Source organism: Paenibacillus glycanilyticus (assembly GCF_051200795.1).
In the GTDB taxonomy this organism is placed as follows: Bacteria; Bacillota; Bacilli; order Paenibacillales; family Paenibacillaceae; genus Pristimantibacillus; species Pristimantibacillus glycanilyticus.
Genome location: NZ_CP195155.1, coordinates 841,887 through 899,557 on the forward strand (window position 1 = coordinate 841,887; position 57,671 = coordinate 899,557).

Here is a 57,671-nt window from a genome sequence, read left to right on the forward strand (position 1 = left end):
TAGTCGAGGACGGGGCGCATGACAGTGTCGTCCACGAATTCGTAGCTCTGCAGCAGCCCGCGGCTGTCGTGGCGGAGCAGCGTCAGCAGCAAATGCTTGATATGCATGCTTGCGGCGATTTCGTATCCCTTCCGCTTGCCGATCATTTCCTCGTGTATGCCCGTCAGGATGCCGGCCATCTCCAGCCTGGCTGCCGCGTTTTCCCGAAAGATATAGTTCAGCTCCTCGAGCGGGCGAACGAGCTCAGAGAAGTGCCGGTAATACATCATCATCGCCGGGTCGAAATAACGCTGCAGATCGACATGCAGCACGATATAGATCAGAGGCCCGTCCGACGTCTTTTGGCTGAGATGGAGCTGGGAGGAGCCGACGATGGCGACATCCCCCGCGTCAAGCGCATAGCAATGGCCGGGCGTATGGAGATTCATGGACCCATTCTGCACCAGAATGAGCTCGACCTCCTTGTGATAATGCCAGCGCCTGTTCGACGGGCCGGGCTTCGACTCGTCCGTGAACTGCCACGCTTTGATGCAGAGATGCTGGTTCTGGTAATGGATCGGCTCTTGAAATTGTTCCTGAACGTTTTCCGGAGCATGTACCTGAACGTCTTTCACCGGTTGATCGCCTTCTTTGCGCCATAGTCAATTTGGATACAAAAGGCCCAAATATCGTAATTGTGGCCCGCAAACCCTCGTACTAAGATCATTCATGTGAAGTATACCATAAAAGAAGGAGAGTGTCCGAGATGAGAGTAGCGGTGTTAGGCTGCGGTGGCATGGGGCATGTGCATGCGCAAAGCTTCGCCGGAATGGCGGATGCGGAGTTAGTCGGCGTATGCGACATCGATGCGGAACTGGCCGGCGAGCTAGCCAGCAAGACGGGAATGCGGGCCTTCTGCTCTTTCGCCGATATGCTGGAAGAGACGGATCCGCAGGTCATCAGCATCGCGCTGCCGAGCTATTTGCACAAGCAAGCTGTACTGGAGGCGGCGGAAGCCGGCAAGCATGTGATTTGCGAGAAGCCGGTCGCGCTGTCGCTGGAGGATACAGACGAGATCATCGAGGCATGCCGCCGTAACGGCGTTCGGCTGTTTGTTGGACATGTCGTCCGGTTTTTTCCTGAATACGAGCAGGTACGCAGGCAGATTAAAGAAGGGAAAATCGGCGAACCCGGCGTAGCCCATACGAAGCGGGTCGGCGGCCATCCCGGAATCGCGAGAGACTGGTTCAAGGACCATGCGAAAAGCGGCGGCGTTATCGTCGACATGATGATCCATGACATCGATTTTATGAGGTGGATCTGGGGAGAGGTCAAATCGGTCTACGCCATGAACGCCTGCAAGGACGACTCGGATTACGCACTGGTGACGCTGGAATTCGCAAACGGGGCTGCAGCCAACCTGGAAGCGCATTGGGGCGACCCCGGTCCGTTCCGGTATGCGGCCGAAATTTCCGGCTCCGCGGGACTGATCCGTCTGGACAGCGCGGCTTCCGGCTCGCTGCATGTCCGCACCCGCGCCCAAGCCGAACGGGATGGGCGGTTCGCCGAAATTCCGCAAAGCCCGGGCGTTCTGAGTCCGTACGACCGGGAGCTGGCGCATTTTCTGGCGTGCGTGCGGGACGGCGCGGAGCCGCTTGTTACGGCGGAGGATGCGCGGGAGGCGCTCCGCATTGCGCTGGCCGCGCTGGAATCGATACAGACGGGAAAAGTCGTTTTATTATAATCGCAAGGAGGAGTAAACGGTGAAAAAACTGAAAGTAGGTCTGATCAGCTTCGCGCACGGCCATGCATACAGCTATTTGGCGAGTCTGGCTGCTATGCCGGAGGTCGAGATCGTCGGCATCGCCGACGAATCGCAGAGCCGCGTAGCCTCGATCGTCGAACGCACCGGCCTGCCTTACTATGCCGACTATCGGGAGCTGCTCGCTACCGACGCCGATGCCATCGTCATCTGCTCGGAGAATGTCCATCATGCCAGGCATGCGATCGCGGCGGCAGAGGCGCGGAAGCATGTGCTGTGCGAGAAGCCGCTTGGCATCTCCGTCAGCGAAATGGAACGGATGATCGCCGCCGCACGGGATAACGGCGTCCAACTGATGACCGCTTTTCCGTGCCGCTATCTGCCGGCCGTGACCGGCGCCAAAGCCGCGATCGAGCGCGGCGATATCGGCGACATCGTCGCCGTCAAAGGAACCAACCACGGGACGAATCCCGGCGGCTGGTTTACCGACAGAGCACTGTCGGGCGGCGGAGCGCTGCTTGACCATACGGTTCATGTGATGGATCTGCTCAACTGGATGATTGGCTCCGAGGTTAAGGAGGTTTACGGATACGCGGCATCGCGGTTCGGCGAAACGAAAATCGACGACGCGGGCCTCGTTCACGTGAAGTTCGCCGGAGGCGCCTTCGCCGTCATCGATACGAGCTGGTCCCGGCCGAAATCGTTCCCGACCTGGGGCGACGTAACGATGGAAATCATCGGCACGAAAGGCAGCATCTCTGTCGACGGCTTCGCCCAGAAGAATGAGGTGTACAGCGATCTGGCCGGCAAAGGCAGCTGGAGCTATTGGGGCGACGACATGGATCGGCTGATGATCGAATCGTTCGTAGGGTCGCTGCTGGAGGGCCGGCCGGTGCCGATAACCGGCGAAGACGGCTTGCGGTCCGCCGCCGTGGCGCTGGCCGCCTACGAGTCCGCGAAGCTGGGACAGCTGGTCGCGCTGTAAATGCAATAGACAGGCCGATGGAACCGAAAGGCGTCCGTCGGCTTTTTGCCATCTCCAGGGTCGATAATTGACGCGCATAAGCAGATGTGGTTATAGCCCGGACAGGCAAGTTTGGATCCAGGCAATCAGGTGGTTCGTTGTCCGCTCCCGCAATCGATATTGAACGGGCTAGTTAATCATTGTAAAGTATATTAAGCGCTTAACTTATTATTTGAGGATGGTGTTGATCATTTCAGAGAATCCGGTTGTTATCCGCTTGACTGATTATGGAGCGGTTCCCGATTCGGGGGCGGACGCTCAGCCGGCCATGCGCCGGGCCATTGAAGCCGCATCGCGCGTTCAGGGACCCGTCCTGCTGGATATTCCGCGGGGACGCTACGATTTCCATCCGGACGAGGCCGTCCGGGCGCCTTATTATATTTCGAATACGGCCAGCGAGTCGGAGAATCCCGACGTGACGAAGACGATCGGCATTTTGCTCAAAGGGTTGAAGGATCTGACGCTCGAGGGCAACGGCGCGCTGCTTGTCTTCCACGGCAAGATGACGATGCTGGCGATTGACGGCTGCGAAGGCATACGGATCCGCAATCTGCATGCCGATTACGAATGGCCTACAGTGACGGAAATGACCATCACCGCCGTGGGAAGCGATTATTTCGACGCGGAGGTTCATTCTGACAGCCGTTATGCGATTGAGGGGGGCCGGCTGGTCTGGATTGGAGAGGGCTGGCGGTTCACGAAAGGGCCGATGCAGGAATACGACCCCATCCGTGATACGACCTGGAGGATCTACAATATAGTTGAACGGGCATCCAAGGTGGAGGAGCTGGCGCCGAACCGGCTGAGGGTTTTTGTTGAGGATGGAAGCGAAATATCCGGCCTGACCGCAGGCCGGGTATTACAGATGCGCGACGGCATCCGCGACCAGGTCGGAGCATTTATCCATCGGAGCCGCGATGTATCGTGGAGCGGAGTTGGCATGCATTTCATGCATGGCCTTGGGATCGTCGGCCAATTCAGCGAGAATCTAAGCTTCAAGCAGATGGATTTCTCGCCCCGCGCGGAAACGGGCAGGACGGTGACCGCGTTCGCCGATTTTATCCATCTGTCGGGATGCCGGGGGAAGGTGGAAATTGCGGACAGCCGGTTCGTTGGCGGCCATGACGACCCGATCAACGCGCATGGCACCCATCTTCGGATTGTTGGCACGCCGGCGCCGGATCAACTGGTGCTGCGCTTCATGCACCATCAAACCTACGGCTTCGACGCCTTCATCCCTGGCGACGAGATCGAATTCGTTCGTCACGCCTCGCTGCTCGCCTACGGCTCGGGCACCGTCAAGACGATGGAGCGGCTCAGCCCGCGCGAGGTGCTGCTAACGCTAGAGGCGCCTGTCCCGTCGGACATCCGTCCGGATGACGTCGTCGAAAACGTGACATGGACGCCAGAGGTGCGGATCACGGGCAATTATTTCGCCCGCATTCCAACGCGTGGCGTACTCATTACGACGCGCCGCAAGGTCGTCATCGAGGACAACCTTTTCGAGCGAATGACGATGAGCGGCATTTCCGTAGCCGACGACGCCGAGAGCTGGTATGAGTCGGGGAAGGTAGGGGACCTGACGATCCGGAACAACCAGTTTATCGAATGCGGCGGGCCGGATCACCCTGTCATCGTGATCGCTCCGGAAAATACCGAGCTGGATGTCGCCCGGCCAGTGCATGCCGGTATCCGCATCGAGGGCAACAGGATCGAGACGCGGGACGCTGCGGCGCTTGGCGCGAAAAGCACGGGACTGATCGATTTTATAAGCAACGAGATCGTCATGACTGCGGATGCGGATAAGCCTGTGCGAAGTCTCATAATGCTAACGGCCTGCAGCGGCGTGCGAATCGCCGGCAACATCCTAACCGGCGAAGGTCTTGAGCGGGATGTCCGATTGCGGCAGATGCCGGCGGATGAAGTGGTTGTCGAAGCGGGCCAGGGGCTGCGGACAATAGCGGAATAGCAACATGAAGGCGAACAAGCTCGCCGAACGGCTCCAAACGGAGGCGGTGGGCTTGTTCGTCTGGATGCCGTGGATGTTTACCATGCAAGGGCTATTCGTTTAAAGCCGTTTCATCGAGATTATCCTTGTAATAGTTTATTCCGCGCTTGAAATATTGAAGCTTCTCGTCCGTGGTGCTCTCCATGAGGTTAGTGATCAGAAGCTCTACGCTTTCCTTGTAGTTTTGGCTGTTATACAGCGCCATGGCGAGAAATACTTGAATAGCTCGGTTCTCAGGAAATTCCTTCATCCCTCTGCTCAAAGTCGCGACCGCTTTGTCGTATTGTCCCCAGTAACGGTAAGTGCTGCCGAGTCCCATCAGGCATCGTTCCAGATCAGCACCGGACAGTCCTAACTCGATTGCCCGTTCGTAATAAGGGATCGCTTTATCTCCAAGACCGGAATTATCGCAGGCGATCCCCATCTGGTAATTAACCTCCGCATCATCGGGATATTCGGATAGCAGTTCTAACAGCTGTTCGCGTACCTCGCTTAAAATCTCTTGATCCTGCTTTGCTCGTCCTTCTTCGCGCCGTTCTATGATATTGCTTAGATCGTCCCTTGTCATCGTCTCATCATTCCTTTTAATACTCTTTTATCCAAAGTATATGAATGCCCTGACAATATCAAGAAATACTATGCAAATAAACAATTGCGGGGTAAGGATATGAATACAATACATAAATATATAATCTCAAGTGTACTAGCCTTGGCAGTTGTTATCTTGTTTGCCGAGTCAACTAGAAGCGGTGTGGTGCTTGCCACTCAACCTGTATCTAGAGACATCAGTTATCTAGGAGAAATTAGTCCTTTAATTACACAGAAAATTAAATCTGCCGCTATTACTAGCCCGCACAATAAGAGATTTCCACTTACTAAAGATGAGGTGAATAATTTCATTGATTTCTTTAATAAATTATCAAAGAAAGATATTACCCGGTACTATGGACCAGTTCCAAAGGGAGGACCGCTAAGGTTACAAATCACCTTAGAATCAGATCAGAAGGTTTCTCTGCTGCTTAACGGAGATTGCATATTGTTTTATGGTGATGGAAAAAAGGTTTCTCAGGTCTATAAACCTGGTTTAGGTATGTTTACTGTATATAAAACAAGGCATTACAAACAAAAAAGGAAGGCCCAATAAAGCGGCCTTCCTTTCTTTCGGTCCCCCAAAAAATAAGACAACGGCGAGGAATAGAGGGAATTGTTCTCCTAGAGGAGCGGAGCGCTTGCCTTTGTCAGTGTGAAATCTGGTTAAACGAGTATAATCAAAATTTCACACGGGCAACAGCAACCGGAAGGAGAACAATTCCCGCCATGACGAGCTCAGATGTCTCCGAATCCCGCCAGCTCAGATGTCCTTTTCCTCTTCTGAGTCTAGTTGTCTTTGTAAACAAAATAGTCAAAGTCTGCATACAAGCCTCTGCCCGAAGTATCCTGGCATTGCATGCCGACAAATGCGCCGGTGAAGAAGCCGCCGCCCTGAATGTAATCATCCGACAGCTTATGCGACTCGAAGGTAACCGGCAGCGTTGTCCAGCTGTCGCCGTCGAACGAGTACGAGTAGCGGTACGTCAGCTCCGTGACATTAACGCGGAGGAATACGTATTCCACGTTGTTCGGGATAACAACCTCGGAGCCTTGCAGCGGCTGCGAGAACGAGAAGTTATCGCAGGCAACCAGCTCAAGAATGCGGCCTTTCTCTTCGTGACGGGTAATCTGGCAGGAGGTCCAGTTCTGCGTATTATAGTAGTTCACCAGACCGGCGGATTGCTGGAACGACTCAGGGCTAAACGCTACCTTTGTCTCCGCGGTGAAGTTAAAATGCTGCCAGCGGCGGGCAACAAAAGCCTGCGTGAACTTCGAAGTCAGCGATTCTTTCCCGTAGATACGCAGATGGCCCGGGTTGTCTTTCAAGGATACAATGTTCTCGCCGAGCGGAATACGCAACGTCTGGAAATGGTGATTCAGCGTCTCCGAATCGAACTCGTCCTTCTCGGGGAAGTCGGGTCCCCACACCACTTCTTCGATGTTTGGTCCTTCAATAGTCAGCGAAGGTTTATTGCCGCCTACCACATAAGGCCAATCGTTATGCCATTCCAGACGTTGAATAGCTGTTTCCCGTCCAAGCGGGCAATAGCCGCGCGGGTCCAGCAATGGTTGTCCTTCGCGGGAGAGCGGACGCCCTACCAGGTGGACAAGGAACCATTCATTCGTATGCGTCTGAACGATGGAAGCATGTCCCGCTTTTTGCAGCGCAATCCGCGGATGGGCATGCGAAGAAATAAGCGGATTTTCCGGATGCACCTCATACGGTCCACGGAGATCCTTCGAGCGGGCAATCGTCGCCTGATGATCGTATTTTGTACCGCCCTCAGCAGTCAGGAGGTAGTAATAGCCGCCTATTTTGTACAAATGCGGCGCTTCCGTCAGCTTAATATCGGTGCCTTTGAAAATGATTTCCGCTTTGCCGACCAGACGCTGCTCGGCCGCATCATACTCCTGCAGCACGATCCCGTAGAACGGGTGATTGCCAACGCGTTGATCCCACATCATATTTACGAAATATTTTTTGCCGTCCTCATCATGGAAGAGGGAAGGATCAAAGCCGGAGCTGTTCATATGAATCGGCTCGGACCATTCACCGTCAATCGTATCGCAGGTAACCAGGTAGTTGTGGCAGTCCTTCCACTGGCCTTCAACAACCTTTACGTCCGTGTAGATCAGCCAGAACTGATTGTCGCTGTAGGACAATTGAGGCGCCCAGATCCCGCCGGAATCCGGGTTGCCCATCATGTTCAACTGGCTCAGACGATTCAGCGGACGGGAAGCAAGCCGCCAGTTTTTCAGATCCTTGGAATGGTAAATCCCCACGCCCGGGAACCACTCGAAGGTCGATACCGCAATATAATAATCTTCGCCTACGCGGCAAATGCAAGGATCCGGATTAAAGCCTGGTAAAATAGGGTTCGTAATAGTAGCCATTTCGACAAAAATCTCCTCTCATCAGATCAGCAAATTAGCCATTGGAAAGACTGGAGATGTATGGTATTTACCATTCTCCGCTACCGTCTTATTGTGGCTGGTATGTTATAATATCTTTATATTATCAAGGGATTAAGCGCTATCCCATATCCATAGCAGGATATAATTTACCCAAATCGATCATGCTGGGGCAGCCGCCGGAGAGGAAATTGAAATGGAGCAAAAAGAACGTCAAAAAAGGGAGTATATGCTGCCCGATATGGACTCGACCTTCCGGGTGTTCGGAGCCCACTCCCGAACCGTTGATCCTGGCTGGAGTTATCCGCTTCACAAGCATCCGTTGTTTGAGATCAATCTGGTTCTGACGGGTACCCAGCAGTTTAGCGTTGAACGGGAAAGCTACACGCAACAGGCGGGCGACCTGCTACTCTTCAGGCCTGGCGACCTGCATGAAAGCCGGGTGTCGGGGGAGGAAGACATGACGTATTACTGCCTTCATTTTGACGTGGACGAGCCTTCCTTCCGCGAGCTGCTCTGCCGCAGTCCAAGATGCTTTTATCCCTCGGACAGCGAGCTTGCTATGGCGATAAGGCCGGCGCTGGACAAGCTGATCGGATTAACGGTGTCGCAAGAAGCGGTGCTGCGAACGGAAGCCCGCATGCATGTCCTGTCCGCGTTATTCGAGCTGTTTGCCTCCCTTAGCGGTACATTGTCCAAGCTGAATCAGGACCCTGCCGGCCTTAGAAATTCGGAGCTGGCTTCGCGGGTCGCTATCATGCTGGAGGAAGCGGTGGAGGAGGCTGCGGCTGCCGGACTGATGAACGACAAAGATACGGTCACCTCGATTGCCGCTGCGGTCGGATACAGCACCTCGTCGGTGAACCGTCTGTTTAGTAGGGCTTTTGGCGTATCCCCGAGGCAATATTTATCCACGATTATGCTGAAAAAGGCGAAGCTGCTGCTGATGGATCCTGAGCTGACGATTGAAGAGATCTCCTCGAGACTTGGCTACAACAATATTGCTCATTTCAGCAGACAGTTCAAGCGGTGGACCGGGGAAGCGCCAAGTCGTTTCAGGGATAGATTCCACGATTAGACATATAGTGGTAAACTATAGGAAGAGGTATCTTTCGCGAAACGCATGCTTCCGGCAGTCGTTTACGCTTGGATTGTTGAAGAGGAGTGAAGCAGCCATGCATAACTTTAGTCGTATGCGCTCCCTGTTAGGACTGCTGATAGCTATGCTGTTTATCCTATCGGCATGCAGTAGAACGGAACTATCCATGAAGCCGATCTCCTCGGCAAAAACCGTTAATATCGGAGTAACGTACTCCCCAAATACTCTTAATCCATTGTCGCCTGTTGGACAGGTCTCTTCTTATATTTCCGGTTTAATGTATTTGCCGCTTTTTGAACTGGATCAGGATCTGGCCTTTAAGCCGATGCTGGCGGATTCCATTACAACATTGGATCATAGGTTATTTACGATCAATCTGAGTCCGGCCGCCAAATGGAGCGACGGGAGTCCCGTCACGGCGGATGATGTTGTTTTTACGCTGCAGCTGATGACAAGCAGGGAGATTGCTTCGACTTATGCGTATATGTTTTCCATTATAGAGGGGACAGATTCAGCGGGGTTCCGGCTGCAGGAGCAGTTGGGGTTAACCGGCGTGCAAGCCGTGGACGAGCATACGCTTACGATAAAAACCAAGGAACCGACAACCTTAACCATTATGCAGGACGCTATAGGCCGGAACTTGTTTACGCTTCCCAAAAAAGCGCTTGAGAATGCATCGGTTGATCAACTGAGGAACGGTGATTTTGTGCAAAAATCAGCTGTCGTCAGCGGTCCTTATCAGTTCGATAACTACGTGCGGGATCAACTTGTCCAGTTGAAGGCAAACGCCGGTTATTTCAAGGGAGTGCCAAAAATCGGCCGGTTAAACTTTAAAATATTGAAGGGCCAGGCGCTTGCCGATCAGCTCGAAAGCGGAGATGTGGATCTCAATATTCCGTCGTTTGGGGTTATCCCGATTGAAGATTACGGTAAAATCAAATCGCTCCCGAATGTGACAACGATCAATGGGCCATCCGTTGCGACCCAATTCATGTATATCAATGAACAAGAGCTGCCGGATGCAAGGCAAAGGAAAGCAATCTCTTACGCGATCAACCGGGAGAGGATTGTCAACGATCTGCTGCGGGGAGCGGGAGAGACGGTAGACGGATTATTCACCAGCTACAGCCCTTACCTTGACCCGTCGGTCAAGCAGGCGGAATATGATCCGGACAAAGCAAAAAGCCTGCTCGCGGAGTCAGGCTGGATACCCGGTACAAAGCTGACGTTATCCGTCTTGGCCGGGGACAGCACGCTGGAGCAGGCAGCCCGGATGGCAGCCGATGATTTGAAGGCTGTTGGAATAGACGCGGAGATTCAGACGGTAAGTCTGGACGCTCTAATCCATAAAATCGTTGAAAGAGACTACGATCTTGGTGTTATGACGGTCTCGATGTCACTCGTTAACCCTCTGCCGGACGTTAGCTATTTTCTGCAGGAGGGCAATCCCAACGGGTACCGTAATCCCGAAGTGGACATGCTGCTCGCTTTCCTGAAATCGGAGAAGACCGAAGCCGACATTAAGGAATCCTACAGCAGGCTGCAGCAAATTATGGCGGAAGATGTGCCGATGCTGTCCGTTTACGCGACCCGTTCATTGGGCGCAGTGAATAATGCTGTCACCGGCGTACATCCTTCCGATTACGGCATGTTTATTGATGTGCAGGATTGGGACATTAAGCGTTAAGCTTGATGTCCCTTTTCCATGTCCAGGGTGAGCACAACCGGGCAATGGTCGCTGCCGAGAATTTGGGAATCGATGCCGGCATCAGCAATGGACGGAGCAAGTCTTGCGGATGTTAGGAAATAGTCGATGCGCCAGCCGACATTCCGTTCTCTGATCTTCGGCATAAAAGACCACCAGGTGTACGCATCCGTCCGATCCGGGTACAGGTAACGGAAGGAATCGATAAATCCGGCGTCAAGCAGACGCGTCATTTTTTCCCGTTCCTCGTCGGTGAAGCCGGAGTTGCCCCGGTTCGACTTCGCGTTTTTCAGATCGATTTCCTGATGAGCCACGTTCAAGTCCCCGCATACGATCACCGGTTTATGTTCATCCAGCTTAGTGAGATAACCCCTGAACATTTCCTCCCAAGCCAGCCGGAAATCCAGCCTCGACAGGTCCCGTCTGGCATTTGGCGTGTACACCGTTACGAGATAGAAGTTCTCATACTCAAGCGTAATTACCCGTCCTTCGTTATCCTCGTCCTCTTCGCCTAAGCCGTAGCTTACGGATAGAGGCTTGTGCTTCGTAAAGATCGCCGTGCCGGAGTACCCTTTTTTCTCGGCATAATGCCAGAACAGATGATAAGCTTCGCCAAGCTCCAGGTTAATCTGTCCTTCCTGAAGCTTCGTCTCCTGCAGGCAGAAGAAATCCGCGTCCATCTCGTTAAAATAATCCAAAAATCCTTTATTTACACAGGCTCTAAGGCCGTTTACATTCCAGGAAACAAACTTCATCAGTCGCGAATCTCCTTCTCTATTAACTCTCGTATTCTAGTGTAACATACGCCCATCCGTTCGAAGGCTTTAAAATTTTGCCTATGCGGCATACGACATAGCGGACAGTTCTGTTACAATAAAAGGACTTAAAGACGAGAAAGAGGAGATCGCATGAAGTTCAGACCGTGTATCGACCTGCATAGCGGGAAAGTGAAGCAAATTGTCGGAGAGACGCTGGATGCCAATCCGGGGCGCGTGGTTGAAAATTTTGTGTCCGAGCATGACTCGGCTTATTACGCATCGATGTTCAAGCGGGATGCGCTGACAGGCGGTCACGTCATTATGCTGGGCGGAGGAAATGAAGAAGCGGCATTGAACGCTTTGCGCGAATACCCGGGAGGCCTGCAGATCGGTGGAGGGATTACGGCGGACAATGCGGCAAAATACCTCGAAGCGGGCGCTTCGCAGGTTATTGTGACGTCTTATATTTTCCGTGACGGCGAGCTGAATATGGACAACCTGAAGCGGATTGTCTCCGAGGTTGGCAAGGACAAGCTTGTGATTGATCTAAGCTGCAAGCAAAAGGACGGAAGCTGGTATGTCGTGACGAACCAATGGCGGACCTTCAGCAGCTTCCAGGTGAACGAAGCGAATCTTCGCGAGCTGGAATCGTATTGCAGCGAGTTTCTCGTGCATGCGGTAGATGTGGAAGGGAAGCGGACGGGCATTCTGGAAAGCTTGGTGAAGCAGCTGGCGGATTGGGTAACGATCCCGACGACCTATGCCGGCGGCGCCCGATCGCTGGAGGATCTCGAGCTGTTCCGCCGTTTGACAGGCGGCAAGCTGGACATCACGATCGGCAGCGCGCTGGACATCTTCGGCGGCAACCTGTCTTACGATGAGGTCGTGGCTTACTGCCGGTAGAGAGAGTTGTTTTTCGCTTAATAGCAGGAGCACGAGAAAATGTATCTTCTTCCGCTGCTGTTGCCTTCCCTTTGCCTGAACAATTTTTAAAGGTTGCAAAGGCAAGGCAAAGGCAGGCGCTAACGCTCTCCAGAAGATACATTTTCTCTGCCCTGAAAGCGAAAAACAAACTACTCTTTGCCGTGGCGCATAAACAGCCATACGCCGAAGAGGATCACGATGCCTGCGCCTAACTGCCAGCCGGTCAACGCTTCTTTGAGCAGCGCCCAGGCTAACAGCGAAGCGATAACGGGCTCGCCCAGCACGGACATGGAGACGGCCGTTGCGTTCATATACTTCAGCAGCCAGTTGAACAGATAATGGCCGAACAGCGTTGGCACAATCGCCAGCAGCAGGAAAATGCCCCACTCATGCGAGCTGTAGCCGGTAAACCGGTAGCCTTGAATAAGGTTATAGCCGGCAAGCGTTGTAGCGGCAATGGCAAACACAAGGAAGTTATAGGCAAAGGCGCTTGTGCTGCTCCGGAGCTGCTTGCCGATCAGCATATGGAGCGCTACCGCAATCGTGCCGAGAATCGACAGGACGTCGCCGTACAAGGCTTCCTTCGATAAGGCCAGGTCGCTCGAGCCGAAAATGACCGTGCCGATCATGGCAATTCCCATGCCGAGCAGCATCATTTTGTTGGCTTTTGTCTTGAAGATGAGATAAGAGCCCAGCATGACGAGCACCGGTTCAAGCGCCAGGAAGATCGTTGAGCTTGCAACCGTGGTATGCTTGAGCGACGACATCCAGAACAGGAAATGCAAAGCGAGCATTATACCCGAAGCAAGCAGCAGCAGAAGCTGGCGGGCCGTATGGTAGAGCAGTACCTGCTTATATTTCCATGCCAGCGGCAGCATAATCAGGACAGTCAGATAGAGTCGGTACATGCCGATAACCGAAGGCTCGGCGCTGGACCATTTGATGAAGATGGACGAGAACGAGATGGCGATGATGCCAACGACGTAGAGAAGCTCGTAGGCGGAGAAAGACTTGGATGCGCGATTCATGAATGATACTTCTCCCATGCGATAAAATTCGTATAAAAACCCCAACATGTAATACTACTACAGGTGGGTAAAGGGAGCAATTTGAAACTGTTGGTTTTAGACTTCAAAAAACGATTGACAGCTTTTTCCCAACCCGCTATGATCTTATCAACAGATACGGATTGACGAAAATGTCAGTCTGTAACAGGAGATCGAATCGACTGGACCAACCAGAGATTCAATGGAGCTGTCTGCTTAGACGTCCATTGGATCTTTTTTTATATCCTAATTCCAACTATTCCAATGCGGAATAAAAAAATTAGGGGAAGCAATCAAACAGAGGAGGTGCCGGCAATGTCGACGGCATTATTGGAGATTGTAGACGTAAGCAAAACGTTCCGTAATTCTAACGAAGCGGTTCCCGTGCTTGACCGGTTGAAGCTGACCATCAATCAAGGGGAGATTGTATCGATTATTGGACCTAGCGGCTGCGGGAAAAGCACGCTGCTCAAGATTGTAGCGGGGCTGGATGTCGATATCGAAGGCCGTGTTCTGCTTGAAGGGGAGCAAGTGAAGAAGCCTTCCCAGGAGAAAGGGTTTATTTTTCAGGAGCATCGTCTATTCCCTTGGTTAACGGTTGAACGCAACATCGCGGCCGATCTGTCTCTCCGCAATCCGGAGACCCGCAAGAAGGTAGATCAGCTGATCAAGCTGGTTAAATTGGAGGGCTTCGAAAAAGCATACCCGAAGCAGCTGTCCGGGGGCATGTCCCAGCGGGTGGCTATCGCGAGGGCGCTGCTCCGCAATCCGAAGGTGCTGCTTCTCGATGAACCTTTTGGCGCGCTGGATGCCTTCACCCGCAGCCATATGCAGGAGGCTCTGCTCGATATTTGGCGCGAAAACCGCACAACGATGCTGTTCGTCACCCACGATATCGACGAGGCAGTGTTCCTGTCGCATAGGGTTATCGTACTGGACCCTCGTCCCGGCCGAATCAAGACGATTGTTCCAATCGATCTTCCGTTCCCTCGCAAAAGAACGGGCTCGGCGTTCCAGGACCTCCGTACGTTAATCCTCCGGGCTCTCGACCACGAAGAGCCGGATAAAGAAACGTATACCATCTAACTCTGGCCGATGTTTAGGCCTCTTGTTTTAGCGTCCAGCGGAGATTGTTTCGGTGGAATGTAACTTTGCGTGTTTTGTATCGGCTAGCGAAGGTTTTTCGGTCGAGTGCGACTATTGCGTGTTTTAGCGGCTAGCGAAGGTTGTTTGGTCGAGTGCGAATGTCCGCGCTGTTAGCGGAGGTTGATCGGTCGAGTGTGACTATTGCGTGTTTGTTTCAACCTATGAAAATTCTAATTCAAGAAACAAACCGCAAGGAACAATCGATCGATCAACCGGAGCGCCGCAAGGAGCAGTCGACCGAAATAACCGTAGCGCCAAATCGCAAGGAGCAATCGATCGAATAACCGGAGCGTCACAAGGAGCAACGACCGAACATTCGGAGCCATGAAAGGAAGATAACCATGTCCAATCCTGCAACTGAAGCATTAAAAGGAGTATCCCCGGCGGCTTCCAAGCCTGCCGCTGCTGTTCGCGCCTCGAGGAAGAAAGGCGATTTCAAGGGAAGAAAGCTTCTGATGGGCAGCTTGCTGCCTCTTATTATTCTTGGAAGTTGGCAATATGTCAGCGGCACGGGAATCGTAGACGCGATGATGTTCCCGGCGCCATCCTCCATTATTAAAGAGTTTTATGAAATGATCGTCTCCGGCGAGCTGTTCCGCCATCTGGAGATCAGCGTACTCCGGGCGCTGCTCGGCTTTCTGCTTGGCGGCAGTCTTGGCCTGCTCTTTGGCCTTACGGTTGGCATGTTCAGCAAGGTTGAGGAGATCGTAGATCCTACTGTTCAAATGATCCGCACCGTACCGCTCCTTGCGATTACGCCGCTGTTTATTTTGTGGTTTGGGTTTGGGGAGACGTCGAAAATTCTGCTGATTGCGCTGGGAGCGTTTTTCCCGCTGTATGTAAATACGTTTCTTGGCGTACGGAACGTGGATTCCAAGCTGTTTGACGTGGCGAGGGTATTGGAATTCAAGAAGGTGAACCAGATGATCCGCCTTGTCCTTCCGGCGGCAATGCCCAACGTGCTGCTGGGACTCCGGCTTTCGATCAGTATTGCGTGGCTGGTGCTTGTCGTGGCGGAACTGATGGGTGCCGACCGGGGCATCGGCTACTTGATCCAAGATGCCCGGTCGTTTATGCGCACCGAGGTGGTGTTTATCGGCATTATCCTGTTTGCTGCCGTCGGCAAGCTGACGGACTCGCTGGTACGGGTGCTGGAGCGGCGCCTGCTCAAATGGCGCGACAGCTACAGGGGTTAGCTGCCGGCGGGGCTTTGCTGCGGCGGAGCCTGCCGCGGCGGGAGCTTGGCGGCCTCCGCTTCGAAATATTCCTTCAGCTCGGCTTCCTTGCGCGGATCCGTTAAAGCAATCTTGCCTTCCAAATGCTTGCTGACCAGCAGCTCCCAAGTGGGGGCTGCCTTTTGAGTACGCATCGCGCGCACGGCGTTTTTGACCATGCGGCGTTCCTTCGCGTTGGTGTACAGATCCTTGTACTTCTGCTTATAAGCATCGAGATCCAAGTGATCGAAGATGGCGCGGAATACGTCGGCCGTCATAATCGCATCGTCCAGCGCCCGGTGGGCATTCCCTTCGAAGACCAGGTTAAGATCGGCCAAAGCGGCTTCTACGCTGACGTCGTTTGTGATATTTTTATAGCGGAGATAACCCTTCAGCAGGTCGAAAGTATCCATGGACAGCCAGAAAGCGTCATCCAGCTTATGCATCCGCGTATCGTAGACGATCCGTTTCAGGTCTTCGCCGCCCCAAGTAAAGAGCATAAAGGGCTCTCCGCGGTCCAGCCACTTAATAAACTCGCCGATCACGCGAGGGAATTTTGGCGCTATATCAATCTCTTCCTGCGGAATACCCGTCTTTTTCTTGATAAAGGAATTCAGCTTGGAGAAGTAGACCGGCTTGATCAAGGAAGAAAAAATATCGGTCTGCTTCAAATCGGCATTCAGCCGTACGGCGCCAATCTCAATGACTTCCATGGGAAGATCGCTTGCGAATTTGCGTCCGTTAAATTCAATGTCCAGAATTATATAATCCATTTATTAACCCCCGATAAATTGCTCATGCCTATCCATTCTAACAGAAATGCGAAGGAAACAGGAATGAGCGTATGAGAACCTCTTGAGAGGATCATGGCGAAGGAGCAGATATTATGGCCAGGAACGTCATCAAAGACCAGCAGCAGAGGGAACTGCGCCGCAATCAGATATTGACGGCAGCGGCTTCCGTATTTACCGTGCGCGGCGTAGCCGTTGCGAAAATATCCGATATTGCGACCGAAGCGGGATTAAGCTACGGTCATGTTTATAATTTTTTCGAATCCAAGGAGAAGATTCTATTGGCACTTGTACAGTCCTCGCAGGAAAGGTATACCGAGCTGCTGTTCGAAGCGCGCGGCGGCAGTGGTACGGCATTGGATAAACTCAGGTGGCTCATCGAAATATACCTGCAAACGGGCAGGACGTCCACACATTTCTGGGTGGTGCTGCAGGCGCAGGCGACCGAGGTGCTGAATCCGGAGGAGAAAGCGGAAATTAATAAGAAAGCCCAGGCTAACCGCGATCTGCTCGCGGATATTATACGCGACGGGCAGGCGGAAGGTACAATCGTGGAAGGGGATGCGGTTGAACTGGCAACGCTGCTGCTGTCCCTGTTTCAAAGCACGTCGATATGGGGCTACCGCGGCTTCGGCGAGCCTTCCGGTCATGCCGTCGATATTATGCTGAGGCTTGTTGTGAAAAAGTAAACCAAGCAGGTTGGAATAATCGGAAAAAAGTGGTTGACAGCCAAAAAAGTCAGCTGGTATCATCAGAATCACCAAATGACAAATTGATCATTTTATCAGTTTGTCGAACGAAGAGAATGAAGAATCGACTGGACGACCGGAGATTCGATTTCCTAACCTTTTACCTGATCACAGGGGGAGGGTAGGGATCGAATCTTTTTTTATTCTCTAAATCCGATTAAACAAATAAATAAACTTGTATTAAGGGAGATGGAGCATGATGAAGAGAAACAAATTTCGGGCTTTAACGCTGACAGCCTTGTCGGTAATCGCGCTGGTGACGGTGCTGGCCGGCTGCGGCGGCAAGTCGTCAAAGGATTCAACCGCATCCGCGGCATCGGCTAACGGAGGTGCGGCTGAACGGCCGCATGTAACGGTCAACGTAGCGATCAACGGAGGATTATCGCCGCTGCTTCTGGCCAAGGAAAAGGGTTGGCTTGAGGAGGAGTTCAAGACGCTAAACGCCGATGTCAGCTGGAGCGAATTCCAGAGCGGGCCTCCGCTGCTTGAGTCGCTTGCTTCCAAACGCGTCGACCTCTCCTTCCTGGGGGATGGCGCTACGATTTCCGGTTTATCGGCAAACCTGCCTTTCGAGGTCATTGCTCTTCTAAGCGATGGCAAGCTGTCCAACTCGATTATTACGCCGAAGGATAAAGGGATCTCGAAGGTTGAGGACCTGAAGGGCAAGTCCATTGCGGTTGCCAAAGGTACAACGGCGCATGTGTTCCTGCTGAAAGTATTGGAGAAGTACGGGCTGAGCGACAAGGACGTCAATCTGATTGCTCTGCAGCCGGAGGATGCGCTGCCGGCTTTCGAGACCGGCAAGGTGGACGCTTGGGTAACGTGGGATCCTTACACGACGAAGGAGACGGCATCGGGCAAAGCGACGATTATCGCGGGCTCCAATGAAGGGATTGTCGCACCGGTATCGGCTATCGCAAGAACGGATTTTGCAAAGAGCAATCCGGAGCTTGTCACGGCGTTCCTGAAGGTTTACAAGCAGGCGATTGATTGGCAGAACGCCAACACCGACGAAGCGGTTAAGATTTATGCGGATCTGAAAAAGATTGATGCAGGCGTGGTTAAAGCCCTGCTCGCCAGCTCCGCGCCTAGTCTTCGCGCTTATTCTCAGGAAGAGCTGGATGCGCAGCAGAAGTCGGCGGAGCTCTTGCTCAGCAACGGCTTCATTAAGAATAAGATTAGCTTCCAGGATCATGTCGACGCGAGTTTTCTTGAGAAGCTGTCCCAATAAACCATTTATAAAAGGAGCGATTAACCATGACTCAATTAACCGTAGACACATCCCGTCAATTTGATCTTTTTTCGAAACGCACGATTCAAGGAGGACCGCGTTACCTGCAGCGTTTGGCTGATGGCTTGGAAGACCGTCCTTATACGTTGTTCACGCTGAAGCCGCTTGGCCCGGTGATTGGCGCCGAGATTGAAGGAGTAGACCTCAGAGAGCAAGTATCGCCGGAGGTAAAAGCAGAGCTTCACCGCGCGTTGCTGGAATGGAAGGTGTTGTTCTTCCGCAATCAGGACATTACGAGCGAGCAGCAGCTGAATTTTGCAAGACAATGGGGAGAACTTGAGAACCATCCGTTCCTGCCAAAGGGCGCGGCGGCGGAGATTACCCGTTTCGAGAAGGATGCGAACATGAAGGGGCAGGAGAACAACTGGCATGCGGATGTCACCTGGCGTCTTGAACCTTCCATGGGCGCCGTTCTTCGATTGTCCGAGGTGCCGCCGCAGGGCGGGGATACGCTGTGGGCGGATATGGGCGCTGCTTATGACAACCTTCCGGATGAGGTGAAGGAGCGCATTGACGGGCTGAAGGCCATTCACGATTTCACGCCAACCTTCGGACGGTTTATGCCGCCTGAGCTGCTGGCACAGAAGCAGGCGGAATTCCCTGCCGCCGAGCATCCGGTTGTCCGCACGCATCCGGAGACGGGGCGGAAAACCCTGTTTGTTAATCCGGTATTTACGACGCGAATTGTTGGCCTGGATGAGGAAGAAGGAGAGAAGCTGCTCCAGTACCTGTTCCGTCAAGCGGAGATTCCGGAGTACCAAGTGCGCTTCAACTGGGAGAAAAATTCGATTGCGCTGTGGGATAACCGCGCGACCCAGCATTACGCTTCTTCCGATTATTATCCGAACCGCCGCGTTGCGGAGCGGATTTCCATTCTTGGCGACCGTCCTTATTAATTATATACTTAGGGCAGGCTTGGCCTATCATAGCGTTCTAAAAGGAGAGGAAGCACTTGCCCGCATCAACGTGGATTCAGCATTCCGTTATTTTTACCTTGAAACATGCCGAAGGATCGGAGCAGGAACGTCAGTTTCTCGAGGACGGCAAAGCGATTCTGAGTTCTATTCCCGCGGTTCAGCAGTTTCGGGTTTTCCGTCAAGTAAGCCCGAAGAATGATTATAAATTCGGGTTCTCGATGGAGTTCGCCGATCAGGCGGCTTACGAGGCTTATAACGCGCATCCGTTGCATGTTGCCTTCGTATCGGAGCGTTGGGAGAAGGAAGTAGAAGCATTCCTCGAAATCGATTATTCGGAAGTTTAAGAAGTATAGACAATGGGAGGGTGTTCCTTTGGGGCCGGTTATGGCTGCGGGGAACACCCTCTTTTTACTTGCGCCAAGCGATTAATAGGCCGGTTCGAAGGTAAACGAGGCAATATTCATAACAAGCACGTATTTGGTCTGGTTCGTATCCGTGGTCAAGGTGAGGTAAGCAGGGTCAAAAGCCGTCAGAATGCCTTGTACATCGCCGGCTGCGGTCGATACGGTCATGAGTTGGCCCTTGTGGCGGGTCATCAGGGAGAAAAGGGTGGAGCCCGGCGTAATCAGATGGGAGGCGGATGGCGTTGTCATTGGATTCATTCCTTTCTGGTTAGGTCTGACTCGTATATTATAAGTATCCGCTTACAAGCAAAAACGGAACCAGTTTTTTTGCAGGGTTGTCCGAAGGTTAAACATAGGCCTATAATGGAGCGGGAATGTTCAATCTTTTTGCGTGTATTTCACCTATGACTATGGGAGGTCATTTTTCATGAAGAAGCTGAAAGTACTTGGGCAATTAACAGAGGCGGGTGTCGTAGCGGTTCTGCGCGCGGATTCGCCGGAGGAAGTAGCCGAGATGGCGCGCCGTGCCATTAAAGGCGGAATTAAAGCGATTGAAATTACGATGACAGTGCCGTTCGCGCTCCGTGCGATTGAACAGCTGTCCAAAGAGTATTCCAGCACGGCTTCGCCGGATGCGGACAACTTCGCTATTATCGGCGTAGGTACCGTGCTTGATCCGGAAACGGCACGCGCGGCGATTATGGCCGGAGCGGAATTTGTAGTGGCACCTGCTTTTAACCCGGATACGATTAAGCTTTGCAACCGTTACGCGATTCCGGTTATGCCGGGCACGATGACGGTTCATGAAATTCAAAGCGCGCTTGAGATGGGCGTTGACGTAGTTAAGCTGTTCCCTGGCAACCTGTTCTCGCCAAGCATTATTCCATCCATTAAAGGTCCGCTGCCGCAGGCAAACATTATGCCAACGGGAGGCGTATCGCTCTCCAACCTGAAGGATTGGGTCAAAGCGGGCGCCGTAGCCGTAGGGATCGGTTCCGACCTGACGAAGGATGCCGTAGCAACAGGCGACTTCTCGCTGATCGAGCAAAAAGCAAGCGCCTATATGGAAGCCTATCGCGCCGCGAAAGGGCTGTAAGATTTTGAAACGTCCCGGGGATGGAGAGCTTAGCCGCTCCCTCTTGGGGCGTTTTTGCATGCCGGGCCTGGAATTATGCCGACCCGGCATGGATATGAGGCGGTAATCGTATTGAAATGACCCGGTGATTTTGTATAAAGTAGTACTATGTGCATGTAAACATGAAGGAGGCCGTTAAAGAGCATGGAATACCGGATTGAGAAAGACACAATGGGCGAGATCAAAGTTGCTGCGGATAGAATGTGGGGAGCTCAAACCCAACGCAGCTTGGAAAACTTCAAAATCAGCGGCGAGAAAATGCCGCTTCAAGTCGTATATGCGATGGCGATCATCAAGAAGGCAGCTGCGAACGCAAACCTGAAGCTTGGCAAGCTTGATGCGGAGAAAGCCGGCGTCATCGGCGAAGCGGTTGACGAGATTCTGGCTGGCAAATGGGACGAGCATTTCCCGCTTGTTGTATGGCAGACAGGCAGTGGCACGCAAACGAACATGAACGTGAACGAAGTGGTTGCTCACCGTGCGAACCAATTGCTTGCCGAACGCGGCAGCGAAGCCCGCATCCACCCGAACGACGACGTTAACCGTTCCCAAAGCTCGAACGATACGTTCCCTGCAGCTCTGCATATCGCGGGCGTCATCGAAGTGGAAGACAAGCTGATCCCTTCGATCGATGTACTGGCTGGTACATTTGTCGAGAAGATGGAGAAGTTCGACAACATCGTCAAAATCGGCAGAACGCATCTGCAGGATGCTACTCCGATCACGCTTGGCCAAGAAATCAGCGGCTGGCATGCGATGCTCGAGAAAACACGCGCGATGCTGATCCAAAGCATCGATCAAATGCGCGAGCTGGCGCTTGGCGGTACGGCGGTTGGTACGGGCCTGAACGCTCATCCGGACTTCGCGGTGAAGGTAGCGGAAGAAGTAACGGCTCTGACTGGCAAAACGTTCATCACGGCTCCTAACAAGTTCCACTCGCTGACAAGCCATGATCAAATCGTATACGCGCATGGTGCGGTAAAAGCACTCGCGGCGGATCTGATGAAGATTGCGAACGACGTTCGCTGGCTGGCAAGCGGTCCTCGCTGCGGTATTGGCGAGATCTCCATTCCGGAGAACGAACCGGGCAGCTCCATCATGCCGGGTAAAGTAAACCCTACGCAAAGCGAAGCGCTGACAATGGCCGCTTGCCAAGTGTTCGGCAACGACGCAACGATTGGCTTCGCGGCAAGCCAAGGCAACTTCGAGCTTAACGTGTTCAAGCCGGTTATTATTTACAACTTCCTGCAATCCGTTGCTCTGATGGCGGACGGCATGATCTCGTTCAACGATAACTGTGCGATCGGCATCGAGCCTAACGAAGCGGTTATCAAGCGCAATCTCGAGCAGTCGCTTATGCTGGTAACGGCGCTGAACCCGTACATCGGCTACGAGAACGCGGCGGCAATCGCGAAAAACGCGCACAAAAAAGGACTGACGCTGAAAGAATCCGCGATCGCAAGCGGTCTTCTCACTTCGGAGCAGTTCGACGAATACGTGAAGCCGGAAGCAATGGTCGGCAAACGTTAATAGATGAGGCAGGCTCCGGGATTCCCGGAGCCTTTTTTTTGTTCGCGGACCGTCCGGGAGGCGGATCGCGTAGCTGGCTAATCTGCGCTGAATTGTGGAGGTTAAGGTCCCTGAGGGACTTTAACGATGTTCAAGCTAGTGTGAATGGGCTACTTAAGGTCCCTAAAGGGTCTTAAGGTAGGCTGAAGCAGCTGAGACCGGTTTGGTTGCAGGAGGCTGGCTACGCTAAGCTTAACGATGCGGGACATCGTTAAAGTGACTATATAGTGGGAAGTGCGGGGTCTTAACGATGTGCGACATCGTTAAGGGAAGAGAAAAGTTGGCGGAATGAGCAAAATGGACGGTTTTGGCTAAGCTTAACGATACGGGACATCGTTAAAGTGACTAATTAGTGGGAAGTGCGGGGATCTTGGCGACGTGCGACATCGTTAAGGGAAGAGAAAAGTTGGCGGAATGAGCAAAATGGGCGGTTTTGGCTAAGCTTAACGATGCGGGACATCGTTAAAGTGACTATATAGTGGGAAGTGCGGGGATCTTGGCGATGTGCGACATCGTTAAGGGAAGAGAAAAGTTGGCGGAATGAGCAAAATGGACGGTTTTGGCTAAGCTTAACGATACGGGACATCGTTAAAGTGACTAATTAGTGGGAAGTGCGGGGATCTTGGCGACGTGCGACATCGTTAAGGGAAGAGAAAAGTTGGCGGAATGAGCAAAATGGGCGGTTTTGGCTAAGCTTAACGATGCGGGACATCGTTAAAGTGACTATATAGTGGGAAGTGCGGGGATCTTGGCGATGTGCGACATCGTTAAGGGAAGAGAAAAGTTGGCGGAATGAGCAAGATGGGCGGTTTTGGCTAAGCTTAACGATGCGCGACATCGTTAAAGTGACTAATTAGTGGGAAGTGCGGGGTCTTGGCGATGTGCGACATCGTTAAGGGAAGAGAAAAGTTGGCGGAATGAGCAAAATGGGCGGTTTTGGCTAAGCTTAACGATGCAGGACATCGTTAAAGTGACTAATTAATGGGAAGTGCGGGGGCTTGGCGATGCGCGACATCGTTAAGGGAAGAGAAAAGTTGGCGGAATGAGCAAAATGGGCGGTTTTGGCTAAGCTTAACGATACGCCGTATCGTTAAGGTATCAGAAATGGGGCAGTTAGTGGTGCTTAACGATACGCGACATCGTTAAGCTGTCTGCGTAAGGGATGAGGCGCGAGGCGGGGTTGCTGAGCATGCATGTTTGCATGGCTTCGGGTGCCAGGGGGCGGCGGAATATGGTATGATACGGGTGGCAGTTGCCTCCGGCTGCTGCACATTTTGGATGTAAAGTAGGGTAACTTATTATGCATTTATTATCAGTTGAACATATAACGAAAAGCTACGGCGAGAAAATGCTCTTCGAGGACGTTACCTTTGGCGTCGAGGAGGGCGACAAAATCGGCATTATCGGCGTCAACGGAACGGGCAAGTCGACGTTCCTGAAGGTTATCGCCGGATTTGAGCCTGCCGACTCCGGCAGCATCTCGATCGGCAACCGCGTCGTTGTGCGGATGCTGGCGCAGGACCCGACATTTGCGCCGGGCGAGACGGCGCTCGAGCATGTGCTTGGCGGCGATTCGCCGCAGCTGCGCGCCGTTCGCGAATATGCGGCTTCGCTTGAAGCGCTTGAGCTGAAGCCAAGCGACGAGTCGCTGCAGGAGCGGCTGATCAAAGCTAATCAGAAGATGGACGAGCTGGACGCCTGGACGCTGGAAACCGAAGCAAAGACGGCGCTTGGCCGGCTTGGTATTCAGAACTTCAACGATAAAGTAGAGACGTTCTCCGGCGGGCAGAGAAAACGCGTGGCGATGGCGGCGGCTTTGCTGCAGCCTTCGGATATTCTTATTCTGGACGAGCCTACCAACCATATTGATAACGAATCCGTTGCGTGGCTGGAGAGCATGCTGCAAAAACGCAGAGGCGCGCTGCTCATGATTACCCATGATCGCTACTTCCTGGACCGGGTAAGCAACCGCGTCATCGAGCTGGATAAAGGGCGGGCTTTCTTTTATGAAGCGAACTACAGCCGATTCCTCGAGCTGAAAGTGGAACGCGAGGAGCGGGAAGCGGCTTCGGAGGACAAGCGGCAGAATCTGCTGCGCAACGAGCTGGCATGGATCCGGCGCGGAGCGAAAGCCCGGTCGACCAAGCAGAAGGCCCGGATCGACCGGTTCGAAGCGCTTAAGGCGCAAGCGCCGAAGCATTCAGGCGGCAAAATGGACGTATCGGTTGCTTCAACGCGCCTAGGCAAAAAAATCGTGGAGATTGAATCGGTCAGCAAGCGGTTTGGCGACCGCACGCTTATCCGCGATTTCAGCTATATCGCCGTACCGGAAGACCGCGTCGGCATCGTTGGCCGTAACGGAGAAGGCAAGTCTACTTTGCTGAAGCTCATCGCGGACAAGCTGAAGCCCGATGAAGGCAAGATCGAGCTTGGCATGACCGTTAAGCTGGGTTGGTTCTCGCAGGAGCATGAAGAGATGGATGAGTCGCTTCGCGTTATCGAGTATATCCGCGAAGGAGCGGAGCAGGTGAAGACGGCAGACGGCACGACCATTTCTGCTGGGCAGATGCTGGAGCGGTTTCTTTTCGAGCCTGCGATGCAATGGTCGATTATCGGCAAGTTATCCGGCGGCGAGAAACGTCGTCTGCAATTGCTGCGCGTCCTGATGAATGCGCCTAACGTGCTGCTGCTCGACGAGCCTACCAATGACCTGGACATTGCGACTTTGTCGGTACTCGAGGATTACCTCGACGATTTCCCTGGCGTTGTGTTTGTGGTATCCCATGACCGTTACTTCCTTGACAGGACTGTCGATAAAATCTTTGCTTTTGAAGGCGATGGCGTCATTACGCAGCATGTCGGCAACTACACCGAATACCAGGAATATGTCGAGAAGTATGGTGGCACTACCGACTCGGCAGGCAGCGTAAAACCGGCACAGGCGGCAGCTAAGCCAGCTGCAGAACCTTCTGCGGCAGCAGACGGCGGAAGCAAGCCATCCGGCGAACGTTTGCGCATGTCGTACAAGGACCAGAAGGATTACGAGCAGATTGACGGCTGGATCGAGAAAGCGGAAAGCCAGCTGGCGGCCGTGACGGAAAAGATGAATAACGCGGGCAGCGACTCCGCGCTCTTGCAGCAATTAGTGGAAGAGCAGCAGCAGTTGGAGTCCAAGCTGGAAGAGCTGATGGACCGCTGGGCGGAGCTTAACGAGCTGGCGGAGAAGATCGCGGCTCAGAAGAAATAGACTTATGCTTGCGGAGCAAAAATGACTTCGCAATTGTTATTCGCAATTCTTATTAGGAGGAACTCCAACCATGGCAAACGATATTCGCAATATCTATTGCATCGGCCGGAACTACCGGCTGCATGCGCTTGAGCTGGGCAATGAAGTACCGGAGGAGCCGCTTGTTTTTACGAAGCCCTCTCATGCGGTTGCGCCGATGAACGGCAACGTCGTCGAAATTCCGGGCGGACGCGGAGAAGTGCATTTCGAGCTGGAGCTGGTGCTTCGCATCGCGCGTCCGCTTGAACCGGGCATGTCGCCGGATGAGATTATTGACGGATTGGCGCTAGGACTCGACCTGACGCTGCGCGACGTGCAAAGCAAGCTGAAGGCAAAAGGCCAGCCTTGGCTGGATGCCAAAGGCTTCAAAGCCTCCGCTCCGCTTGGCGAATGGATGGCTTATCCGGGCGAGGAAGGGCTGAAAGCCTTTGATTTTGCCCTCATTCGCAACGGCGAGCAAGCGCAGCTTGGCAATTCCAAGGATATGCTGTTCAGCATCTCCGAGCTGGTGCGTCATATCGATTCGCGTTACGGTCTTGGCGAAGGCGACATTATCTTTACCGGCACGCCTGCCGGCGTAGCCGCTCTGCATGACGGCGACGTGCTTGAAGCGCTGTTTAACGGCGAAAAAGCAGCAAGCTGCACGGTGAAGCTGGTATAACACCCCTCATAAAACGAGTTAGACTGCCGACAAAATATCGACAGTCTTTTTTTTTGCTTCGGTTTAAATTCCGTTTAAATTCGGCGGTTAAGATGATTCCAGATCAAAGAAGTGGAGAGGTGCTTATCTGTGACTGTGAATAAAAACAATAAAACGTTCATTCTGATCGGCTTGCTTCTTGGCCTTATATTCGCCGAGATGGATGAGACCGTCGTCTCAACCGCAATGCCAACGATTATCCGCGAGCTGCACGGTTTATCGCTGTACGGCTGGGTAGCAGGTGTATACATGCTGGCTATGACGATTGCTATGCCGATATTGGGCAGGCTTGCGGATGTATTCGGCCGGAAAAAAATATACATGAGCTGTATGGCCTTGTTCTGCCTCGGTTCCATCGTGTGCGGCTCCGCCGACTCCATGGCCCAGCTGCTTATCGGCCGAGGCATCCAAGGGATCGGCGCAGGCGGATTAATGCCAATCGCTCTTGTTATTATCGGAGAATCCTTCCCGCTCGAGCAGCGCGCGAAGGTGCAGAGCCTTATTGGTCCGCTGATGATTCTGCCACAGCTAATCGGACCAACGATCGGCGGTTATTTTGTCGGAAATCTCAATTGGCATTGGTTGTTCCTCATTAATATTCCCGTAGCGGTTATCGCGGTTGCCTTCTTGTTCAAAGGACTGCATGAGTCCAAAGGGGAAGAAAAGCATACGATTGACTGGGCAGGGGCGGGAACGCTTGTCGCCGCATTACTATCCTTCCTGATTGCGCCTGTACTGATCGACAATCAAGGATTAAGCTGGTCGTCCCCGATTATTATAGGACTGCTTGTTTTGTCCGCTGTACTAATCGGCTTGTTTATTCGGATTGAATCGAAAGCGAAGCAGCCGATCATTCCGCTGCATCTGTTCCGCAACCGGAATGTCGTTGTATTGTCCCTTCTTGTCTTTACGTTAATGCTTGGCCTTATGGGCGGAATCGCAACGTTCCCGTTCTTCGCGCAAAATGTGATGGGACTTACGCCTACCGAAGCGGGTTATCTGATGTTCGCCTTTATGGCCGGAGCCATCCCGTCCAGTATCGTAAACGGCTTTTTGATTACCCGCGTCGCTTATCGCAACCTGTTTATTACCTGCTTCGTCCTGCCGCTTGTAGGAATATTCATGCTCACGCAGCTGGCCGTAAGCACAACTCCGTTGTTTGTTATTATTGCCTTCTTTGTTATGGGACTAGGCATTGGAGCGTTGTTTGGCGGAGATAACCTGATCGTACAGGAGTCCGTAGAGAAAAAGCATAGCGGAGTAGCGCTTGGCACGGTTCAGCTGTTCCAGTCGCTTGGCGCTACGGTTGGGCTCAGCGTATTCGGCAGTGTGCTCGCCAAGAGCATTAAAGACGGCATAAACAGCTTGTCCAGCGGAATGGATCCGGGGACGGTAGATTCGATCAAGACAGGCGGAATTCCGGCCGGATTGCCATCGGATCTCGTACTGAAGATTCAAACGGTATTTGCCAATTCCTTTGACCATATCTTCGTTATAGCGCTTGGATTTGCGGCAGTATCCTTTATAATCACCTGGTTCTTGAAGAAGGAAGTGCTCACGAAGCATGAGGATGCGGAAGAGCAGGCAGCCGGACAAACGGTTGCATAGATCTTTCTTGCAATATAACAAACACCCCCGCGGAGGCCGGAAGGCTGAGGCGGGGGTGTTTGTCATATGACGAAAATAATTAAGCGTTAAACGCGGTCAGCATCCAGACATGCTTCTCGAGGGTGGTATGGATGGCGAGCAGCATATCGGCGGTCGTTTCGTCGCCTGCGTCCTGCGCGATATCCATGCCTTCCTTCAGCTCGCTGATGACGATGGAGAAATCGGTAATCAGCGTCTCCACCATCTGGTGGGCCGATTCGCTGCCGCTCGCTTCCTTGATGCTGGCGATGCGCAGATATTCCGCCATCGTCGCAACCGGTGCGCCTTTTAACGCCAGCAGCCGTTCGGCAAGCTCATCGACATGAAGAGCCGCTTCCTCGTAGAACTCCTGGAACTTCACATGCAGGGTGAAAAACTGAGTGCCTTTGACATACCAATGGAAGTTGTGCAGTTTGATGTACAGGACGCTCCAATTGGCGATTTGTTTATTAAGAACGTCATTTGTTTGTGTCATACGGTTTCACAATCCTTTCCTAGGCAGTAGTGTGCGCACGGGAAAGGTTTTGCATACTTAAAAACCGCGGCTGGCGGCAAGGCGAACGGAGGATTCGCGTACGATCAGCCGGTGCGGGATAATGACATCCGACTGATGGATCGGCTCGTCCTGAATTTGGCGGATTAAGAGCTGCGAGGCCGTATAGCCGAGCTGGTACGTTCCGATATCTACGGAGCTGATTGGCGGCGTAGCAAGCTCGGACAACGCAATATTGTTAAAGCTGACAAGGCTGATGTCATCAGGCACCTTGTAGCCGATTTCGGTTAAGCCGCGAAGCACGCCAAACGCCACCACATCATCGATGACCACAAGCCCTGTCGGGCGCTCCGGCAGTCCCATAATAAAAGACATAGCCCGGAAGCCGCTTTCCTGCAGGAACTCGCCTTCCACAATCCACTCCGACTGCATGGGCAGTCCTGCCTCGCGCATCGCTTTTTTATAGCCTTCCATCCGGTCGTTCGAAACGGTCAGGTTGGTTGGTCCGCTCACAAAACCGATTCGGCTATGGCCTTGCTTGATCAGGTGTTGAGTGGCGTCGTAAGCAGCCTGTATGTTATCGTTGTTGACCGTCATCACGCGGCTGTATTCCTCGCCGGCGCGTCCGATCAGAATGCTGGGGAAATCTTGCTCGTTCAAATAACGGATAAGCGGATCATTCACCCGTGCAGACAGCAGGATCACGCCGTCTACGCGCCTGCCGAATACGAGGCGGGAGATCGTCTCGGTCTCGTCATGCGCGCTTGTTGCCGTCGTAAGCAGCATATCGTAGCCCGCTCTGGTGGAGTGGGTCAGTATTCCTCTTAATAGTTCTCCAAAAAAGAAGTCCTGGAACAGCTCTTCCGCAGGGCGGGGGAGCATGATGGCTAACGTTTTGGTTGTCTTGGAGACCAGGCTTTTGGCCATGACATTCGGGTGATAGCCCATTTCCTCCATGATCTTTTTCACCTTGGCGGACGTCTCCTTGCTGATTCGAGGATGATTGGATACCACCCTCGACACGGTCGAAGGGGAAACGCCTGCAGCTTTCGCAATATCTTTAATGGTTACCATCGTTATCGTGATCCCCTTACTCTTATGCAATCGTTTGAACTCTATGCATCCATGTTACTTGAATGGGTCTTTAAAGTAAACTGGCAGTTCGGAATTTTGCCAAGCCATAAGTGAAATATTGGGCAAATCCAAGAAAATCGAAGAAAACGGGAGATAACCATAAAATTACTTGCACAGATCATCTGTGCAAACGTTTTAACAAACCTAATAGGCTGTTGTATGATGAACTCGTGGATATAACGCTTTCATTGCGAGAATCGGCGTATAATAAGCCGAAAACGGATGAAAACGACGTATACCCTTACTTTTCTTCTGCCATTTGCACAAACGTTTGCGCAAAACGACAAATAGCGGCATACCCGCTGCAGGCACGGAAAACGGGTAAGATCGGGCGCATCTATCCCAAGTCATACATTACGGAAGGGGATCATTAAGAATGAAAAAATGGTTTGTAACGACGATGATCACGGCATTATTCATCGTGTCGGCTTGCGGAAGCGGCGGCAGCAATAACAACGGCAATTCCGCGGCAACAAACGCACCCGCGGCAACGGAAGAAGCTTCTGCTAACGCAGGCAATGCAGGCGCAAGCGAGGAGCCGGCAGACGAGGCGATCGTGCCGGAAGAAGGCGCAACGCTCACTGTATGGGATTCGAAGAACGAACGCGGCTTCGTAGAAGAAATGGCGAAGGAATTTACGGCGCAATACAACATTCCGGTCAAAATCGAAGAAGTAGAGTCGCCGGACCAAGTGAAAAAGCTGACAACCGACGGTCCTGCGGGCATCGGTGCCGACATCGTAACGTTCCCGCATGACAACCTTGGCCAAGCGGTAGCGGCCGGACTTATTCTTCCTAACGATTTCTTCGAAGAAGAGACAAAAACAGCAAACGCGGAAGCTGCGGTTAACGCGGTAACTTCGGACGGTATCCTGTACGGCTACCCTCGTTCAGTAGAAACTTACGCGCTGTTCTACAACAAAGACCTGGTACAGACGCCTCCGGCATCGTTTGACGACATCGTTACCTTCTCGAAAACATTTAATGATCCCGCAAAAAATAAATATGCCCTCATGTGGGAAATGGGCAACTTCTACTTTAACTACATCTTCTTCGCATCGACAGGCGGTTACGTGTTCGGCGAGAACGGCACAAACGCTGCCGACATCGGTCTGAACAACGACGGCGCGGTTGAAGGTCTGAAGTACTTCCAATCCTTGAAACAAATTCTGCCGATCAAATCCGGCGACGCTTCCGCGGACATTATCCAAGGCAAATTCGCCGACAAATCGCTGGCGATGACGATTACGGGCCCTTGGAAAGTCGGCGACTTCAAGAACCTGGGCATTAACTTTGGCGTAGCGCCAATTCCGACGATCAACGGCAAACCGGCTGTTTCGTTCTCCGGCGTAAAAGCTTGGTACGTGAACTCGTTTACGAAATACCCGAATGCTTCCCGTCTGTTTGCTAACTTTATTTCTTCCAAAGCAGGCCAACTGAAAGACTACTCGCTGACTGGCGCGATTCCGGCGAACAAAGAAGCGATGGAAGATCCAACGTTCAAAGCGGATGAAATCTCGAGCGGCTTTGCGGCGCAATTCGTAAATTCGCAAGCGATGCCTTCCATTCCGGAAATGGGCAGCGTATGGGATCCGATCGGCGCGGCTCTGGCCGACATCTGGAACGAGAACAAAGATCCGAAGGCCGCTCTCGACAATGCGGTTAAGCAAGTGCAAGAGGCGGCTAAAGGCACGACGAAATAATGGCATAGCGAAATAAGAGACAGATGGCTCGCCCGCCGAAAGCAGTTTCGGCGGGCGTAAGCCGTGGAAGGAGTACACGGGTATGAATGGTCGTCGCAGTGCTATTTTGTCCGCCATATCTATGGGGCTTGGCCAACTGTACAACCGGCAATATATGAAGGGAATACTGCTGCTCCTGACGGAGGCGGCAGCGCTTGTTTATTTTATCCCTCGCCTCGTGCAAGACCTATGGGGGATTTGGACGCTTGGCGATACGCCATCCAAGATGGTGAAGGTAGGCAAGGTTTATCAGACGGTCAAAGGGGATCATTCGATCTTCCTGATGATTAACGGACTCATTACGGTTCTGGTATTGGCGCTTTTTATCACCATTTACATTATGAATATCCGCGATGCGTACCGTACGGGGGCAAAAAGAGAGCAAGGCATTCAGGCCGCGACGTTCAGGGAGTCCATCAGCTATGTGTGGGACCGCAAGTTTCCTCATCTATTGCTGACCATTCCGGGCCTTGGCGTATTGTTCCTGACGATTATGCCGATTGTCTTCATGATTTTGCTTTCCTTCACGAACTACTCATTGCCTCAACATATTCCGCCGGCGAAGCTGGTCGATTGGGTTGGCTTCAACACCTTTAAAGACCTGCTGACGCTGAAATCCTGGAGCAGAACGTTTTTTGGCGTATTTACCTGGACGATTATTTGGGCCGTGATGGCGACCGCAACCTGCTATTTCGGCGGCCTGCTTGTCGCTCTGCTTATCGAACAGAAGGATGTGAAGTTTAAAAAGCTGTGGCGGACGCTCTTCATTCTGCCTTACGCGATTCCGCAGCTCATCTCGCTGCTCGTTATGCGCAATCTGTTCAACGGACAGTTTGGGCCGATTAACCAGTACCTGTCGTATTTCGGCTTTGGCAAGCTGCCTTGGCTGACGGATCCGACCTGGGCGAAGGCGACCGCTATTCTCGTGAATATGTGGGTGGGCATTCCGGTATCGATGGTTCTTATTCTTGGCGTGCTTACCGCCATTCCGAAGGATCTCTACGAAGCGGCGGACGTGGACGGAGCCTCCGGCTACCAGAAGTTCCGGATCGTTACGCTGCCGTTTGTCTTGTTTGCCACGGCGCCGATTCTGATTACGCAATTTGCGGGCAATATCAACAACTTTAACCTGATCTTCCTGCTGACAAACGGCGAACCGCTGAACGGCAATTATCAATATGCGGGCAGCACGGATCTGCTTGTCACGTGGCTGTACAAACTGACGCTGAACAACAGCCAATTCAATATGGCTTCGGCGATTGGCATTATTATTTTCATCATTATCGCAACATTCTCGATCATTAATTACCGCCGCACGAAGTCGTTCAAAGAGGAGGATATGATCCAATGAAGGCTGGTCAATCGAGGAGCCGTTATATTCGGCTGACGCTTAGCTATGCGGTGCTGACTGTCATCGCGATCTGTTGTCTTTATCCTGCCCTTTGGGTGCTGCTGTCTTCGTTCCGGCCGGGCACTTCGCTATACAGCGATTCGTTTATTCCAAAGACGTTTACGCTGTCGCACTACACGGAGCTGTTCCATTCGAAGGTATTCCTGTACGGCAGATGGTATCTGAATACGCTCAAAATTGCTTTCCTGTCCATGATTTTCTCGACGATACTCTCGACGATGAGCATGTACGCGTTGTCGCGCTTCCGGTTCAAGGGGCGGAAAACCCTGCTGACAACCCTGCTAGTCCTCGGCATGTTCCCTGGCTTTATGAGCCTTGTGCCGGTGTATATTTTCCTGCTTCAGCTTAACCTGCTGGATACCCATGCGGCGATCATCATCGTATATTCCGCGGGTTCGGTATTGATGAACGGGTTTGTGATAAAAGGCTTCTTCGATACGATTCCGCGCAGCCTTGATGAATCCGCTCGGATTGACGGCGCGAATCATTTGCAAATTTTCTACCGGATCATGCTGCCGCTTGCCCGTCCGATTCTGATCTATGTGGCATTGACGACGTTTGCTGGCGCATGGGTCGACTTTATTTTCGCCCGGCTGGTGCTCCGCTCGAAAGAGAATTGGACGCTTGCCGTCGGCATGTGGGATCTGGTCAGCTCGTATCAGAACTCGAACTTTACGATGTTTGCCGCCGGCGCCGTGCTTATCGCGGTTCCGATCACGCTGCTTTTCGTCTTCCTGCAGAAGTTCCTTGTTCAAGGGCTTACGGCAGGCGCTTCGAAAGGATAAGGCTTGGCTATGGCGTATGGAGGAAGGTTTGTGCGTGCCGCGATTGCTGCCGCCTTGGCAGCTTCGCTTGCGGGCTGCTCGATAAATAACGCTGGCGGCGGGAAAGTAGAAGGTGAGCCTGTTGCTTCCGCTGTGCCAACGGATGCCGCTGCTGTGAAGGATGGTGCCGCGGAGCCGGTGGATGAACAGCCGGGCACCGTTTATTACGAGATTTTTGTCCGGTCCTTCTATGACTCGAATGGGGATGGGATTGGCGATCTGAACGGCGTAACGGCAAAGCTGGACTATCTGCAGCAGCTCGGTGTCGGCGGGATCTGGCTGATGCCGATTAATCCTTCGCCAAGCTATCACGGGTATGATGTGACGGATTACCGGGCAGTCAATCCGGATTACGGCACTCTGGAAGATCTGAAGAAGCTGACGGATGAGGCGCATAAGCGCGGCATCAAGGTCATTATGGATCTGGTTGTGAATCATACCAGCACGGAGCATCCATGGTTTAAAGAGGCGATAGCGAATCCGGATAGCAAGTATCGGAGCTGGTACCATTTTGCCGGGGCTGATGAGGATGCGAAGGCGGACGGCGCGGTTGGCAGCAATCCGTGGCATGTGACGGCGGATGGGAAAAGCAAGTATCTAGGCGTGTTCTGGGAAGGTATGCCGGACTTGGATTTTGACAATGCGCAGGTACGCCATGAGCTTGTGTCCATCGGCCAATATTGGCTGGAGCAGGGGCTTGACGGCTTCCGGCTCGATGCGGCCAAGCATATTTACGGAGACTATGCATCAACGATTAATAGCCCGGAGATTCAGGGTGCGAATCAAAAATGGTGGCAGGAGTTCCGCAGCGGCTTGTCCGGCGTGAAGCCGGATGCGTACCTGGTCGGCGAGGTATGGGATTCGCCCGTTGTTATTGCTCCTTATCTGGATAAGGCGCTGGACTCGGCATTTGATTTCGATCTCGCCGGCAAGCTGATCAGCTCGGCTGACCGGGAGCGGGATTCGGATCTGGCCTTTACGCTTGGCAAGGCATACGGGTTGTACGAGAAGTCCTCGGGCGGAACGTATGTGGACGCGCCGTTTCTGAGCAATCATGATCAGACCCGGGTGATGACTGCATTGAACGGCAATCTGGCCCATGCCAGGATGGCTGGCGCCATGCTGCTCACCCTGCCGGGAAATCCGTTTATTTATTACGGCGAAGAGCTTGGCATGGCCGGGGCTAAGCCGGATGAGTATTTGCGCGAGCCGATGATCTGGTATGCCGACCCCGCAGGCGGGGAGGGCCAGACCAGCTGGGAGCAGAGCAAGTACAATGCTGCCGGCTCGGCCGTATCGGTGGAAAGCGAGCAGCAGAATGATCAGTCGCTGCTTGCTTGGTATCGGATGCTGCTCAAGTGGCGCAGCGAGGAGCCGGCATTGCGCGACGGGGGTATCGCCGCGTACAGCTTGAAGAACGCGGTACCGCAAGTATCCGCGTATGTGAGGGAAACAGCAGACGAGCGCGTGCTCGTGCTGCACAATTTGTCCGGCCAGCCGCAGAAGGCAGAGCTGGCCGAGGAGTACGGCTCATTCGCGAAGCTGAGCCGTAAGAGCGATAACGCCGCCGAGCTAAGCGGCGGCGTCGTCACGCTGCCGCCATACAGCAGCGTTATATTGAAATAGACGAATCCGGTGCCTTAGGCGCCGGATTTTTTGTTGTTTGGGCGGCGGGGGCCTCGCCACCCCGTCGTCCCGCTGGGACAAACCGTGTTACAGCGGATGAAGCGAGAGTGCTCGGTTCCGAAGCAGCTAAATAGCAGGGAAAAACCGTGTTACAGCAAGTGGAGTGTGAGTGCTCGGTTCCGAAGTAGCTGAATAGCAGGGAAAAACCGTGTTACAGCGGATGAAGCGAGAGCGCTCGGTTCGGAAGAGGAGCGAATGTTGGCAGATTGGTTTGAGGTTGGCGGATGGCGGGTGTGCAGGCTCCGATGAGGAACCGGAGCAACGGGGGTTTGAACCAACCGTTAGAGCGGTACAATAGTAGTCTGCGGTAATTGATAGCTGAGTAAGCTCGGATTGCGGGAGGGGCGGAACATTGAATACGAAAGTACTGCGGATCGTGACGCTTATTGTGTTCCTGATTAATGTTATTCTCATTTTTCTTGTTGATTGGTTTACGATAGAGATGATCCCGGGCAAAAGCATTTCCGGCAACTCGAACCCCGCGGTTATTCTGTGGTTTCTCGAGTTGCCAGCGTATTTGCTGCTGTTGACCGGCATTGCCTTTATCGTACATAAAGAGCGGTATCTGGTGCAGTACAATAGAGTCCGGGTATCGGTGATTTTACTTGCCCTGCTGGCGGTATCGCTCCTGCTTCAGGTGGATAAAGCCCAGCGGATACGCGATCGGATCGATGGCCGAACGAATGAATTCGGTTGGCTGAACCCCTATACCAATACGATTTACATCAACTTTTACTCGTTCTTAAGCGGCATCCTGCTGCTGCTCTTGATTCAATCGGTAATCACTCTAATCCGGTTTAAATTTAGATCCGGTAGGCCGACGGACTAACGCCGGTCACTTTCTTAAACACGCTGCAAAAATAGCCTTGATCCTCGTACCCGACTAGCTGCGAGATTCGAGCGATCTTGAGTGTTGTCGTCTTGAGCAGCTCCTTGGACCGTTCGATGCGCACTCGCGTTACATAGTCGTTATAGCTGATACCAACGATCTGCTTAAACCGCTTCGAGAAATAATTGGGGTGGATAAAATATTTTTCGCTGACCCATTGCAGCGACAGGTCCTCGTCGTAATGCTGCTGTACGTATTGCTGCACGCTATCGATTATGTCGTCGCAGGAACGCTCGGCTCCGTCACCCAGCACATTGCTCAGCCTTTCAAGCTGCTGTTCGATAACCGAAATAATCTGGCGCCAATCCGTAAAGCTCTCGAGACTAGCGATCGGCGTCCCGAGATTCCAGTTCGGCAGTTCGAAGGCCGTCTTGGCGGCGTGTTTGCGGAGAACGTGAATGATTTCGGTGTACAGATATTCGACATGCTCGTACCGTGCGTCAGGCGACTCCGCCAGGGTGTGGAACAGCTCGGAAGCAAAAGCGAGAAATTCTCGGTGCTGTCCATCCTCCAGCAAGGCGGTTAATCCGCGCTCCGCTTGATGAAGGAGCGGAAATACCGTCGCCGCATGCGACTGGTTAACCGTATCCGTGTAGACGTTGCCGCCGCCGAATAGCAGCCGATTCTGTAGTGCCTTCCTCGCTTCAAGACAGGAGAGCCTTAGCAAGGTCAGCTGTTCTTTTACGCCGCCAACACCGATGGATACGATAAGCCCAAGATGCTGGCGGATCCAGCCAACCGTCTGCGTTAACGTTTCCACGATGCTTTCCGGTTCGAGTACACGATTCGGAGAGGCGAGAAAGACAACAATCTCCTCCGAGTGGTAAGCATGCTTGAAGGCAAGGATTTCAACCGGGAGCGCGGCGAGCGCGTTCTCAATACTGTTCTGGACGGCGAAGCGGGCGAGCGGCTCCTCGTTCTCCTTGAAGCGGGAGGTCTCGTTGCGGTAGACGATACGCACGGAGATGCCAACGAACGAGCAGCATTGCAGCAGCTCGACAGGGAGACCATCCCAGTGGGCATCCTGCTCCGTGATCAGATGCGTAAGCTGAAAATCCAGAGGCTGCAAATGGCTCTGGCGGATCATTTCGTCCAGCGCGTTCAGCTTGGAAAGATCCGCTTCCTGCTGCCTTTCTGCCCGCAGCTCCTCCACCAGGCCGGCAAGAAGGGCGCGCAGCTTCTCCTTATCGATTGGCTTAAGCAAGTAATCCTTCACATGATTGAGCAGCGCCTCGCGCACATATTCGAATTCATTAAAGCCGCTAATAATGACGAATTTCGTATTCGGGGAGATCGCCCGCGCCTGGTTAATGAACTGAAGTCCGTCCATGCCCGGCATTCGCACATCGGTAAGAACGATATCGGGCTGGCAGCTAACGAGCAGGGACATCGCTTCGAATCCGTCCCCGGCTTCTCCCGCAAGCGTAAGGCCAAGCGTCTTCCAATCGATTTTGCGAATTAAACCTTCCCGCAGAAGCGGCTCGTCTTCCACGATAAGCACCTTCATCCGATCATCCCCTTATGCCGTCCGCTTCGGCAGCTCGAAATAAATTTTGGTGCCTGCGCCCGGCTGGCTGTAGATTTCTACCCTCGGATCGCTTTCGTAATACAATTGAATCCGTTTGAATACGTTCGCTAGTCCAATCATCGTCCTGGAAGAGGTCTGCCTGGACACGATCGCGTTCGGGTTATTCAATTTGCGGTGAAAAAGCTCGATCATGGCAGGGTCCATGCCAACCCCGTTATCCTCTATGATGATTTTCAAGAAGGAATCGTCTACGCTGCCAAGCGTGATGCGCACCTTCTTGTTCCCGACCTTTTGTTCCAAGCCGTGAATGATGGCATTCTCGACTAAAGGCTGTATGAGAAACTTCGGCAAAATGAGATCCTCCATACCCGGCTCCACTTCAATCTCGTAAGCAAACACATTGGCAAACCGAATTTGGTAGATGGATAAATATTGATTCAGATGCGTAATTTCCTCCTGAACGGTGGCGAGACTGCCGCCGTTCAAGTTATAGCGGAGCATGCTTCCGAGCGCGATGCATATAAAAGAGACTCGTTCGTCCCCGTCAACCGATGAAATGCTGTCGATCGTGCTTAACGTATTGTAGAGGAAATGTGGATTGATCTGCGTCTGAAGCGCTTTAATCTCCGCTTCCTTTTTCAACAGCTCAGTCTCGTATACTTTGGAGATTAACGAACTGATCTCGGCGGTCATTTTGTTGAAGCTATGCTGGATGGTAGACAGCTCGTCTTTGCCTTTTACCTCGATGGTAGCCCCGAAATCGCCCATTTCCACCTGCTTCATCTTTTTGTTGAGCTCTTTCAGCGGACGGGTAACGCCAGCGGCAATCAGCGAAGCGATGAGCATGGCGGCAAGAAAGCTGATCATGGCGATCACAATTAGCGTATGGCGGAAGGAGTTTACCTTACTTAGTACTTGATCCAGCGGAATGTTGCCGATCACAATCCAGTCGCCCGCATCCAGCCGTTCATAGAAGCCGATATAGGTTTTGTTCCGGTTTTCGTAGCGGAAGTTTACGTAGTCGCTTGATCTTGGCGCCTTCTTGTAAGCCGCGAACAAGGGGCTTCCAGCAATGGACTTGCCGATGTCTTCCTTGTTCTGCGCGAAAATAATATGGCCGGAGCGGTCCGCGATATAGTACTTGCTGGCGTCGCTTTTTTGCGGTTCCGGGAAAATTTTATCCAGCACGCCGGGGTCGATATCAATCTTGATGTACCCGATCGGGTGCTGTTCATTCATCGTAATGCGTTTGAGCAGCTGAATATAGCTGACCGTTTTGACGGGCGTGACGGTTGTGCTTATGGTTGTATGCGAGACGGTCCAGAAGGGGGTACCGTCCATTCGGAGCGCTTTATCGAACAGGTGCGCCTGCTCTTCATCCAGAAGGGATTTGACGTTTCGATTGTAATAGTAGTAGCTCGAAATTTGCTGGCCGTCCAGGCGGGTGATGGAAATGAACGAAATGAGAGGATTTTGCAGCTTATTAGAGATAATCCGGTTCCGGTAATATTGTTCATTGTCGGTATTGGGAGGACCATCGAGAAACTTCTGCAGCGAAGTATCGCTGAAATAGCTGTAGCCTATATTGGAGGCCGTCTTGAAATGAAGATCCAGCGTATCGACCGATTGCGTGGTCATCCTCTCCAGCCCTTGCAGCGTGGAGGCTTCGAGCTCGCGGCTCATCATGCGATAGTAGGAGTAGCCCATAATGATTGCTGTAAGGCCGATGACGATAAAGAAAGAGAGAATCATCTTATTGCGGAACTGCATGTTCAGGTTGAGGAAACGAGACCACATGTTCAAGCTACCTCCCAACGCATCTGTAACCGCTTACTCAGAAGGTATTCGATAGCTTTGACTATTTTCCTGTTTCTAGGAGAGTCCTGATTCCAAAGTTGCTTAAAATATTCCTAATAGGAGGTTAAGATATTGCATAGAAAGCGCTATCATTTAAGTCCTATACTGAATTTGTAAATCCGATAACCATTTGAGGGGGCGTTCGATTGAAGAAGAAGCAGCGGTTTAGAACGTGGTCCAGTCTGGCAATTGCTCTTGTCTTAATGCTAATGGTATCAGCTTGCAGTGGAGGAAATAGCAGCAACGTGACAAACGTTTCTGAAGCGACTAATGACTCTTCGAGCACGAACGCGGCGGCAAACAACGGGTCTGATAACGCGGAAGCGACGGCGGATAATACGGCTTCAAACGGCGGCACCGTCGAAATTACGGTATGGGATCAGCCGAATCCGGACGACACGATGAAATCCATCAAAGAAGAGGTTTACGCGGATTTCGAAGCGCAGCATCCCAACATTAAAGTAAAGCACGAATTGATGCCGCAGGGCACAAACGACCGTGAAGTATTCGTAACGGCGATGGCGGGCGGCAATGGCCCCGATGCTTACCATTCGGCTCACTTTCCGATTATCGCGGACTGGGTAGGCCAAGGTCTTGCGCTTGACTTGACTCCGTATTGGGACAGCTACGCGGACAAAGATAAATTCATCCCATCCTCGATGGAAGCGGGCACCATTGACGGCAAAGTGTACGGCGTTCCGCACGATATGTACGTAACGGGCTTGTTCTGGAATAAGAAGATGTTCGAAGCAGCGGGGCTTGACCGCGATACCCCTCCGGCGAACTGGGATCAGCTTGTTGAATTCGGCAAGAAGCTGACGGATCCGGCCAAGAAGCAGTACGGCATTACGCTGCTGGGCATGGAATGGGCAGACTGGTGGTTTGAGTACTACGTATGGCAGGCGGGCGGAGACCTGACGCATGTCAATCCGGACGGTACGGTGCAATTGGCCTTTACGGAAGAGCCTTCCGTAACCGCGCTGCAATTTTATAAAGATCTGAAGTGGAAGGATAAAATCGTACAAAACAACGTGCTCCAGAGCTATCAGGATAACATGAACGATATTTTCCAAGGCCGCGCGGCGATGTCGAACGCAGCGTCCGGCGGATTTGGCGACTATGTTGCGCAAGGAATGGACTTGAACGACGTTGGTTTTGCGCCTTATCCGGTAGGCCCAAGCGGCAAAGGTCCGGGGCAAATCGGCGGCGCTTACTGGATCATTAATCCAAAGACGACCAAAGAGAAGCAAGACGCGGCTTGGCAATACATCATGTACTTGAACTCCAAAGAGGTTGCCGAGAAATACCTTCAGTTCCAGCAGGACAACGGAATTTTCCCGAACCTGCTGTCCGTTCGCTCCGACGTTGATCCATCCCAATTCGCGCAAGACATTTCGCCTGAGCTTGTAGCGGCCGTGAACAAAGCGGCTTCCGATACGCATCTGGAATATTTCCTGAAGGAGCGTCTGACTCCGTACGTCGTTAAAGCGGTTCAAAAGGCGCTTACGGACGAGAAATCCGATCCGAAGCAGCTGCTCCAGGAAGCTCAGGATGCCGCGCAAAAAGAAGTGGTAGACGCGTATAACGCATCCGTGAAGAAATAAAACGACTTGAAGGAAGGCGGAGTTGATTAGCTGGCGTAAAGCGCAAACGCCGCAAGCTGCTCCGCCTGCCATTTGGAAAGGAGGCGTCAAACGTTGAAAGCAGCCATAGAAGGCCGGAAGCCTCAGGTGCAAGCGCGGGTCAGACCCCGGATTAAGATTTCCTGGACAGCCATAGCTTTCGTATCTCCTGCCATTGTCTGTTTCCTGTTGTTCAAGTATTATCCGCTTCTTCAAGCCGTGTACATGAGCTTCTTCGATTACAAAGTCATCAACCCGCCGGGCAAGTTCGTCTGGCTGGATAACTATAAGTATTTAATCCATTCCACCGAGTTCTGGAATGCATTCCGAAATACCTTTGCGTTCTTCTTTATCTACTTCATTCTCACGTTTTGGGTGCCGATTGTACAGGCGGTGCTGCTTAACGAGATCAAGTTCGCGAGCAAAACGTTAAGGTCCTTGTATTTGCTGCCGACGGCGGTGCCCGCGGTTGCCGGCTACCTGCTGTGGAAATGGCTTTACAATCCGGATTACGGCTTGTTGAACTATCTGCTCCATTTTATCGGACTTGGCCCTTACGGCTGGCTGAATGATCCTTCCATGGCGAAGTGGTCGATCGTGCTGCCGGGCGTATTCGCAACGGGAATGGGGATGCTGATCTACTATTCCGCCCTGCAGGGCATTCCGAGCGAGAACATTGAAGCGGCCAAAATCGACGGTGCCGGTCCATGGCGCCGAATGCGCTCCATCGTGTTCCCAAGCCTCAAATTCGTTATCGGCATTCAATTTATTTCGTTTATTTGCGGCGTGTTCTTAACCTTCGACCCGATGTATATTATGACCGGCGGCGGCCCGGCCAGCAGCACGAAGACGCTCTCCATGCTTGTTTTTAACAGCTCGTTTAAAGAGTTCCGGTTCGGCGTGGCGGGTTCGATTTCGTTTGTCATGTTTGTCATTATTGCAGTCATTACCTATTTGCAAATCAAATTGTCGAACAAGGATTAATTGCCCCTTAAGAAATTTGGCTAAGCAGGAAGGAGCATTTCATGGCTGGACGCGGACGCATCAAGGAGAAGGGTTCATTATCGGTAAAAATCGTCTCTTATTCGGTTGCTATATTTTTTATCCTGGCTTCCATCGTGCCGCTGTTCTGGATGGTCAGCTCATCGATGAAGGACAACATTACCATCTACAAGTTTCCGCCGACCTGGGTTCCGGAGGTGCCGAAATCCGTCAGCGTGACCCTTAATTACGACGGCACGGATCTGAAGAAGGAAGATTACGAGCTTGATGCGATGGAAGCGATCTGGTTCACGTGGAAACGGATGCAAAATGAAGCGGTTGGCGCGATGAAGGTAACAGGAGTGAAGGACGGCGTTGTTGTCTACAAAGCATCTATGCCATCCTACAAGTTTACGGTAGGACGCTCCGAGATTGTCCCTACGATGGTCGCCACCCATGCCACGATGAAGAACAAGCTGCAGAAAATTCGGGACCGCAAGCTGACGACCTTTGACTACATGGAGGAAGGCGGCAAGTACGGCGGCGAAACGGCGATCCCCGCAGAGCTGCCGCAGCAGGCGGCCAATGCGCTCAAATGGCTCTCCGAGTCAAAAGTGGTTAAGGGCAAGGTTCTGACCATCGATGAAATAAGCGACTGGAAGCGATTGTTCGACAACTACATCGTTCTGTGGGAAATGACCGGCAGTTCGGACAGCAAATCGACTGCCGCATCATACGGCTTTCCTCACTTCTTGCTGAACAGCGTCTTTGTCACAGGCGCAACGATTATCCTACAACTTATCATCGGCGGCACGGCTGGCTATGCGCTGGCGCATCTCATGCGAGGTGCCATCAGCGGCTGGCTGACGCTTTTCTTCGTTGCGACCATCATGATTCCCGAGATTGCGATACTCGTACCGCTCTATCTGACGATGGATAAGCTGCATCTGGTCAACACCTTGTGGGGGATCATTTTGCCGCATACCGCCTGGGGGATTGTAATTTTCCTGTTCAAAGGCTTCTTCGAGCAGCTGCCGGGCGAGCTTCTGCAGGCGGGCCGGATTGACGGCGCAAGCGAGATGAAGATCTTTTATCGCATTGTTGTGCCGATGTCGGCGCCAATTTTTACGGTTGTTGCGGTCATGACGTTTATCGCGGTATGGAACGAATTTCTGTGGCCGCTTGTTGTTGCGAGAACGCAAAACGTCTGGACCTTTACGGTTGCGCTGAACGACTTCCAGCAGCGGCGAAGCCTTGGCTCCAACGTCATTATGTCAAGTCTCGTCATCGCTACGATACCGCTTATGATCATTATTACGTCCTGTCAGAAGCTGATTGAGAAAGGCGTTTCTTTCACGGGACTGAAAGGGTAGGGGATCGAATTGGAACGAAAAGTCGCTTTGGTAACGGGTTCGGGACGAGGGATTGGCAAAGGGATCGCGCATGAGTTTGCAAAAGCCGGTTACGATGTATGCGTCAATTACAATAAAAGCGCCGAGCAGGCGCAGGAAGTTGTCCGGCAGCTGCTGGAATATGGCGTGAGGGCGGAAGCGGTCCAAGCGAACATCGCCGATCTGGACCAGATCGCGATGTTGATTGAACAGGTAGAGAGCCGATTCGGCCGGCTCGACGTGCTCGTGAACAACTCGGGCATCACGCGGATGAAGCCGTTCCTGGAGACGCCTCCGGAGCTGTTCGAAGAGGTCATTAATACCGATTTACGCGGTCTATATTTCTGTTCGCAGCAGGCGGCGCGCCTGATGGTCAAACAGGGTACGCGCGGCGTCATTATCCATATCAGCTCGAATCATGCGGAAGGCAATTGGTCGAATTCGACGGTGTATGCGGCGGCGAAGGCCGGCGTGAACAAGCTGGCCAAAAATATGGCACTGGATCTCGCGCCTCAAGGCATTCGAGTCATCGGAATCGCCCCGGGCTACACGAGAAACAGCTGGACCGAAGGCGATGAACGCGTACAGAAGGCTATCGCGGATATTTCTTCCCGCATTCCGATGGGTCGATTCTGCACGCCGGAGGAGGTTGGGGCGGCTGCCGTATTCCTCTCTTCGGACAGCGCGGGCTACGTCACGGGAACAACGCTTTACATGGATGGCGGTGCTCTTCTCCCGGTATGGGCGGAGAAAGGAAACAACGGCTAACCGGCAGCTGCCGAGTTCAACAAATAAAGGAGTCCTGATCGTGAAAATAACCGATATGAAGCTCTACCATGTCAAGCCGCGCTGGCTGTTCCTGAAGATTGAGACCGATGAAGGGATCGCCGGGTGGGGCGAGCCAATCGTAGAGGGTCGCGCATTGACGGTTGCGACGGCTATCGAAGAGCTGAAGCGCTATCTGATCGGCGAAGATCCGCTGCGCATCGAGCATCATTGGCAAATCATGTACCGCGGCACATTCTACCGCGGCGGTCCGGTTCTCGTCAGCGCGATAAGCGGCATTGAGCAGGCGCTTTGGGATATTAAAGGCAAGTTCTACAACATGCCCGTTTATGAAATGCTGGGCGGGCGCGTCCGCGACAAGATCCGCATGTACAGCCATTGCGGCGGCGCAACGCCGGAGGAATTTGCCGCGAACGCCAAGCTGAGAGTGGCAGCCGGCTTCCAGGCAATTAAGACAGGCGTTGATGCGCCTGTCCGCAACGTGGATTCGCTTGCCTTCGTGGAGAGCCAAGTGAACAAGTTTGCGGCAGCGCGGGAGGCGGTTGGCAGCGGCGTTGATATCGCCATCGACTTCCACGGACGCGTCAGCCCGGCGATGGCCATTCGTCTGGCAGCAGCGCTGGAGCCTTATTACCCGATGTTTATCGAGGAGCCATGCCTGCCGGAAAACGTGGATCAGCTGCTGCGCGTCGCCGAATCGACGAGTATTCCGATCGCAACTGGCGAGCGCCTGTTCACGCGCTGGGGCTTCCGTGAGGCGCTCGAGAAAGGCGCCGTGGCGATCGTGCAGCCCGACCTGTGCCATGCCGGCGGCATCTTCGAAGGCCGCAAAATCGCCGCCATGGCGGAAACCTACTATGCTTCGGTCGCCCCGCATAATCCGCTTGGGCCGATCTCGCTCGCCTCATGCTTGCAGCTTGATGCCTGCACGCCGAACTTCCTCATTCAGGAGCATCCTTCGATGGCGGAGAAGTGGGATCTGGGCGAAGGCTACTTAAGCAAGCCGTTCGAAGTCATCGACGGCCATGTCGCCATCCCGGAGGGACCGGGACTTGGCATTGAAATAAACGAAGAAGCGCTGATCGAACGCAGCTTCGGAGGCGACTGGGATACGCCGCGTCTGGCTTATGACGACGGTTCGTTCGCGGAATGGTAATAGGCTAAACACAAAAAGACGGACACAGCTTGATGCTGTGTCCGTCTTTCCGCTTATATAAGCTGCTTCCAAATGCCGTAGCCGTACCCCGGGAGCCGCAGCTGCAGCTTCCCGGCTGACGGCTTAAGCCGCTGCTCATCACCGAGCAGCGACACCCAGCTGCCGCCGGCTGGCACGGCGGCAACCGCCTCGCGTCCTCGCGCGTTCATCGCGACGAGGATGCGCTCGTCCCCTTCGCGGCGTTCGTACACGATAACGCCGCCGTCTTCGCCATCCGCTGCCTGAAGGAAGCGGATGTCCGCGCTGCGCAGCGCGGCGTGCTTGCGCCGAAGCGCAAGCGCCTGCTTATAGAAAGCGAGCAGCTCCTGATTCTGCTGCTCCGGCTCCCACACCATGCATTTCCGGCAGTCGGGATCGCCCTCGCCGTTCATGCCCACTTCATCGCCGTAATAAATGCACGGCGTGCCCGGATAGGTCAGCTGGAACAAAGCCGCCAGCTTCATCGAGTCGACTTCATCGCCGCAAATCGTCAGAAGACGCGGCGTATCATGGCTGTCCAGCAGGTTAAACGCCGTTTCCGTCACCTGCTGCGGATAAGCGGCCAGCTGCTTGCCGATCGCATCGGCGAAAGCCTTCGCCCCCATCGTCTGATGCCCGAAGAAGTCGAGCACCGCGTTCGTAAACGGATAGTTCATCACCGCGTCGAACTGGTCGCCCTCCAGCCACATCATCGCGTCGTGCCAGATCTCGCCGAGGATATACGCATCGGGATTTACGGATTTCACCGCTTGGCGGAACTCCCGCCAGAACTGGTGATCCACCTCGTTGGCCACGTCAAGCCGCCAGCCGTCGATTCCGATCTTCTCGATCCAATAGCGCGCCACATTGAACAGGTAGGCCTTCACATCCGGATTTTCCGTATTCAGCTTAGGCATCATCGGCTCGAAGGCAAACGTCTCGTAAGTAGGGATGCCGTCCTCCACCCGAAGCGGCCATTCCCGCACATGGAACCAGTTCGCATAGACGGATTTCTCGCCGTTTTTCAGCAGATCCACAAAAGGAGGGAACGTACGGCCCGCATGGTTAAATACCGCATCCAGCAGCACCCGGATTCCGCGCTTATGACATTCCTCGACCAGCTCCTTCAGCTTCTCGTTTGTGCCAAAATGACGGTCCACCTGCATATAGTTCTCGGTATCGTATTTATGGTTGGTCGTTGCTTCAAAGAGCGGGGTGAAGTAGACCGCGTTAATGCCAAGCTCAGCCAAATAATCCAGATGGTCCAGCACGCCTTGCAGGTCTCCGCCGAAGAAGTTCGTTGGCGTTGGCGTGCCGCCCCAGGCTTCCGTTAGCTCCGGGTTCAACGAAGGATCGCCGTTTGCAAAGCGTTCCGGGAAGATCTGATAAAACACCGCGTCCTTCACCCATGCCGGAGGAGAGAACACATCCACCGGATTAATATAAGGGAAATCGAAAAACGTATTTGGATTATCCGGCAGCTCGGCCGGGAAGCCGCTTTCCGTCATATAGACCGTCTCGTCGTCGGCATCGGCACCGGTCAGGCGAAACGCATAACGAAGCCGGCGGAAGGGAGGCTCTATGGAAGCTTCCCAGTAATCGAAAAGAGCATCCGAGGAGAGCACTCTCATCCGGGCAACGGTAAATGTTCCGGCCCAGTTGTATTTATCTCCCGCAATGAGCTCCACGCTCCGGGCATCGTTCTTTTTCGTGCGGATCCGGATATGCAGGGTGGTATGGTTATAAGCGTAAGCCCAGTTTTGCTTCGGCCTGTGATAGATCGCTTCCAGCAGCATAAGGGTAAGATCACTCCAATCGGATAATGGGTAGAAAACAGAAAAAGGCACAACCTGCTAATTATAAAAATCAGCGAGGTTGTACCTGTATAGGTAGCATTGCCTTTGAATTGTCGTTCGAACTTCCTCATTATACTACGAACCGTCCGAACGAGCCACTGGCAATCCCGAATTTATAAAATCTTAAGCATGCACCGCGTCATGGCTTTGCGCTTCCAGGAAGCGTTCCGCATCCAGAGCTGCCATACAGCCGCTGCCTGCCGCCGTGATCGCTTGACGGTATTGACGGTCTTGTACGTCGCCGCATGCGAATACGCCGGGAATGTTAGTCTCCGAAGTACCAGGCTTCACGATGATGTAGCCTTGCTCGTCGGTGTCGATTTGGCCGCCGAGGAATTTCGTGTTAGGCGTATGGCCGATCGTGATGAACACGCCGTCCGCTTCCACGAATTCTTCTTCGCCGGTTGCGTTGTTGCGTACTTTCAGACCTTTCAAGCCCATTTCGCCGGGAACGATCTCAAGCGGAGTCTTGTTCAGGTTCCAGCTGATTTTTTCGTTCGCGCGTGCGCGGTCCTGCATGATTTTCGAAGCGCGGAGCTCATCGCGACGGTTAACAACCGTTACTTCGGATGCAAAGCGAGTCAGGAACACCGCTTCTTCCATGGCGGAGTCGCCGCCGCCAACGATGATCAGCTTTTTGTTGCGGAAGAAGAAGCCGTCGCAGGTTGCGCAAGTGCTGACGCCGCGGCCGATGTTTTCTTGCTCGCCCGGAATGCCGAGGTATTTCGCGGATGCGCCAGTAGAGATAATGACGGATTCGGCTTGAATCTCGCCGATGCCTTCAACGTCAAGCGTATAGGGACGTTTGCTGAAGTCGACGCTTTTTACGGAGCCGTTGCGGAAGGATGCGCCGAAACGCTGCGCTTGCTTGCGCATGTTGGACATCAATTCGCTGCCGAGAATGCCTTCGGGGAAGCCCGGGAAGTTCTCGATTTCCGTTGTAGTCGTCAGCTGACCGCCTGGCTGCCAGCCTTCGATAACGAGAGGCTCCATATTTGCGCGCGCCAGATAGATCGCCGCCGTTAATCCGGCAGGGCCGGTACCGATAATGACTGTTTTGTACATGAAGAATTCCTCCACTCATCTATATGTTGTTGGTATATGTCGCAATTTCTAGTTTAAAATTATTACAATCTGTAAACTTTGTCAACACAGTTCATCTTATTTTCATCTAGATGTATTATTGTAGAAAGACAGTGTACAGGAGGTGCTCCATTATGCCGAAAATACTCGTCGTGGACGACGATCCCAATATAAGAGAGCTGGTCAGCTTGTTTTTGCGGAGAGAAGGTTATGAAGTGATTGAAGCGACCAACGGGGAAGACGCTTTAACCCGCTTGGAGGCGGTTAAGCCCGATCTCGCGGTGATTGACGTGATGATGCCAAAAATGGACGGCTGGGCTTTATGCTCGACTTTGCGCGAGTCGTTCGACATGCCGCTCTTGATGCTGACGGCCAAGGGCGAGACGGCTCATAAGGTAAAAGGCTTTGAGCTTGGCGCCGATGATTACGTGGTGAAGCCCTTTGATCCGCCGGAGCTGATCGTCAGGGTCAAGGCGCTGCTCAAGCGTTACCGCATTGCTTCCTCGCAGGTAGTGGAGCTGGGCGGGCTGTCGATGAACCGCTCGGATTTCCAGCTTGTCGCGAACGGCGAGAAGATTCTGCTGCCGCCGAAGGAATTCGAGCTGCTCTTCAAGCTGACAAGCTATCCGGGCAAAACCTTCACGAGGGAGCATCTGATCGAGCAGCTGTGGGGGATGAACTACGAAGGGGACGAGCGCACGGTTGATGTACATATTAAGCGTCTTCGCGAGCGGTTTCCGGAGGAGGATTTTGGCTTCCGCATCGTGACGATCCGCGGCCTTGGCTACCGGTTGGAGGAGCGGGCATGATCCGCAGCTTGTACGTGCGAATAGCGGTGACTTTTCTGGTCATCGTATTAGTAAGTATTAGTATTGCCTACTATACGGCGAACCAGCTGTTCAAGCGGGATCTGCAGGGGCAGAACGGCCTGGAGGAAATGATGATTACCCGGCTGGAGCGGCTGTACAACGATTCGTCTCCGCGGTCCTTGCCGATATTCCTCGAGCAGGTCTCAAGCCTTCAGGAGATGTCGATCGTTGCGGTCAACCGGAACGGGCTTGTTATTCAAGTCGGGCGGACAAGCCGGGCGATCGTGAACCATTTGACTTACAAGACGGTCGAGAACATTTTTGGAGGCAAAACGGAACGGGTAAACTTCGCGGACGAGCATCAGAGCGGGCCGCCTTCGCCTCCGGCATACGGCCGCCTGGCTCAATTCGGCAATACGGAATGGGCCGTGTTTATTACTCCGGATCATGTCCGGCAGGTCCGAAGCTTCCAGCGGAATACGTTTACCATTCTGATTACGCTGCTGGTCGTCGGCTGTATCCTGATTCTGTTCGCCGCCCGTTATCTGGTGAAGCCGCTCAAAATGATGACGGCCGCCACCACCCGCATAGCCAAAGGCGACTTTGGCGTACAGCTTCCGATGTCGCACAAGAACGAGCTGGGGGAGCTTGCGGACAGCATTAACAAGATGGCGCATAGCTTGTCACAGCTGGAGACGATGCGGCGCGATTTCGTATCCAACGTATCGCATGAAATCCAATCGCCGCTCACCTCGATCGGCGGTTTTGCCGAAGCGCTGCGCAGCGAGGATTTGACGGAAGGGGACCGGAATCGTTATGTTGGTATTATTAAGCAGGAGAGCAGCCGTCTATCCAGGTTAAGCGAAAATCTGCTGAAGCTGGCGTCACTCGATTCCGAGCATCATCCGTACAAGCCGGTCACCTACCGGCTGGACAGGCAGCTCCGCGACGTCGTTTTGTCCTGCGAGCCGACCTGGCTTGCGAAGCGGCTGACGGTAGAGCTATTAATGGAAGAGACCGTGATTAAAGCCGACGAGGATCAACTGAGCCAGGTATGGATCAACCTGCTTGCCAACAGCATTAAATTTACGCCCGAGGAAGGGAAAATCTCGTTCCAGCTCTCGGAGAAAAACGGCTATGCCGTCGTCCGAATCTCCGATACGGGCAGCGGAATACCGGAGGAGGAACGGGACCGGGTATTCGAACGGTTTTACAAAATCGATCCGTCGAGGGACCGTTCCGAGGGCGGAAGCGGGCTTGGCTTATCTATTGTGAAGAAGATTATCGATATTCATGGCGGAATGATCGAGATCGAGGATGCGGAGCAAGGGGCGGTATTTGTCGTCCGGCTGCCGCTCAATCCCGACCCGCCAATGTGAAACAAGAAAGGGTGACGGCCATGTTTCATGAGAAGAAGAGGCAGCAGGTACGCAAAGCCATTATTCCCGCAGGGGGACTAGGTACGCGCTTCCTGCCCGCAACCAAGGCGCAGCCGAAGGAAATGCTTCCGATTATCGATAAGCCGGCTATTCAATATATTGTGGAAGAAGCGGTGCAGTCCGGCATCGACAGCATCATTATCGTCAGCGGGCGGCATAAGCGGGCGATCGAGGACCATTTCGACAAGTCTTACGAGCTGGAGAAGGAACTCGAGGAACGCGGCAACGAAGAGATGCTCGCCATTGTCCGCGACATCTCGCACCTGGCCGATATCTATTACGTCCGCCAGAAGGAACCGCTTGGGCTTGGACATGCCGTTTTGTGCGCGCGGCGTTTTATCGGGGATGAGCCGTTTGCGGTGCTGCTTGGCGATGATATCCTGCGTTCCGAGCCGCCATGCCTGCAGCAGATGATCCATCAATACGAGGAGACGGGCTCCTCGGTTATCGCCTTGATGGAAGTGCCTTGGAATCAGACCCATAAATACGGCATTGCCGCTTTTGATAATGCCGATCCTTCCCATAACCGCATTCTTGACCTGATCGAAAAGCCTGCGCCGGGGCAGGCGCCATCCAATTGGGCGGTTGTCGGGCGTTATGTGCTGGACCCGGCAATCTTCGAGCTGCTGGAGCATGCTAGGCCCGGCAAGGCCGGAGAAATTCAGCTGACGGACAGCCTTCAGCAGCTGAATCATTTCGCTCCGATTCTGGCGCATCGGTTCACGGGCAAACGCCATGACGTGGGCGATAAGCTGGGCTTCGTGAAAGCAACGATTGATTTCGCGCTGGAGCGGGAGGATCTGTCGGAGGAAGTGCGCAAATATTTGCGCGAGCGCCTCGACTGAGGGATATGAACGAAAAAAAACGCTGCTGTGAAGGGGAAGCCTCTGCGCAGCGGCGTTTTTTTAAGTTCACATGATAACGCTTTTGGCCTCCCTCGCTTGAGGGGATTTTGCCTACATTGGATTTGCTCCATTAAAATTAGCCGTTTTAGCTACTACGGATGTTCTATAGTGGAATTCCTCCAACGTAGATCGCTTAGAGAGGGGAAACTGGCTTCTAAAGCTCATTTTTACTGCTTGAAATCCAATGTGCGTGAGCAGATATGGATCTCTAAGGCAACTTTAATGTATAAAATCCAGCGTAGCATGCGAATGAGAAGGGGAGTAAAAAAGCCCGCAGCGATGAACGAACGGGTATGTATATGGTGCCGATTGGAGTAAAATAGGCGATTTGAGATATGCCGGATCCTGCTGAAGCAGGGTTCGGCTTTTTTGTGCGAAAATTTGGAAAGGGTTGGAGAAACTTTTTTTATTTTCCGTAAAGGAAAAATGGAGATCATTTATTTTTTCATATAGAATAGATAAGAGATATAAAGAGATGAACACTCAAGTTGGAGGAGAATGAAATTGTATTGCCATCATTGCGTTAGGGAGCATGATGCGGATGCCGTATATTGCAGCAGATGCGGCAGGCTGCTGGAGCCAGAGCGGAATTTGCAGCATGGAACAGAGGATAAGGCGGCAGCGTTGGAAGAATGGGATACGGCAAAGGACCAGGCAAGCACAGCATTGGAGACGTCGCAAACGCCGTTAAAGCAGACTGGCAGGGGCAATTTGCTCATTGGATTGATCCCCGTCATTGTACTCGTTGGTATTGCAGCGGTGCTGTTGTCTTATTATTTATATGAAACCAGATTAAATAACCGTGTCCTGGATTGGCAAAATGCAGCCAGACAGGAGGCATTGGCGGGTAAATACGAAGAGGCATTCCGGCAGCTGAACAAAGCGGCGGATGCGCGTCCGGATTTTAAGCCGGTACAGGCGGATTTGAAGGTCGTGGAGGAAGCATTATCCCTTGACCGTACGTTAACGGAAATTCAGCAGCGTCTGGATGACCAGGATTTGGGCGAAGCCTCTATCCAGCTGGAGCAGGTGAAGTCGAAGCTGCGCGGCCGGGAAGAGCCGATTTTCGGCAAAGTAAGGGATCAGGTTGAAGAAATGTCGACGAAGGTAACGGTGCTTCAAGTATCGTCGGAGTATGAGAGCATGACCGGCATTGACGATCTTGCGGGAGAGTATAACCAGGTGAAGGGCTTGTCCGGCGATGAGGCGCTTGCGCTTCGGCAGAAAATTGAAGCGAAGATTGCGGATATCAGCTACGACGAGGCCGACGCGATGCGGAAGAAGAAGAACTTCTCGGCGGCTATTACGGCAGCGCAAAAGGGGCTCATCTACGCGCCCGACAACGATAAGCTGGCTAAGCTGTACGACCGGATTGTCGTAGAGAAGAAAAACTTCGAAGACGCGGAGCAGCAGCGGATTGAGCAGGCGATGCAAAAGGCGGCGGAAGAGGATCTGATCAATCAGACGGCAGCGGTTAAGGTGAAGCATATCGATGCGCAGCTTGATCTTTTCGGCGACTTTAACGTGAAGGGGGAACTGCTCAACGCAGCTACCCGGCCGATTTACTCCGTTGTTATTGAATATACGGTTCATGATTCGGAAGGAAAAGTGATTACAACGGGCAAGGTGGATGCTACCCCTTCTTATATTGAGGCGGGCGAGACGTTCAGCTTCTCCTTTGTTGTTCATCATGTGCAGGATGAGAATGCAACAGTGGCTATCGATCATATGACTTGGTATTTGGATTAGGGGAATTAGTCATGAAAAAAGGAACATGGATTAGTCTCGTCGCGTCTGTGGCGGTGCTCTGCGCGGGAGCGGGCACCGCTGCGTATATACATGCAGAGGTGCCGAAGCAGCTAAGCGGCCTGCCTTTACTCGCTGACGCTAACGCTGGTGCGCCTAAGTCGTTAAAGGATATTATTTACGCAACTCAAAAGCTCGTTGTCATGATCGAAACGGAGGACGGGACGCAAGGCTCGGGTTTCGTCTATAACGATAAAGGCGACCTGATTACCAACGCCCATGTGGTTGCCGGTGCGAGCAAGGTGACGGTAAAAACGGCTGATGCGCGCGAGCTCGAAGGAGATGTTATCGGCATCAGTACGGAGACTGACGTTGCGGTTGTACGCGTTGCCGGACTAGCGGGAGTAGAACCGCTTTCGATGGTGCGCAAGGAGAAGGCGGAGATTGGCGATGAAGTTATCGCGATAGGCAGTCCGCTTGGCTTCCAGAATACCGTTACAACCGGCATTGTCAGCGGCGTAGGCCGGAGCTTCGAGATCAAGCCTTACACGTATAACGACCTGTACCAGATCTCCGCGCCTATTGCTCCGGGCAACAGCGGCGGACCGCTGGTCGACAAGAAGACAGGCGAGGTTCTGGGCATTAACTCCGCCGGGATCGAACAAAGCTCGATTGGCTTCAGCATACCCATCGTAAACGTGCTGGACATGGCCGAGGCATGGTCGGAACATCCGATGAAGACCTTGCCGGAAGGGAAGCCTGCCGAGGATGACGGCAACGTGAAGAAGGATGCATCGATTACCGAGTATGCGGAATATTTGGTTACGCACTTTTACGATAGTCTTAATAATGCCGACTACGTTTACGCTTATTCCCTGCTTGGCGGCAATTGGAAGCTTGGCACAAGCTACGAGGTATTCCGCCAAGGTTACATGATGACCCGGAACGTGGTTATCGACAACATCCACGTCACGAAGGAAAGCAACGACGAGGCGATTGTTACAGCAATCATCTCGGTTGACGAACGGGTGGACGGCGAATACCGGCTCAGCAAGTATCAGGTAACCTATGACGTTGGTTACGAGAACGATCAGCTTAAGCTGATCAGCGGCAAGGGCAAAGTCATTAAGCAAGGCGAGGAGCAAGATAAGCCTACGAAGGCTAAATGAGGTTGAAGAGGTTGGAGGAAAGGTCGCGGGCATAGGCTCGCGGCCTTTTTTCATGCTCATAAGGGGGGGGGGGGAGGTCGCTAGGCTCACAATCGTTAGCGCTTCAAGCGGTTTTCGGGATGCCCGGCTCAATTGCTGCACTATAGCGGGTAAACTGCGGCTAACAAACTCCTTGTTAAAAGCCCATTGATCCGCCTTGCTCTGCCGACGTTGCACGAAATGCATCATAATGGAGCGTTTTAGTGCTCTAACACGAAATACCCTGCATGGAGTGCAGGGTATTCGGCATGGATGTCGCTATATTGCCTCAAATCGGCGAATATAGGGCACTTTGTGCAGTATATTTCGCTCAACTCTGTCCATTTGGCTGCTTATGCTGCATTTCGTGCAATTTGCCCGAGGTGGAGCGGAATGGTGAGGGACGAAAAAAGCCAAATAAGACGGAAAAACCGTACTGCAGAGGGTGGAGTGGGATGGGGAGCGGGTGAAAGTAGCCAAATAAGATGGAAAAACCGTACTGCAGAGGGTGGAGTGGGATGGTGGTGGGCAAAAGTAGCCAAATAAGACGGAAAAACCGCACTGCAGAGGGTGGAGCGTTGTGACGAAACCGGAAAACAGCCTCTCGGCGGAAAATGACTCTGAAGCGCCCCAAAAAAAGCTGCAAAGCCGAATACGGCCGTGCAGCTCGGATCAATCTTTATACCTCTTCCGGATCATAGGTGGCGAAGTGTTCGGCAACGTTCAGATGGGCAATATCCGTCAGCTCCTGCGGTAGTTCATCCTCTTCGTCAGATCTTCCGGTTGCCGTGAAGAACAACTCGATTGCGACCGTATCAAAGCGTTGTACCGGGAATGTCAGCAGCGTTTGCGGTATGACGCGGCCATTCAAGCGGAGAATACACTGAATAGGCCCGCCGATAGGGATTCCGCTAACCGAAGCAATCTGGCCGTTAAACGAGAAGCGTACAACGCCGGTTCGAGCAAGCGAATCGCGAATGCTCATGCCAGGCCAGAACGGTACGCGGTAAGCGTTCGTTACGTTAGGGAAGAAACGTCCGCCGTTAATGACAACAGTGACATATGCCGGTCCGGGCTGAGGAGGGAACGGCGGAAAGAACGGCGGGAAAAACGGCGGGAACGGCCCCGGCCCAGGCGGGAATGGCCCTGGTCCTGGCGGGAATGGCCCCGGCCCAGGCGGGAATGGACCTGGCCCAGGCGGGAATGGCCCCGGCCCCGGCGGGAATGGCCCCGGCCCAGGCGGGAACGGACCAGGCCCCGGTGGGAATGGCCCCGGCCCAGGCGGGAACGGACCAGGCCCTGGTGGGAATGGCCCCGGACCCGGTGGGAATGGCCCCGGCCCCGGCGGGAACGGCCCCGGCCCTGGCCCCGGACCCGGCCCTGGTCCAGGAGGTGGCGGAGGCGGTCCGGGCATTAACGTCCGCGTGCCCCCGCAGCCGCAGTTGCTAACAACGGTGTTGTTGCCTTTCCCTTCGATATACTTATAAGTATAGCTGTTCATGCGCTTTGTCAGACTCCTTCGTATGACAGATTAGGCAATCATCCTGATCCATCTTATGCGGCGGATGCCTATCCGTGTGCACGAAGCAGCAGCTGCGGGACCTTTTGCGATAAAAATAAACAAGGCTGCCCCAAAGGGACAGCCTTGTTGTATTCAAGCAACTGCTTATTTAACAGCTGCTTCGTAACGTTTGCCAACTTCAGCCCAGTTTACAACGTTCCAGAACGCTGCAATGTAGTCAGGGCGTTTGTTTTGGTAGTTCAGGTAGTAAGCATGCTCCCAAACGTCCAGACCAAGGATAGGCGTTTCGCCTTCGAAGATCGGGCTGTCTTGGTTAGGCAGGCTCGATACTTTCAGCTTGCCGTCTTTAACGGAGAGCCAAGCCCAACCGCTGCCGAAGCGAGTTGTAGCTGCTTTCGCGAATTCAGCTTTGAACGCGTCGAAGCCGCCCAGTTCGCTGTCGATTGCCGCAGCCAGTGCGCCAGTTGGAGCGCCGCCGCCGTTAGGGCCGATAACTTCCCAGAACAGGGAGTGGTTTGCATGGCCGCCGCCGTTGTTGCGTACAGCCGTTTTGATTGCGTCCGGAACGATTGCCAGGTTGTTAGCCAGCAGTTCTTCCAGGGACTTGTCTTGCAGCTCAGGAGCTTGTTCCAGAGCAGCGTTCAGGTTAGTCACGTAAGTGTTGTGGTGACGGCCGTGGTGGATTTCCATTGTCAGCGCGTCGATATGCGGTTCAAGAGCGTCTTTCGCGTAAGGCAAAGCAGGTAATTGATGAGCCATGATTAACAGCCTCCCATAAATAGGTTATGTAAAACTCTTCTCATATTATCCCTTATCCGAGTGCATAAATCAACATTAATGTTGCAAAAGTCGAATGGTGACGGACAAAGTCGTACGAGTTGTAGAATGTCACGGGAGCCACGGAAATATGCAAAAACATTAGAAAACGAGGCAAATCCAGAGTAAACGGGCAATAAATACATGTAAGCGCTTAAAATAAAGCGTTTTCAACGTAATTTAGCAAATTTCTTTAAAATTTTTAAGTATTTTTTAAGACAAAAAGAGGATTTCGTTATAAAATGTCGTAAAATATATAAATGCAGCACTATGACAAGGTATAGAAGGTGTATAATTAATGAACGTTCGTTCCTTCCAGTTGTCTGACTACAGACCTGTCACTACACTCCTTGAGGAAGTATTGTCTGAAGAGTGTTACGAACAAACGATGGAAGCTTTTGCGCGTCAATTGTCATGGGACAGTGAGCTTGTACTTGTCGCTGTCGAAGAGTCGGAAATTGTAGGTATGATCATCGGCACGATTGATAATAACAAGGGTTATTACTATCGTATCGCTGTTCATACGGAGTATCGTCGCCAAGGAATTGGCAAGGCGCTTATACAAGCTTTACGGCAGCGCTTCGAGCAGCGCAACGTTTCCAAAATATTAATTACCGCCGACGAGCATAATGAA

The 57,671-nt window shown here is 53.0% G+C and carries 50 protein-coding genes (2 of these 50 cut by a window edge); 35 read left to right on the top strand and 15 right to left on the bottom strand.

The window, feature by feature from the left end; genetic code table 11:
• Positions 1–614: the 5' portion of a helix-turn-helix domain-containing protein gene (locus tag ACR9FF_RS03910; RefSeq protein ID WP_116394028.1), read on the bottom strand. It extends 313 nt beyond the left edge of the window; 614 of the gene's 927 nt are visible here — the first part of the coding sequence; the start codon lies at positions 612–614; its stop codon lies beyond the left edge, outside the window.
• Positions 615–745: 131 nt separating this feature from the next.
• Here ACR9FF_RS03910 and ACR9FF_RS03915 point away from each other — a divergent pair, with 131 nt between their 5' ends.
• The 3 genes from ACR9FF_RS03915 to ACR9FF_RS03925 all read left to right on the top strand — a co-directional run bounded on the left by ACR9FF_RS03915 (position 746) and on the right by ACR9FF_RS03925 (position 4,734).
• Positions 746–1,723 carry a Gfo/Idh/MocA family protein gene (locus tag ACR9FF_RS03915; RefSeq protein ID WP_435169161.1) on the top strand — a complete coding sequence of 326 codons (978 nt, stop codon included), beginning with the start codon at positions 746–748 and terminating at the stop codon, positions 1,721–1,723.
• Between the two features lie 19 nt (positions 1,724–1,742).
• Entirely contained in the window at positions 1,743–2,726 is a 984-nt protein-coding gene (locus tag ACR9FF_RS03920; protein WP_435169163.1) for a Gfo/Idh/MocA family protein, read from the top strand.
• 217 nt (positions 2,727–2,943) lie between these two features.
• On the top strand, positions 2,944–4,734 hold the full coding sequence (locus ACR9FF_RS03925; RefSeq protein WP_435169165.1) for an alpha-1,3-galactosidase-related protein: 1,791 nt from the start codon (positions 2,944–2,946) through the stop codon (positions 4,732–4,734).
• A gap of 91 nt (positions 4,735–4,825) precedes the next feature.
• On the opposite strand, the gene ACR9FF_RS03930 is transcribed toward ACR9FF_RS03925, so the two are convergent.
• Complete coding sequence (locus ACR9FF_RS03930; protein WP_435169167.1) at positions 4,826–5,341, bottom strand: tetratricopeptide repeat protein; 516 nt, start codon at positions 5,339–5,341, stop codon at positions 4,826–4,828.
• 99 nt (positions 5,342–5,440) lie between these two features.
• On the opposite strand from ACR9FF_RS03930, the gene ACR9FF_RS03935 reads away from it, so the two are divergent.
• Positions 5,441–5,917, top strand: coding sequence for a hypothetical protein (locus ACR9FF_RS03935; RefSeq protein WP_435169169.1), 477 nt, complete (start codon positions 5,441–5,443; stop codon positions 5,915–5,917).
• Positions 5,918–6,150: 233 nt separating this feature from the next.
• On the opposite strand, the gene ACR9FF_RS03940 is transcribed toward ACR9FF_RS03935, so the two are convergent.
• Positions 6,151–7,758 (bottom strand): glycoside hydrolase family 43 protein, encoded by a 1,608-nt coding sequence (locus ACR9FF_RS03940; RefSeq protein WP_435169171.1) that lies wholly within the window; start codon positions 7,756–7,758, stop codon positions 6,151–6,153.
• A gap of 214 nt (positions 7,759–7,972) precedes the next feature.
• Between ACR9FF_RS03940 and ACR9FF_RS03945 the strand changes: the two genes are divergently transcribed.
• Together ACR9FF_RS03945 and ACR9FF_RS03950 are read left to right on the top strand one after the other, a co-directional pair.
• Positions 7,973–8,854 (top strand): AraC family transcriptional regulator, encoded by an 882-nt coding sequence (locus ACR9FF_RS03945; RefSeq protein WP_201006733.1) that lies wholly within the window; start codon positions 7,973–7,975, stop codon positions 8,852–8,854.
• A 97-nt stretch (positions 8,855–8,951) separates the two neighbouring features.
• Positions 8,952–10,562 carry an ABC transporter substrate-binding protein gene (locus ACR9FF_RS03950; protein ID WP_435169174.1) on the top strand — a complete coding sequence of 537 codons (1,611 nt, stop codon included), beginning with the start codon at positions 8,952–8,954 and terminating at the stop codon, positions 10,560–10,562.
• On the opposite strand, the gene ACR9FF_RS03955 is transcribed toward ACR9FF_RS03950, so the two are convergent.
• Complete coding sequence (locus tag ACR9FF_RS03955) at positions 10,559–11,335, bottom strand: exodeoxyribonuclease III (protein ID WP_435169176.1); 777 nt, start codon at positions 11,333–11,335, stop codon at positions 10,559–10,561. The genes ACR9FF_RS03950 and ACR9FF_RS03955 overlap by 4 nt on opposite strands.
• 153 nt (positions 11,336–11,488) lie before the next feature.
• On the opposite strand from ACR9FF_RS03955, the gene hisA reads away from it, so the two are divergent.
• Complete coding sequence (hisA, locus tag ACR9FF_RS03960) at positions 11,489–12,241, top strand: phosphoribosylformimino-5-aminoimidazole carboxamide ribotide isomerase (RefSeq protein WP_317982128.1); 753 nt, start codon at positions 11,489–11,491, stop codon at positions 12,239–12,241.
• Positions 12,242–12,411: 170 nt separating this feature from the next.
• Here hisA and ACR9FF_RS03965 read toward each other — a convergent pair whose 3' ends face one another.
• A complete protein-coding gene (locus tag ACR9FF_RS03965) occupies positions 12,412–13,290 on the bottom strand; it encodes a DMT family transporter (RefSeq protein ID WP_435169178.1) in 879 nt (292 codons plus the stop codon).
• A gap of 333 nt (positions 13,291–13,623) precedes the next feature.
• Between ACR9FF_RS03965 and ACR9FF_RS03970 the strand changes: the two genes are divergently transcribed.
• The 3 genes from ACR9FF_RS03970 to ACR9FF_RS03980 all read left to right on the top strand — a co-directional run bounded on the left by ACR9FF_RS03970 (position 13,624) and on the right by ACR9FF_RS03980 (position 15,650).
• On the top strand, positions 13,624–14,394 hold the full coding sequence (locus ACR9FF_RS03970) for an ABC transporter ATP-binding protein (protein WP_127496643.1): 771 nt from the start codon (positions 13,624–13,626) through the stop codon (positions 14,392–14,394).
• 221 nt (positions 14,395–14,615) lie between these two features.
• Positions 14,616–14,738 (top strand): hypothetical protein, encoded by a 123-nt coding sequence (locus ACR9FF_RS03975; RefSeq protein WP_435169180.1) that lies wholly within the window; start codon positions 14,616–14,618, stop codon positions 14,736–14,738.
• 57 nt (positions 14,739–14,795) lie between these two features.
• A complete protein-coding gene (locus tag ACR9FF_RS03980) occupies positions 14,796–15,650 on the top strand; it encodes an ABC transporter permease (RefSeq protein WP_435169182.1) in 855 nt (284 codons plus the stop codon).
• Here ACR9FF_RS03980 and ACR9FF_RS03985 read toward each other — a convergent pair.
• Positions 15,647–16,441: an exonuclease domain-containing protein gene (locus tag ACR9FF_RS03985; RefSeq protein WP_435169184.1), complete on the bottom strand. Its 795-nt coding sequence runs from the start codon at positions 16,439–16,441 to the stop codon at positions 15,647–15,649. The two genes, ACR9FF_RS03980 and ACR9FF_RS03985, sit on opposite strands and share 4 nt — an antisense overlap.
• A gap of 113 nt (positions 16,442–16,554) precedes the next feature.
• On the opposite strand from ACR9FF_RS03985, the gene ACR9FF_RS03990 reads away from it, so the two are divergent.
• The 4 genes from ACR9FF_RS03990 to ACR9FF_RS04005 all read left to right on the top strand — a co-directional run bounded on the left by ACR9FF_RS03990 (position 16,555) and on the right by ACR9FF_RS04005 (position 19,760).
• Positions 16,555–17,148: a TetR/AcrR family transcriptional regulator gene (locus ACR9FF_RS03990; protein WP_435169186.1), complete on the top strand. Its 594-nt coding sequence runs from the start codon at positions 16,555–16,557 to the stop codon at positions 17,146–17,148.
• Between the two features lie 256 nt (positions 17,149–17,404).
• Entirely contained in the window at positions 17,405–18,439 is a 1,035-nt protein-coding gene (locus tag ACR9FF_RS03995) for an aliphatic sulfonate ABC transporter substrate-binding protein (RefSeq protein WP_435169188.1), read from the top strand.
• Positions 18,440–18,465: 26 nt separating this feature from the next.
• Entirely contained in the window at positions 18,466–19,395 is a 930-nt protein-coding gene (locus tag ACR9FF_RS04000; RefSeq protein ID WP_435169190.1) for a TauD/TfdA dioxygenase family protein, read from the top strand.
• 56 nt (positions 19,396–19,451) lie between these two features.
• A complete protein-coding gene (locus ACR9FF_RS04005; RefSeq protein WP_435169192.1) occupies positions 19,452–19,760 on the top strand; it encodes a Dabb family protein in 309 nt (102 codons plus the stop codon).
• An 81-nt stretch (positions 19,761–19,841) separates the two neighbouring features.
• Here ACR9FF_RS04005 and ACR9FF_RS04010 read toward each other — a convergent pair whose 3' ends face one another.
• Positions 19,842–20,069 carry a DUF2642 domain-containing protein gene (locus ACR9FF_RS04010; protein ID WP_162862767.1) on the bottom strand — a complete coding sequence of 76 codons (228 nt, stop codon included), beginning with the start codon at positions 20,067–20,069 and terminating at the stop codon, positions 19,842–19,844.
• Positions 20,070–20,247: 178 nt separating this feature from the next.
• Here ACR9FF_RS04010 and ACR9FF_RS04015 point away from each other — a divergent pair, with 178 nt between their 5' ends.
• From ACR9FF_RS04015 to ACR9FF_RS04035, 5 genes are all read left to right on the top strand, one after another.
• Positions 20,248–20,916 carry a bifunctional 2-keto-4-hydroxyglutarate aldolase/2-keto-3-deoxy-6-phosphogluconate aldolase gene (locus tag ACR9FF_RS04015; protein WP_015842390.1) on the top strand — a complete coding sequence of 223 codons (669 nt, stop codon included), beginning with the start codon at positions 20,248–20,250 and terminating at the stop codon, positions 20,914–20,916.
• Between the two features lie 183 nt (positions 20,917–21,099).
• Positions 21,100–22,485, top strand: a complete 1,386-nt coding sequence (gene fumC / locus ACR9FF_RS04020) for a class II fumarate hydratase (protein WP_435169195.1) — start codon at positions 21,100–21,102, stop codon at positions 22,483–22,485.
• 1,339 nt (positions 22,486–23,824) lie between these two features.
• Positions 23,825–25,771 (top strand): ABC-F family ATP-binding cassette domain-containing protein, encoded by a 1,947-nt coding sequence (locus ACR9FF_RS04025; RefSeq protein WP_435169197.1) that lies wholly within the window; start codon positions 23,825–23,827, stop codon positions 25,769–25,771.
• 70 nt (positions 25,772–25,841) lie between these two features.
• The gene (locus ACR9FF_RS04030) at positions 25,842–26,471 is read left to right on the top strand and encodes a fumarylacetoacetate hydrolase family protein (protein WP_435169199.1); all 630 of its coding nucleotides are present in this window, start codon (positions 25,842–25,844) and stop codon (positions 26,469–26,471) included.
• A 129-nt stretch (positions 26,472–26,600) separates the two neighbouring features.
• Positions 26,601–28,118, top strand: coding sequence for an MDR family MFS transporter (locus tag ACR9FF_RS04035; protein WP_435169201.1), 1,518 nt, complete (start codon positions 26,601–26,603; stop codon positions 28,116–28,118).
• A gap of 79 nt (positions 28,119–28,197) precedes the next feature.
• On the opposite strand, the gene ACR9FF_RS04040 is transcribed toward ACR9FF_RS04035, so the two are convergent.
• Together ACR9FF_RS04040 and ACR9FF_RS04045 are read right to left on the bottom strand one after the other, a co-directional pair.
• Positions 28,198–28,632 (bottom strand): Dps family protein, encoded by a 435-nt coding sequence (locus tag ACR9FF_RS04040; RefSeq protein ID WP_116394051.1) that lies wholly within the window; start codon positions 28,630–28,632, stop codon positions 28,198–28,200.
• A gap of 57 nt (positions 28,633–28,689) precedes the next feature.
• Positions 28,690–29,724 carry a LacI family DNA-binding transcriptional regulator gene (locus ACR9FF_RS04045; RefSeq protein WP_127498775.1) on the bottom strand — a complete coding sequence of 345 codons (1,035 nt, stop codon included), beginning with the start codon at positions 29,722–29,724 and terminating at the stop codon, positions 28,690–28,692.
• A gap of 436 nt (positions 29,725–30,160) precedes the next feature.
• Between ACR9FF_RS04045 and ACR9FF_RS04050 the strand changes: the two genes are divergently transcribed.
• The 5 genes from ACR9FF_RS04050 (at position 30,161) to ACR9FF_RS04070 (ending at position 36,275) form a co-directional block, all read left to right on the top strand.
• Positions 30,161–31,486 (top strand): sugar ABC transporter substrate-binding protein, encoded by a 1,326-nt coding sequence (locus tag ACR9FF_RS04050; RefSeq protein WP_127498773.1) that lies wholly within the window; start codon positions 30,161–30,163, stop codon positions 31,484–31,486.
• 82 nt (positions 31,487–31,568) lie between these two features.
• Positions 31,569–32,876 carry a carbohydrate ABC transporter permease gene (locus ACR9FF_RS04055; RefSeq protein ID WP_435169204.1) on the top strand — a complete coding sequence of 436 codons (1,308 nt, stop codon included), beginning with the start codon at positions 31,569–31,571 and terminating at the stop codon, positions 32,874–32,876.
• Positions 32,873–33,721, top strand: coding sequence for a sugar ABC transporter permease (locus tag ACR9FF_RS04060; protein WP_116394055.1), 849 nt, complete (start codon positions 32,873–32,875; stop codon positions 33,719–33,721). The genes ACR9FF_RS04055 and ACR9FF_RS04060 overlap by 4 nt, the downstream gene beginning before the upstream one ends.
• A 30-nt stretch (positions 33,722–33,751) precedes the next feature.
• Positions 33,752–35,386, top strand: a complete 1,635-nt coding sequence (locus tag ACR9FF_RS04065; RefSeq protein WP_435169207.1) for an alpha-amylase family glycosyl hydrolase — start codon at positions 33,752–33,754, stop codon at positions 35,384–35,386.
• A gap of 412 nt (positions 35,387–35,798) precedes the next feature.
• The gene (locus ACR9FF_RS04070) at positions 35,799–36,275 is read left to right on the top strand and encodes a hypothetical protein (RefSeq protein WP_435169209.1); all 477 of its coding nucleotides are present in this window, start codon (positions 35,799–35,801) and stop codon (positions 36,273–36,275) included.
• On the opposite strand, the gene ACR9FF_RS04075 is transcribed toward ACR9FF_RS04070, so the two are convergent.
• Positions 36,250–37,842 carry a response regulator gene (locus ACR9FF_RS04075; protein ID WP_435169211.1) on the bottom strand — a complete coding sequence of 531 codons (1,593 nt, stop codon included), beginning with the start codon at positions 37,840–37,842 and terminating at the stop codon, positions 36,250–36,252. The genes ACR9FF_RS04070 and ACR9FF_RS04075 overlap by 26 nt on opposite strands.
• A 12-nt stretch (positions 37,843–37,854) precedes the next feature.
• A complete protein-coding gene (locus ACR9FF_RS04080; protein ID WP_127498760.1) occupies positions 37,855–39,660 on the bottom strand; it encodes a cache domain-containing sensor histidine kinase in 1,806 nt (601 codons plus the stop codon).
• Between the two features lie 305 nt (positions 39,661–39,965).
• Between ACR9FF_RS04080 and ACR9FF_RS04085 the strand changes: the two genes are divergently transcribed.
• From ACR9FF_RS04085 to dgoD, 5 genes are all read left to right on the top strand, one after another.
• On the top strand, positions 39,966–41,324 hold the full coding sequence (locus ACR9FF_RS04085) for an extracellular solute-binding protein (RefSeq protein ID WP_435169213.1): 1,359 nt from the start codon (positions 39,966–39,968) through the stop codon (positions 41,322–41,324).
• Positions 41,325–41,417: 93 nt separating this feature from the next.
• Complete coding sequence (locus ACR9FF_RS04090) at positions 41,418–42,326, top strand: carbohydrate ABC transporter permease (RefSeq protein ID WP_127498756.1); 909 nt, start codon at positions 41,418–41,420, stop codon at positions 42,324–42,326.
• Between the two features lie 41 nt (positions 42,327–42,367).
• Positions 42,368–43,696, top strand: coding sequence for a carbohydrate ABC transporter permease (locus ACR9FF_RS04095; RefSeq protein WP_435169216.1), 1,329 nt, complete (start codon positions 42,368–42,370; stop codon positions 43,694–43,696).
• Between the two features lie 9 nt (positions 43,697–43,705).
• A complete protein-coding gene (locus tag ACR9FF_RS04100) occupies positions 43,706–44,482 on the top strand; it encodes an SDR family NAD(P)-dependent oxidoreductase (protein WP_435169218.1) in 777 nt (258 codons plus the stop codon).
• A 40-nt stretch (positions 44,483–44,522) separates the two neighbouring features.
• Positions 44,523–45,656: a galactonate dehydratase gene (dgoD, locus tag ACR9FF_RS04105; RefSeq protein WP_201006815.1), complete on the top strand. Its 1,134-nt coding sequence runs from the start codon at positions 44,523–44,525 to the stop codon at positions 45,654–45,656.
• A 53-nt stretch (positions 45,657–45,709) separates the two neighbouring features.
• Here dgoD and ACR9FF_RS04110 read toward each other — a convergent pair whose 3' ends face one another.
• Together ACR9FF_RS04110 and trxB are read right to left on the bottom strand one after the other, a co-directional pair.
• A complete protein-coding gene (locus ACR9FF_RS04110) occupies positions 45,710–47,470 on the bottom strand; it encodes an alpha-glycosidase (RefSeq protein ID WP_435169220.1) in 1,761 nt (586 codons plus the stop codon).
• Positions 47,471–47,653: 183 nt separating this feature from the next.
• Positions 47,654–48,595 carry a thioredoxin-disulfide reductase gene (gene trxB, locus ACR9FF_RS04115; protein ID WP_116394066.1) on the bottom strand — a complete coding sequence of 314 codons (942 nt, stop codon included), beginning with the start codon at positions 48,593–48,595 and terminating at the stop codon, positions 47,654–47,656.
• Positions 48,596–48,747: 152 nt separating this feature from the next.
• Here trxB and ACR9FF_RS04120 point away from each other — a divergent pair, with 152 nt between their 5' ends.
• From ACR9FF_RS04120 to ACR9FF_RS04140, 5 genes are all read left to right on the top strand, one after another.
• Positions 48,748–49,422: a response regulator transcription factor gene (locus tag ACR9FF_RS04120; protein WP_435169223.1), complete on the top strand. Its 675-nt coding sequence runs from the start codon at positions 48,748–48,750 to the stop codon at positions 49,420–49,422.
• Positions 49,419–50,801, top strand: a complete 1,383-nt coding sequence (locus ACR9FF_RS04125; RefSeq protein WP_317980368.1) for a HAMP domain-containing sensor histidine kinase — start codon at positions 49,419–49,421, stop codon at positions 50,799–50,801. Before ACR9FF_RS04120 ends, ACR9FF_RS04125 begins: the two co-directional genes overlap by 4 nt.
• Positions 50,802–50,821: 20 nt before the next feature.
• Positions 50,822–51,706, top strand: coding sequence for a UTP--glucose-1-phosphate uridylyltransferase GalU (gene galU / locus ACR9FF_RS04130; RefSeq protein WP_435169225.1), 885 nt, complete (start codon positions 50,822–50,824; stop codon positions 51,704–51,706).
• Positions 51,707–52,264: 558 nt separating this feature from the next.
• A complete protein-coding gene (locus tag ACR9FF_RS04135; RefSeq protein WP_127498381.1) occupies positions 52,265–53,515 on the top strand; it encodes an FxLYD domain-containing protein in 1,251 nt (416 codons plus the stop codon).
• 11 nt (positions 53,516–53,526) lie between these two features.
• Positions 53,527–54,681 (top strand): S1C family serine protease, encoded by a 1,155-nt coding sequence (locus tag ACR9FF_RS04140; protein WP_116394079.1) that lies wholly within the window; start codon positions 53,527–53,529, stop codon positions 54,679–54,681.
• Between the two features lie 697 nt (positions 54,682–55,378).
• On the opposite strand, the gene ACR9FF_RS04145 is transcribed toward ACR9FF_RS04140, so the two are convergent.
• The gene (locus ACR9FF_RS04145; protein ID WP_435169228.1) at positions 55,379–56,200 is read right to left on the bottom strand and encodes a hypothetical protein; all 822 of its coding nucleotides are present in this window, start codon (positions 56,198–56,200) and stop codon (positions 55,379–55,381) included.
• A 165-nt stretch (positions 56,201–56,365) separates the two neighbouring features.
• Positions 56,366–56,980, bottom strand: coding sequence for a superoxide dismutase (locus ACR9FF_RS04150; protein WP_116394081.1), 615 nt, complete (start codon positions 56,978–56,980; stop codon positions 56,366–56,368).
• A gap of 355 nt (positions 56,981–57,335) precedes the next feature.
• On the opposite strand from ACR9FF_RS04150, the gene ACR9FF_RS04155 reads away from it, so the two are divergent.
• Positions 57,336–57,671, top strand: partial view of a GNAT family N-acetyltransferase gene (locus tag ACR9FF_RS04155; RefSeq protein ID WP_015842428.1) — the 5' portion only. The gene runs 87 nt beyond the window's last position; only the first 336 of its 423 coding nucleotides appear in the window; the start codon lies at positions 57,336–57,338; its stop codon lies off the right edge, out of view.

Coding starts and splice junctions, on each gene's coding strand:
- ACR9FF_RS04000 (WP_435169190.1), top strand. CDS start 18,466: ATGACTCAATTAACCGTAGACACATCCCGTCAATTTGATCTTTTTTCG.
- ACR9FF_RS04080 (WP_127498760.1), bottom strand. CDS start 39,660: ATGTGGTCTCGTTTCCTCAACCTGAACATGCAGTTCCGCAATAAGATG.
- ACR9FF_RS04075 (WP_435169211.1), bottom strand. CDS start 37,842: ATGAAGGTGCTTATCGTGGAAGACGAGCCGCTTCTGCGGGAAGGTTTA.
- trxB (WP_116394066.1), bottom strand. CDS start 48,595: ATGTACAAAACAGTCATTATCGGTACCGGCCCTGCCGGATTAACGGCG.
- ACR9FF_RS04045 (WP_127498775.1), bottom strand. CDS start 29,724: ATGGTAACCATTAAAGATATTGCGAAAGCTGCAGGCGTTTCCCCTTCG.
- ACR9FF_RS03965 (WP_435169178.1), bottom strand. CDS start 13,290: ATGAATCGCGCATCCAAGTCTTTCTCCGCCTACGAGCTTCTCTACGTC.
- ACR9FF_RS04055 (WP_435169204.1), top strand. CDS start 31,569: ATGAATGGTCGTCGCAGTGCTATTTTGTCCGCCATATCTATGGGGCTT.
- fumC (WP_435169195.1), top strand. CDS start 21,100: ATGGAATACCGGATTGAGAAAGACACAATGGGCGAGATCAAAGTTGCT.
- ACR9FF_RS04030 (WP_435169199.1), top strand. CDS start 25,842: ATGGCAAACGATATTCGCAATATCTATTGCATCGGCCGGAACTACCGG.
- ACR9FF_RS04095 (WP_435169216.1), top strand. CDS start 42,368: ATGGCTGGACGCGGACGCATCAAGGAGAAGGGTTCATTATCGGTAAAA.
- ACR9FF_RS03940 (WP_435169171.1), bottom strand. CDS start 7,758: ATGGCTACTATTACGAACCCTATTTTACCAGGCTTTAATCCGGATCCT.
- galU (WP_435169225.1), top strand. CDS start 50,822: ATGTTTCATGAGAAGAAGAGGCAGCAGGTACGCAAAGCCATTATTCCC.
- ACR9FF_RS04135 (WP_127498381.1), top strand. CDS start 52,265: ATGAAATTGTATTGCCATCATTGCGTTAGGGAGCATGATGCGGATGCC.
- ACR9FF_RS03945 (WP_201006733.1), top strand. CDS start 7,973: ATGGAGCAAAAAGAACGTCAAAAAAGGGAGTATATGCTGCCCGATATG.
- ACR9FF_RS03935 (WP_435169169.1), top strand. CDS start 5,441: ATGAATACAATACATAAATATATAATCTCAAGTGTACTAGCCTTGGCA.
- hisA (WP_317982128.1), top strand. CDS start 11,489: ATGAAGTTCAGACCGTGTATCGACCTGCATAGCGGGAAAGTGAAGCAA.
- ACR9FF_RS04150 (WP_116394081.1), bottom strand. CDS start 56,980: ATGGCTCATCAATTACCTGCTTTGCCTTACGCGAAAGACGCTCTTGAA.
- ACR9FF_RS04110 (WP_435169220.1), bottom strand. CDS start 47,470: ATGCTGCTGGAAGCGATCTATCACAGGCCGAAGCAAAACTGGGCTTAC.
- ACR9FF_RS04120 (WP_435169223.1), top strand. CDS start 48,748: ATGCCGAAAATACTCGTCGTGGACGACGATCCCAATATAAGAGAGCTG.
- ACR9FF_RS04040 (WP_116394051.1), bottom strand. CDS start 28,632: ATGACACAAACAAATGACGTTCTTAATAAACAAATCGCCAATTGGAGC.
- ACR9FF_RS04125 (WP_317980368.1), top strand. CDS start 49,419: ATGATCCGCAGCTTGTACGTGCGAATAGCGGTGACTTTTCTGGTCATC.
- ACR9FF_RS03990 (WP_435169186.1), top strand. CDS start 16,555: ATGGCCAGGAACGTCATCAAAGACCAGCAGCAGAGGGAACTGCGCCGC.
- ACR9FF_RS04145 (WP_435169228.1), bottom strand. CDS start 56,200: ATGAACAGCTATACTTATAAGTATATCGAAGGGAAAGGCAACAACACC.
- ACR9FF_RS03930 (WP_435169167.1), bottom strand. CDS start 5,341: ATGACAAGGGACGATCTAAGCAATATCATAGAACGGCGCGAAGAAGGA.
- ACR9FF_RS03985 (WP_435169184.1), bottom strand. CDS start 16,441: ATGGATTATATAATTCTGGACATTGAATTTAACGGACGCAAATTCGCA.
- ACR9FF_RS04025 (WP_435169197.1), top strand. CDS start 23,825: ATGCATTTATTATCAGTTGAACATATAACGAAAAGCTACGGCGAGAAA.
- ACR9FF_RS03980 (WP_435169182.1), top strand. CDS start 14,796: ATGTCCAATCCTGCAACTGAAGCATTAAAAGGAGTATCCCCGGCGGCT.
- ACR9FF_RS04050 (WP_127498773.1), top strand. CDS start 30,161: ATGAAAAAATGGTTTGTAACGACGATGATCACGGCATTATTCATCGTG.
- ACR9FF_RS03955 (WP_435169176.1), bottom strand. CDS start 11,335: ATGAAGTTTGTTTCCTGGAATGTAAACGGCCTTAGAGCCTGTGTAAAT.
- ACR9FF_RS03995 (WP_435169188.1), top strand. CDS start 17,405: ATGATGAAGAGAAACAAATTTCGGGCTTTAACGCTGACAGCCTTGTCG.
- ACR9FF_RS03950 (WP_435169174.1), top strand. CDS start 8,952: ATGCATAACTTTAGTCGTATGCGCTCCCTGTTAGGACTGCTGATAGCT.
- ACR9FF_RS03970 (WP_127496643.1), top strand. CDS start 13,624: ATGTCGACGGCATTATTGGAGATTGTAGACGTAAGCAAAACGTTCCGT.
- ACR9FF_RS04140 (WP_116394079.1), top strand. CDS start 53,527: ATGAAAAAAGGAACATGGATTAGTCTCGTCGCGTCTGTGGCGGTGCTC.
- ACR9FF_RS03925 (WP_435169165.1), top strand. CDS start 2,944: ATGGTGTTGATCATTTCAGAGAATCCGGTTGTTATCCGCTTGACTGAT.
- ACR9FF_RS04060 (WP_116394055.1), top strand. CDS start 32,873: ATGAAGGCTGGTCAATCGAGGAGCCGTTATATTCGGCTGACGCTTAGC.
- ACR9FF_RS03975 (WP_435169180.1), top strand. CDS start 14,616: ATGAAAATTCTAATTCAAGAAACAAACCGCAAGGAACAATCGATCGAT.
- ACR9FF_RS04015 (WP_015842390.1), top strand. CDS start 20,248: ATGAAGAAGCTGAAAGTACTTGGGCAATTAACAGAGGCGGGTGTCGTA.
- ACR9FF_RS03915 (WP_435169161.1), top strand. CDS start 746: ATGAGAGTAGCGGTGTTAGGCTGCGGTGGCATGGGGCATGTGCATGCG.
- ACR9FF_RS04010 (WP_162862767.1), bottom strand. CDS start 20,069: ATGACAACGCCATCCGCCTCCCATCTGATTACGCCGGGCTCCACCCTT.